The 55,194-nt window shown below is 71.5% G+C and carries 54 protein-coding genes (1 of these 54 cut by a window edge); 21 read left to right on the top strand and 33 right to left on the bottom strand.

The annotated features are described in order from the left end of the window. Positions 1-5: 5 nt before the first annotated feature. Together ACH4OW_RS23290 and ACH4OW_RS23285 are read right to left on the bottom strand one after the other, a co-directional pair. Complete coding sequence (locus tag ACH4OW_RS23290; RefSeq protein ID WP_360138471.1) at positions 6-1,463, bottom strand: aldehyde dehydrogenase family protein; 1,458 nt, start codon at positions 1,461-1,463, stop codon at positions 6-8. A gap of 89 nt (positions 1,464-1,552) precedes the next feature. Then, entirely contained in the window at positions 1,553-2,416 is an 864-nt protein-coding gene (locus ACH4OW_RS23285; protein WP_360138474.1) for a helix-turn-helix transcriptional regulator, read from the bottom strand. A 321-nt stretch (positions 2,417-2,737) separates the two neighbouring features. Between ACH4OW_RS23285 and ACH4OW_RS23280 the strand changes: the two genes are divergently transcribed. Continuing rightward, complete coding sequence (locus ACH4OW_RS23280; protein WP_360138477.1) at positions 2,738-3,265, top strand: ATP-binding protein; 528 nt, start codon at positions 2,738-2,740, stop codon at positions 3,263-3,265. A 72-nt stretch (positions 3,266-3,337) separates the two neighbouring features. Here ACH4OW_RS23280 and ACH4OW_RS23275 read toward each other — a convergent pair whose 3' ends face one another. From ACH4OW_RS23275 to rpmG, 5 genes are all read right to left on the bottom strand, one after another. After that, positions 3,338-3,577, bottom strand: a complete 240-nt coding sequence (locus tag ACH4OW_RS23275) for a DUF397 domain-containing protein (RefSeq protein WP_398029876.1) — start codon at positions 3,575-3,577, stop codon at positions 3,338-3,340. Between the two features lie 366 nt (positions 3,578-3,943). Further along, the gene (gene rpsR / locus ACH4OW_RS23270; protein ID WP_360138482.1) at positions 3,944-4,180 is read right to left on the bottom strand and encodes a 30S ribosomal protein S18; all 237 of its coding nucleotides are present in this window, start codon (positions 4,178-4,180) and stop codon (positions 3,944-3,946) included. 46 nt (positions 4,181-4,226) lie between these two features. Beyond that, entirely contained in the window at positions 4,227-5,432 is a 1,206-nt protein-coding gene (locus tag ACH4OW_RS23265; protein WP_398029875.1) for a GTP-binding protein, read from the bottom strand. Further along, entirely contained in the window at positions 5,432-5,686 is a 255-nt protein-coding gene (locus ACH4OW_RS23260) for a type B 50S ribosomal protein L31 (protein WP_003984634.1), read from the bottom strand. The genes ACH4OW_RS23265 and ACH4OW_RS23260 overlap by 1 nt, the downstream gene beginning before the upstream one ends. Before the next feature lie 8 nt (positions 5,687-5,694). After that, the gene (gene rpmG / locus ACH4OW_RS23255) at positions 5,695-5,859 is read right to left on the bottom strand and encodes a 50S ribosomal protein L33 (protein ID WP_030260286.1); all 165 of its coding nucleotides are present in this window, start codon (positions 5,857-5,859) and stop codon (positions 5,695-5,697) included. Positions 5,860-5,909: 50 nt separating this feature from the next. Between rpmG and rpmB the strand changes: the two genes are divergently transcribed. Beyond that, a complete protein-coding gene (rpmB, locus tag ACH4OW_RS23250; protein WP_360138489.1) occupies positions 5,910-6,146 on the top strand; it encodes a 50S ribosomal protein L28 in 237 nt (78 codons plus the stop codon). Next, positions 6,146-6,451 carry a 30S ribosomal protein S14 gene (rpsN, locus tag ACH4OW_RS23245; RefSeq protein WP_360138492.1) on the top strand — a complete coding sequence of 102 codons (306 nt, stop codon included), beginning with the start codon at positions 6,146-6,148 and terminating at the stop codon, positions 6,449-6,451. The genes rpmB and rpsN overlap by 1 nt, the downstream gene beginning before the upstream one ends. Before the next feature lie 58 nt (positions 6,452-6,509). Here the strand turns inward: rpsN and ACH4OW_RS23240 are convergent, their stop codons facing one another. The 3 genes from ACH4OW_RS23240 to ACH4OW_RS23230 all read right to left on the bottom strand — a co-directional run bounded on the left by ACH4OW_RS23240 (position 6,510) and on the right by ACH4OW_RS23230 (position 8,934). Continuing rightward, positions 6,510-7,106: a Uma2 family endonuclease gene (locus ACH4OW_RS23240; protein WP_398029874.1), complete on the bottom strand. Its 597-nt coding sequence runs from the start codon at positions 7,104-7,106 to the stop codon at positions 6,510-6,512. Between the two features lie 92 nt (positions 7,107-7,198). Beyond that, a complete protein-coding gene (locus ACH4OW_RS23235) occupies positions 7,199-8,044 on the bottom strand; it encodes a nitrilase-related carbon-nitrogen hydrolase (protein WP_360138499.1) in 846 nt (281 codons plus the stop codon). A gap of 122 nt (positions 8,045-8,166) precedes the next feature. After that, positions 8,167-8,934, bottom strand: coding sequence for an alpha/beta fold hydrolase (locus ACH4OW_RS23230; protein ID WP_398029873.1), 768 nt, complete (start codon positions 8,932-8,934; stop codon positions 8,167-8,169). 688 nt (positions 8,935-9,622) lie between these two features. Between ACH4OW_RS23230 and ACH4OW_RS23225 the strand changes: the two genes are divergently transcribed. The 3 genes from ACH4OW_RS23225 (at position 9,623) to ACH4OW_RS23215 (ending at position 12,781) form a co-directional block, all read left to right on the top strand. Continuing rightward, on the top strand, positions 9,623-11,290 hold the full coding sequence (locus tag ACH4OW_RS23225; RefSeq protein WP_398029872.1) for a bifunctional 3'-5' exonuclease/DNA polymerase: 1,668 nt from the start codon (positions 9,623-9,625) through the stop codon (positions 11,288-11,290). A 46-nt stretch (positions 11,291-11,336) separates the two neighbouring features. Next, positions 11,337-12,275 (top strand): alpha/beta hydrolase, encoded by a 939-nt coding sequence (locus tag ACH4OW_RS23220; RefSeq protein ID WP_398029871.1) that lies wholly within the window; start codon positions 11,337-11,339, stop codon positions 12,273-12,275. 71 nt (positions 12,276-12,346) lie between these two features. Further along, positions 12,347-12,781, top strand: a complete 435-nt coding sequence (locus ACH4OW_RS23215) for a RidA family protein (RefSeq protein WP_360130605.1) — start codon at positions 12,347-12,349, stop codon at positions 12,779-12,781. 57 nt (positions 12,782-12,838) lie between these two features. On the opposite strand, the gene ACH4OW_RS23210 is transcribed toward ACH4OW_RS23215, so the two are convergent. From ACH4OW_RS23210 to ACH4OW_RS23170, 9 genes are all read right to left on the bottom strand, one after another. After that, positions 12,839-13,678, bottom strand: coding sequence for an arylamine N-acetyltransferase (locus tag ACH4OW_RS23210; protein WP_398029870.1), 840 nt, complete (start codon positions 13,676-13,678; stop codon positions 12,839-12,841). Positions 13,679-13,753: 75 nt separating this feature from the next. After that, entirely contained in the window at positions 13,754-15,379 is a 1,626-nt protein-coding gene (locus tag ACH4OW_RS23205) for an ABC transporter permease (protein WP_398029869.1), read from the bottom strand. Beyond that, positions 15,376-16,254: an ATP-binding cassette domain-containing protein gene (locus ACH4OW_RS23200; protein ID WP_398029868.1), complete on the bottom strand. Its 879-nt coding sequence runs from the start codon at positions 16,252-16,254 to the stop codon at positions 15,376-15,378. The genes ACH4OW_RS23205 and ACH4OW_RS23200 overlap by 4 nt, the downstream gene beginning before the upstream one ends. Further along, positions 16,251-16,718, bottom strand: coding sequence for a hypothetical protein (locus ACH4OW_RS23195; RefSeq protein ID WP_398029867.1), 468 nt, complete (start codon positions 16,716-16,718; stop codon positions 16,251-16,253). Before ACH4OW_RS23195 ends, ACH4OW_RS23200 begins: the two co-directional genes overlap by 4 nt. A gap of 134 nt (positions 16,719-16,852) precedes the next feature. Beyond that, the gene (locus ACH4OW_RS23190) at positions 16,853-18,115 is read right to left on the bottom strand and encodes a sensor histidine kinase (protein WP_398029866.1); all 1,263 of its coding nucleotides are present in this window, start codon (positions 18,113-18,115) and stop codon (positions 16,853-16,855) included. Positions 18,116-18,186: 71 nt separating this feature from the next. After that, on the bottom strand, positions 18,187-18,873 hold the full coding sequence (locus tag ACH4OW_RS23185; RefSeq protein WP_360130622.1) for a response regulator transcription factor: 687 nt from the start codon (positions 18,871-18,873) through the stop codon (positions 18,187-18,189). A 117-nt stretch (positions 18,874-18,990) separates the two neighbouring features. Then, positions 18,991-19,884 carry a glycerophosphodiester phosphodiesterase gene (locus tag ACH4OW_RS23180; RefSeq protein WP_398029865.1) on the bottom strand — a complete coding sequence of 298 codons (894 nt, stop codon included), beginning with the start codon at positions 19,882-19,884 and terminating at the stop codon, positions 18,991-18,993. A gap of 179 nt (positions 19,885-20,063) precedes the next feature. Continuing rightward, positions 20,064-21,230: an alpha-hydroxy-acid oxidizing protein gene (locus tag ACH4OW_RS23175; RefSeq protein WP_398029864.1), complete on the bottom strand. Its 1,167-nt coding sequence runs from the start codon at positions 21,228-21,230 to the stop codon at positions 20,064-20,066. A gap of 181 nt (positions 21,231-21,411) precedes the next feature. Beyond that, on the bottom strand, positions 21,412-22,314 hold the full coding sequence (locus ACH4OW_RS23170; RefSeq protein WP_398029863.1) for an MBL fold metallo-hydrolase: 903 nt from the start codon (positions 22,312-22,314) through the stop codon (positions 21,412-21,414). Positions 22,315-22,492: 178 nt separating this feature from the next. Here ACH4OW_RS23170 and ACH4OW_RS23165 point away from each other — a divergent pair, with 178 nt between their 5' ends. Together ACH4OW_RS23165 and ACH4OW_RS23160 are read left to right on the top strand one after the other, a co-directional pair. After that, positions 22,493-22,726, top strand: coding sequence for a hypothetical protein (locus tag ACH4OW_RS23165; RefSeq protein WP_398029862.1), 234 nt, complete (start codon positions 22,493-22,495; stop codon positions 22,724-22,726). After that, positions 22,723-24,135 carry an amidase gene (locus ACH4OW_RS23160; RefSeq protein WP_398029861.1) on the top strand — a complete coding sequence of 471 codons (1,413 nt, stop codon included), beginning with the start codon at positions 22,723-22,725 and terminating at the stop codon, positions 24,133-24,135. The genes ACH4OW_RS23165 and ACH4OW_RS23160 overlap by 4 nt, the downstream gene beginning before the upstream one ends. A 62-nt stretch (positions 24,136-24,197) precedes the next feature. Here ACH4OW_RS23160 and ACH4OW_RS23155 read toward each other — a convergent pair whose 3' ends face one another. Further along, positions 24,198-24,827 carry a TetR/AcrR family transcriptional regulator gene (locus ACH4OW_RS23155; protein WP_398029860.1) on the bottom strand — a complete coding sequence of 210 codons (630 nt, stop codon included), beginning with the start codon at positions 24,825-24,827 and terminating at the stop codon, positions 24,198-24,200. A 508-nt stretch (positions 24,828-25,335) separates the two neighbouring features. Here ACH4OW_RS23155 and ACH4OW_RS23150 point away from each other — a divergent pair. Beyond that, positions 25,336-25,755, top strand: a complete 420-nt coding sequence (locus ACH4OW_RS23150; protein WP_398029859.1) for a hypothetical protein — start codon at positions 25,336-25,338, stop codon at positions 25,753-25,755. Further along, positions 25,752-26,066 carry a winged helix-turn-helix domain-containing protein gene (locus ACH4OW_RS23145; RefSeq protein ID WP_398029858.1) on the top strand — a complete coding sequence of 105 codons (315 nt, stop codon included), beginning with the start codon at positions 25,752-25,754 and terminating at the stop codon, positions 26,064-26,066. The genes ACH4OW_RS23150 and ACH4OW_RS23145 overlap by 4 nt, the downstream gene beginning before the upstream one ends. A gap of 99 nt (positions 26,067-26,165) precedes the next feature. On the opposite strand, the gene ACH4OW_RS23140 is transcribed toward ACH4OW_RS23145, so the two are convergent. From ACH4OW_RS23140 to ACH4OW_RS23090, 11 genes are all read right to left on the bottom strand, one after another. Further along, entirely contained in the window at positions 26,166-27,482 is a 1,317-nt protein-coding gene (locus ACH4OW_RS23140) for a cation:proton antiporter (RefSeq protein WP_398029857.1), read from the bottom strand. Next, a complete protein-coding gene (locus ACH4OW_RS23135) occupies positions 27,479-28,399 on the bottom strand; it encodes a DUF6282 family protein (RefSeq protein WP_398029856.1) in 921 nt (306 codons plus the stop codon). The genes ACH4OW_RS23140 and ACH4OW_RS23135 overlap by 4 nt, the downstream gene beginning before the upstream one ends. Further along, positions 28,386-29,084, bottom strand: a complete 699-nt coding sequence (locus ACH4OW_RS23130; protein ID WP_398029855.1) for an RraA family protein — start codon at positions 29,082-29,084, stop codon at positions 28,386-28,388. Before ACH4OW_RS23130 ends, ACH4OW_RS23135 begins: the two co-directional genes overlap by 14 nt. Further along, positions 29,081-31,309 (bottom strand): isocitrate/isopropylmalate family dehydrogenase, encoded by a 2,229-nt coding sequence (locus ACH4OW_RS23125; protein WP_398029854.1) that lies wholly within the window; start codon positions 31,307-31,309, stop codon positions 29,081-29,083. The genes ACH4OW_RS23130 and ACH4OW_RS23125 overlap by 4 nt, the downstream gene beginning before the upstream one ends. Continuing rightward, positions 31,306-32,208: an alpha/beta fold hydrolase gene (locus ACH4OW_RS23120; RefSeq protein WP_398029853.1), complete on the bottom strand. Its 903-nt coding sequence runs from the start codon at positions 32,206-32,208 to the stop codon at positions 31,306-31,308. Before ACH4OW_RS23120 ends, ACH4OW_RS23125 begins: the two co-directional genes overlap by 4 nt. Further along, positions 32,205-33,137 (bottom strand): hypothetical protein, encoded by a 933-nt coding sequence (locus tag ACH4OW_RS23115; RefSeq protein WP_398029852.1) that lies wholly within the window; start codon positions 33,135-33,137, stop codon positions 32,205-32,207. Before ACH4OW_RS23115 ends, ACH4OW_RS23120 begins: the two co-directional genes overlap by 4 nt. Before the next feature lie 270 nt (positions 33,138-33,407). Beyond that, a complete protein-coding gene (locus ACH4OW_RS23110; protein WP_360130667.1) occupies positions 33,408-34,328 on the bottom strand; it encodes a LysR family transcriptional regulator in 921 nt (306 codons plus the stop codon). Between the two features lie 137 nt (positions 34,329-34,465). Then, positions 34,466-35,749, bottom strand: coding sequence for a multidrug effflux MFS transporter (locus ACH4OW_RS23105; RefSeq protein ID WP_398029851.1), 1,284 nt, complete (start codon positions 35,747-35,749; stop codon positions 34,466-34,468). Between the two features lie 45 nt (positions 35,750-35,794). After that, on the bottom strand, positions 35,795-37,243 hold the full coding sequence (locus ACH4OW_RS23100) for an FAD-binding protein (protein WP_398029850.1): 1,449 nt from the start codon (positions 37,241-37,243) through the stop codon (positions 35,795-35,797). A 117-nt stretch (positions 37,244-37,360) separates the two neighbouring features. Continuing rightward, the gene (locus ACH4OW_RS23095; RefSeq protein ID WP_030413313.1) at positions 37,361-37,558 is read right to left on the bottom strand and encodes a 4-oxalocrotonate tautomerase family protein; all 198 of its coding nucleotides are present in this window, start codon (positions 37,556-37,558) and stop codon (positions 37,361-37,363) included. Between the two features lie 196 nt (positions 37,559-37,754). Further along, entirely contained in the window at positions 37,755-38,984 is a 1,230-nt protein-coding gene (locus ACH4OW_RS23090) for an MFS transporter (protein ID WP_398029849.1), read from the bottom strand. Between the two features lie 87 nt (positions 38,985-39,071). Here ACH4OW_RS23090 and ACH4OW_RS23085 point away from each other — a divergent pair, with 87 nt between their 5' ends. Then, positions 39,072-40,061 (top strand): LysR family transcriptional regulator, encoded by a 990-nt coding sequence (locus ACH4OW_RS23085; RefSeq protein ID WP_398029848.1) that lies wholly within the window; start codon positions 39,072-39,074, stop codon positions 40,059-40,061. On the opposite strand, the gene ACH4OW_RS23080 is transcribed toward ACH4OW_RS23085, so the two are convergent. Next, a complete protein-coding gene (locus ACH4OW_RS23080) occupies positions 40,015-41,643 on the bottom strand; it encodes an MFS transporter (RefSeq protein WP_398029847.1) in 1,629 nt (542 codons plus the stop codon). The genes ACH4OW_RS23085 and ACH4OW_RS23080 overlap by 47 nt on opposite strands. Before the next feature lie 27 nt (positions 41,644-41,670). After that, positions 41,671-43,029, bottom strand: a complete 1,359-nt coding sequence (locus tag ACH4OW_RS23075; protein WP_398029846.1) for an NAD(P)/FAD-dependent oxidoreductase — start codon at positions 43,027-43,029, stop codon at positions 41,671-41,673. A gap of 238 nt (positions 43,030-43,267) precedes the next feature. Here ACH4OW_RS23075 and ACH4OW_RS23070 point away from each other — a divergent pair, with 238 nt between their 5' ends. From ACH4OW_RS23070 to ACH4OW_RS23025, 10 genes are all read left to right on the top strand, one after another. Then, complete coding sequence (locus ACH4OW_RS23070) at positions 43,268-43,534, top strand: acyl carrier protein (protein WP_398029845.1); 267 nt, start codon at positions 43,268-43,270, stop codon at positions 43,532-43,534. Positions 43,535-43,546: 12 nt separating this feature from the next. Next, positions 43,547-44,863 (top strand): NAD(P)/FAD-dependent oxidoreductase, encoded by a 1,317-nt coding sequence (locus ACH4OW_RS23065; protein ID WP_398029844.1) that lies wholly within the window; start codon positions 43,547-43,549, stop codon positions 44,861-44,863. Then, the gene (locus ACH4OW_RS23060; protein WP_398029843.1) at positions 44,863-45,642 is read left to right on the top strand and encodes a thioesterase II family protein; all 780 of its coding nucleotides are present in this window, start codon (positions 44,863-44,865) and stop codon (positions 45,640-45,642) included. The genes ACH4OW_RS23065 and ACH4OW_RS23060 overlap by 1 nt, the downstream gene beginning before the upstream one ends. Positions 45,643-45,682: 40 nt before the next feature. Beyond that, positions 45,683-46,789 (top strand): phenazine biosynthesis protein, encoded by a 1,107-nt coding sequence (locus ACH4OW_RS23055; protein ID WP_398029842.1) that lies wholly within the window; start codon positions 45,683-45,685, stop codon positions 46,787-46,789. A 2-nt stretch (positions 46,790-46,791) separates the two neighbouring features. After that, on the top strand, positions 46,792-48,183 hold the full coding sequence (locus ACH4OW_RS23050; protein WP_398029841.1) for an aldehyde dehydrogenase family protein: 1,392 nt from the start codon (positions 46,792-46,794) through the stop codon (positions 48,181-48,183). A gap of 76 nt (positions 48,184-48,259) precedes the next feature. Continuing rightward, complete coding sequence (locus tag ACH4OW_RS23045; RefSeq protein ID WP_360130704.1) at positions 48,260-49,504, top strand: LLM class flavin-dependent oxidoreductase; 1,245 nt, start codon at positions 48,260-48,262, stop codon at positions 49,502-49,504. Positions 49,505-49,578: 74 nt separating this feature from the next. Then, a complete protein-coding gene (locus ACH4OW_RS23040) occupies positions 49,579-50,712 on the top strand; it encodes an acyl-CoA dehydrogenase family protein (RefSeq protein WP_398029840.1) in 1,134 nt (377 codons plus the stop codon). Beyond that, entirely contained in the window at positions 50,709-52,322 is a 1,614-nt protein-coding gene (locus ACH4OW_RS23035; protein WP_398029839.1) for an amino acid adenylation domain-containing protein, read from the top strand. The genes ACH4OW_RS23040 and ACH4OW_RS23035 overlap by 4 nt, the downstream gene beginning before the upstream one ends. A gap of 859 nt (positions 52,323-53,181) precedes the next feature. Beyond that, on the top strand, positions 53,182-54,537 hold the full coding sequence (eccD, locus tag ACH4OW_RS23030) for a type VII secretion integral membrane protein EccD (protein ID WP_398029838.1): 1,356 nt from the start codon (positions 53,182-53,184) through the stop codon (positions 54,535-54,537). 62 nt (positions 54,538-54,599) lie between these two features. Then, positions 54,600-55,194: the 5' portion of a MinD/ParA family protein gene (locus ACH4OW_RS23025; RefSeq protein WP_398029837.1), read on the top strand. 587 nt of this gene lie beyond the right edge of the window; 595 of the gene's 1,182 nt are visible here — the first part of the coding sequence; it begins with the start codon at positions 54,600-54,602; its stop codon lies beyond the right edge, outside the window.

The following is a 55,194-nucleotide window of genomic DNA, read 5'->3' as shown; positions in this document are numbered from 1 at the left end:
CGGGTTCAGAACGGGAACTGCGACCGGCCGTGCTGGATGGAGATCCACTTCGTGGTGGTGAAGGACTCCACCATCGCGTCGCCGTTCAGCCGCCCCACCCCCGAGCCCTTCTCGCCGCCGAAGGGCACGATCGGCTCGTCGTGCACGGTGCAGTCATTGATGTGGATCATGCCGGTCACGACGCGCTTGGCGAAGCGCACGCCCCGCTCGACGTCACCCGTGTGCACGGCGCCGCTGAGCCCGTACGGCGACGCGTTGGTGATCCGTACCGCCTCCTCGTCACCGTCGAACGGGACCAGCGCCACGACGGGACCGAACATCTCCTGGTTGAGGGCGACGGAGCCCTCGGGGAGCCCGGTCAGGACGGTCGGCGCGACCAGGGTGCCCCGGACGGTGCCGCGTACGAGCGCGGTGCCGCCGTCGGCGACGGCGCGCTCCACCAGCGCCGCGATGGCCTCCGCCTGCCCCTCGTTGATCAGCGGGCCGATGTGGGTGGCCGGGTCGCTGGGGTCGCCGACTTTCAGGCTCTCCACCTTGGCCACGAACTTCTCGGTGAACTCCCGCTCCACCGCGCGGTCCACCAGCACCCGGTTGGCGGCCATGCAGACCTGGCCCTGGTGCACGAAGCGGCTGAATACGGCGGCGTCCACGGCGTAGTCGATGTCGGCGTCGTCCAGGACGACCAGCGCGCTGTTGCCGCCCAGTTCCAGGACCGTGCGCTTGAAGTGCGAGGCGGCGACGGTGGCGACGTGCCGGCCGACCTTCTCCGAGCCGGTGAAGGAGATCACCTTCGGCACCGGGTGCTCGATGAGCGCGTCACCGATCTCCGCGATGTCGGTCACCACGACGTTGAGCAGGCCCGCCGGCAGCCCGGCCGTCTCGAAGATCTTGGCGACCAGGCCGCCGCCGCAGACCGGGGTGTTCTGGTGGGGCTTGAGCACGACGGCGTTGCCGAGCGCGAGCGCGGGCGCCACCGACTTGACCGACAGCAGGAAGGGGAAGTTGAAGGGGCTGATGACGCCCACGACACCGACCGGCAGCCGGTAGAGCCGGTTCTCCTTGCCGTCCACCGGGGACGGCAGGATGCGGCCCTCGGCGCGCAGCGCCAGCTGGATCGCCTCGCGCAGGAACTCCCGTACGAGGTGCAGCTCGAAGGCCGCCTTGGTCTGCGTGCCGCCGACCTCCGCGGTGATCGCCGCGGCGATCTCCTGCTCGCGCTCGTCGATCACCCGCAGCGCGCGCTCGAACACCAGCCGGCGGGTGTACGGGTTGGTGGCCCCCCAGGCCTCCTGCGCGCGTTCGGCGGCGCGGTACGCCTGGTCGATCTCGTCGACCGTGGCCACGGTTATGGACGCCAGCTTCTCCCCGTTGAAGGGGTTGAAATCGACGATGTCCCACGAGCCGCTGCCGGACCGCCACTCGCCGTCGATGTACTGATACGCCAACTCGTCGAAGAAGGACATGAGAAATCCCAATCTGGAGGACAGGGCGCGGTCGGAGCGCCCTAGCCGGGGGGTGCTGACTCCTGATTGGAACTCATGCTACCTACGGGTTAAGTCAGTTGGAGTAGACCACGTATCAAGTCTCTTGTCTCGGCCGGATTGGGACTGTCCTCCTGGAGGCGGTCCATGACCCGCGCATACTGGGCGACCTCGTCCCGCTTGTCGAGGTAGAGCGCGCTGGTCAGCTGTTCCAGGTAGACGACATCGGGCAGGCCGGGCTCCGGGAAGCCGAGCGTGGTGAAGGCGCCGCTCTCGCCCGCGTGCCCGCCGAAGCTGAACGGCATCACCTGCAAGCGCACATTCGGCCGCTCGGACAGTTCGATCAGGTGCCGCAACTGCCCCCGCATCACCTCGCGGTCGCCGTACGGGCGGCGCAGCGCCGCCTCGTCGAGCACGCAGTGGAACTGCGGCGGGCGCTCTGCCAGCAACAACTTCTGCCGCTCCAGGCGCAGTGCGACCCGGCGGTCTATGTCGGCCGCACTCGCATCCGGCATACCGCGGCGGACGACGGCGTGCGCGTACTCCTGCGTTTGCAGAAGCCCGTGCACGAACTGCACCTCGTAGGCACGGATAAGGGACGCGGCCCCCTCCAGCCCCACATATGTCTGAAACCAGCCGGGCAGTACATCGCCGTAACTGTGCCACCAGCCCGCCACGTTGGCCTCGCGGGCCAGGACGAGAAGCGCCTCGCGTTCCTGCGGATCGGTCACGCCGTACAGCGTGAGCAGGTCCTCCACGTCTCTCGCCTTGAAACTTACCCGGCCCAGCTCCATCCGGCTGATCTTCGACTCGGAGGCGCGGATGGAGTAGCCGGCCGCTTCGCGGGTGATCCCGCGCGATTCGCGCAACCTGCGGAGCTGCGCCCCCAGCAGGATGCGCCGCACCACAGACCCGCTCGATTCACTTGCGGACACCTTTCAGACCCTCCCGTGGCCCACCCCGTCCAACAGTGGGCCGCAGTCTGCCACGTCCGGGCTTCGTTGAGTGCTCATCCGGTTACCGATATGTGAGGTCCGTGGGGCCTCTCCACAAGAACGCGTAGGAAGAAATACGCGTGAAGTGGCACGGCCGCCCCCAAACCGGTCGCGTGCACGTGCATCTGCCCTTGCATCTGGCGTACGCATTCGGAACCATGGGCAGCGCACGCATGCACGCTCGTGAAAGATCCGCCAGACCAACGGATCCGGCTTGCCCGGCCAGGGTCAGGACGTCCGCGAATGCCAGGAGTGCCTCGCATGGGGACCAAGGTTTTGACCATGCTCCAGCCGTTATGGCAGGGCTTTCCTCCCGTCGACCCCCTGGCCGTCTCCGGTTCCGCCTCCTACTCGCTGCCGCCACGGTACGAATCGGTGCGCGGTGCCCGGCAGTTCACCCGCGAGACGCTCGACCGGTGGGAGCTGGAGGAGATCTTCGACGGCGTCGCCCTGGTCGTCTCCGAACTCGTCACCAACGCGCTGCGGCACACCACTCCGGCCGACGCGGCAGGTCCGCACGCGGACGGCGAACCGGACCACCCGCACGCGTACGGCCGCGGGCCCGAGGCCCCGCACGCCCGGCTGCACCTGATGCGGTGGTCGTCCCGGCTGGTGTGCGCGGTACGCGACTCCAGCGACGCGTCACCCGAGGCCGGCGTGGCCGACTCCTGCGCGGAGTCCGGGCGCGGGCTGCACCTGGTCGACTCGTTCAGTGACGGATGGGGCTGGCACCCACTGGCCGGCGCCCCGCACGGAAAGATCGTGTGGGCGCAGTTCCGGCTGCCCTGACCGGCGGATGCTTCGGGGCCTCGGGGGCACGGGGCCCGGGGGCCCCGGAGCATCCGCCCGCACCACACCCTTCTAGTCGCGTACCAGGTGGTCGAACTCGCCGTCCTTGACGCCCAGGATCATCGCCTCGACCTCGGCCGGCGTGTAGACGAGCGCCGGGCCGTCCGGGAAGCGGGAGTTGCGTACGGCGATCTCGCCGCCCGGCAGTCGGGCGAACTCCACGCAGGAGCCCTGCGAGTTGCTGCGCCTGCTCTTCTGCCAGGCCACACCGTGGAGATCCGTGGCGGCCATGCCGTTGTATGCGTGGGGCACAGGTGTCTCCCGGTGGATGCGGCGGTCAGCGGTGGCGGTGAGTGGCGCGCTGAGCGGTCGGACGTCGGTGATGGTCGGTCAGCGGCAGTCCGGACAGCGGTAACCGGTGTCAACTGCAACTGGTTGGGATCATAGCTGCGTTCATATGCCAATGCATGGTCGGATGCACGTGCACGACGGGCCGTGGCAACCCGATCACAGCTCGTCGAACACCATGCTCACGGGACGTATCACCGGACGCCAGAGTTCCCCGAAACAAGGAAACCGGTCCTCCGCAACACCTGTCGGTGCCCCGGAAGACCGGCCAGAACCCTGAGTTCCCCGTGAACAGCGGCAAATCCCCGCCGACCGCCGCCGAGCGGCCCCTCACTTCGAGGAGTACGGCAGCAACGCCATCTCCCGGGCGTTCTTGATCGCACGGGCCAGCTGCCGCTGCTGCTGGGCGCTCACCCGCGTCACCCGGCGGCTGCGGATCTTGCCGCGGTCCGAGATGAACTTCCGCAGCAGGTCGGTGTCCTTGTAGTCGATGTAGGTGATCCCCGCCGCGTCCAGCGGATTGCGGCGCGGCGCGGGCTTCTTGCGGGAGTCGTGCCGACGGGGCATGAAACGCTCCTGATGTCGTACGGGCCGGTCGCGACCCGTTGGCGGTCTAAGAAACAGGGTCGAGAAGCTCGTCGAACGCCGGCGCCAGCCGCTTCCACGCCCGCGGCCCGCCCGCGTACTCCTCGTCCGTCAGCAGGCAGGACTCCAGCAGCGACGCCAGGCCGTCCCGGTCCAGCCCCGGCGAGGTGAAGACCAGGTGCTGCGCGCGGTCGCCGTGCTCGGCGTGCCAGTCCATGGCGGCCGCGGCGCGGCGCACCGGCGGCACCAGCTCCCAGGCGGCGTCCGGCAGCGCGGCCAGCCACGGCCCCGCGTTCTCGACACACAGGGCACCGCCCGCCGCGTCCCAGGACAGCAGCGTGTCCGGCCGGTCGGCCAGCCAGAACCGGCCACGGCTGCGGGCCGCGGCACAGCTCAGGTCCTCCAGCGCCGCGTACAGCCGTGCCGGGTGGAAGGGCCGGGTGCGGTGCCAGACGAGCGTGCCGACACCGTCCGTTTCGGCCTCCTGCGGGAGCAGCGCGCACGCCGGGTGCTGCCGCGCCGCGGCAGCCTCCACATCGAACCCGGCGAACGCCTCGGCGGCCAGCTGCTCCGGGGAGCGGACGTCTACTAGCCGTGCCGTCGGATGCAGTTGGGCGAGCAGCGCCAGGTCGGCCGCGTCGCCCTCCTCCTCACCGGGCACGACGGCGAGCACCGGCGGGTACTCCAGCTGCCGGGCCCAGGTGTCCGCGACGGTCCGCTGGTCGGAGGCCGCGGCGGCGAGCCCCGCCTCGGCCAGGTCGTCGCCGCAGCCCAGGTACGGCAGCAGCAGCGCCGGGTCGACCGCGGTGATCACACCGGTCAGCGCGAGCGCCGCGCCGCCGCAGGCGGTGACGACCTCGGCCATGGCCTTGGGCTCCACGGAGTCCCACAGTTCGACGACGGCCAGCCGGCAGGTCCGCCCGTCGGCCAGCCGCTCCAGCTCGGGGACCAGGTCCTCGCGGAGCGCGCAGCAGGCGCAGTCGTTGACCAGCGGCGCTTCGCCCGTATCGAGGACTCCCCCGGCGTCCCGTACGGTCCGCTGAACCGTTCCTTCAGCGGCGGAGGCCAGGTCGTGATGGAGCGCGACGCTGCCGGGAACGGCGCGCAGCAGGCGCTCCACCACGGTACGGCGGGCATCCGAGTGCAGCCCGCCGACGATCACCACGGACAGCCGGTCGGCGGCGTCGCCCCCGGGGCCGCCTCCGGGCACCTCGTCCCGCGACGGGCCGCCCATCAGCGGGCCCCGCGCTTCCCGTAACGCCGCTCGAACCGCTCGACGCGGCCCGCGGTGTCCAGCACCCGCGCCGTCCCCGTGTAGAAGGGGTGGCTCGCCGAGGAGATCTCCACGTCGATGACCGGGTACGTGTTGCCGTCCTCCCACTCGATCGTCTTGTCGCTGGTGGCGGTCGACCGGGTCAGGAAGGCGAAGTCGGCGGCCCGGTCACGGAAGACGACGGGCCCGTACGCGGGGTGGATTCCAGGCTTCATGACGCTGCTCAGCGCTCCTCTCGGAAGTCGACGTGCCGCCCGGCGACCGGGTCGTACTTCTTCAGGACCAGCCGGTCGGGGTTGTTACGGCGGTTCTTGCGGGTGACGTACGTGTAGCCGGTGCCGGCGGTGGACCGGAGCTTGATCACGGGTCGTAGTTCGTTGCGGGCCATGGGCGCTACTATACAGAAATGGTTTCCATTTTCATTAGGAGGTTCTGACCTTGTCCGCCCACTGCCAGCTCACCGGCCGCACACCCGGCTTCGGCAACTCCGTCTCCCACTCGCACCGCCGCACGCCCCGCCGCTTCGACCCCAACATCCAGCGCAAGCGCTACTGGCTGGCGAGCGAGGGCCGGCACGTCCGCCTCACCCTCAGCGCGAAGGGGATCAAGACCGTGGACACGATCGGGATCGAGGCGGCCGTCGCCCGCATCCGCGCACGAGGGGAGAAGGTCTGATGGCGAAGGCAAGCAAGATCGCGAAGAACGAGAAGCGGCGCGCGACGGTGGCGCGCTACGCCGCCCGGCGAGCCCTGTTGAAGTCCGTCATCCGCAACCCGCACACCCCCGAACAAGAGCGCCTCGCCGCCCAGCACGAACTCTCCCGCCAGCCGCGCGACGCCAGCGCCACCCGCGTACGCAACCGCGACAGCGTCGACGGCCGCCCCCGCGGCTACTTCCGCGCCTTCGGCCTCTCCCGCGTCAAACTCCGCGAACAGGCACACGCCGGGTTTTTGCCGGGCGTGCGGAAGTCGAGCTGGTAGCGCACGCCGACGGCCCGGCCCGGGGTTGGGGACCCGGGCCGGGCCGTGGCTCGTGGTTTCAGAATTCGCCGGTGTCGATGTCGAAGTCGAACGGGGCGGGAAGAGTGATCGTCTTGGAAAACGCGACCGCGGCCTCGCGGGTGTACCTCTCCCCGGCGGGTTCGGAGTACAGGACCACCTGGCCCGCGTCCCTGTCGACCAGCAGATAGAAGGGGATGCCGGCACGGGCATAGCCCCGCATCTTCGGGCCGCGGTCGTTGTGAGCGGTGGACTCCGAGGTCACCTCACCGACCAGCATCACCGGTGACGGGTCGTGGTACTCCAACGTGTCGCTGAAACTGCCCTTCGGGGCGATCACCAGGTCGGGGACGACCTTCCCGGTGAGGGAAGCGCCCGGCACCCTGAGGCCGAGCCCCGTACGGGTGCGGAGCTTCGCGTCCTTCCGGCGGCCGGCAACCTGGTCCGCGACTTCGGACACGATCTCCTCATGCTCACCGTTGGCAGGTGGCACCACGTGGATTTCCCCCTCGATCAGCTCCACGCGCCACCCCTCGGGGGCTGCCGCGCTCAACGCTTCGAAGGCGTCCTCGATCGATGCGACCGTGTCCTCGTCGCCGACCGTGTGCGGACTGCGCTCTGGGGCTGCCAATGCCACGGGACCTCCTTCGTGCGGAGCGACACTGCCACCTTAGGCGATACCACGCGGGCGTTCGGGTGACTCTTCACCCGAACGAGCGTGCCCCTCTCTCAGCTGTCGCCGCCCTCGTCGATCAGGCGGCGGACCTCACGGCCGACGAGGCCGAGGCGGGCCTCGGCGACCAGGGGGACGGCGCGGCGCTGCCGGCGCGCCTCCGAGGGGTCGATGTCCACCGTGACCAGCGCGGGTTCCCACTTCGGCGCCTGCGCCACCACCGTGCCGCGCGGGTCCACCACGCGGGAACCGCCCCAGAAGGTGGCGCCGTGCTCGTTGCCCACGCGGTTGACGAAGACGACCCAGCACTGGAGCATCCGCGCCGTATAGGAGAGCAACGTGTCCCAGTACAAGCCGGTGTCCATGGCCTCCGGGTCGAGGCTGGCCGCGCTGTTGGTGGGAATGAACAAGACCTCGGCACCGTCCTGGACGGCGAGCCAGGGCAGGACCGGCTGCCAGGCGTCGTTGCAGACCAGCGTCGCGCCGCGGCCGCCGCTGGGCGATTTGACCAGGTCGTACGCGCGCAGCGACTGGCCGGGGCTGACGTGCTTGCGCTCCTCCCAGGCCAGGTAGTTCGGGAGGTACAGCTTGCGGTGGGTGTGCACGAGGGAGCCGCCCGCGTAGTAGGCGGCCGTGTTGTAGGCGCGCAGCATCGTGTGCTCGTGGAATCCGACGAGGACGTCCGGGCCGAGCACGCTCAGGTCGCGCAGCCGCTGGTCCTGCGACTCGACCGAGGCATCCAGGGACAGCGCGCCCAGGTGGTACCCGTGCAGGCTCAGCTCGGGGAAGACGACGACGTCGGCGCCCTGCTCCGCCGACTTCTCGACCTCCTCCCGCGCGGTGGCGAGGTTCGTGTCCACCTCGCCCAGCGCGCAGTCCGTCTGCGCCAGCGCCACCCGCATGCCCGCACCTCGCTTCGTCGGCCACGTGCCCTATGTCGCGTTTCGCTCCGGTATGGGCGGTACGAAGCCATGCTGGCAGAGGTTGGAGGTACGGGCGCGGCGGGCCCGGATCCCGCAGGCGGTCAGGCGCGGAGGAACTCCTCCATCGTGGTGACCAGAGCCACCGGGGCCTCGTGCATCGGATAGTGCCCCGACCCCTCCAGCGTGACGATCTCGACCTGCGGATACCACTGCTGCCAGGTCTGCCGCATCAGATCCGCGGTCAGCGCAAGATCGTAGGCGCCGACGACGACCCGAACGGGGACCGGATACCGCTTGACGGCGTCCACGACCGCCTCCGACAGATCCAGCGTCTGCCAGCTGGCCAGATAGGCGGCGTGCGCCTCCTCACGGGAGATGTCCAGCGAGTGCCGGACCATACGGTCCAGCCAGACCCGGCTCGTACGGTGACCGGTCACCAGATCGATGATGGCGCGCCGCTTGGCCGGGTCCGTGGAAGCCCCGTAGAACAGCTCACGCGTCGCCCCGTCCATCGGGTACGAGCCGGCCGGCACGGGCGCGACACCCAGCAGACGGTTCACCCGATGGGGCGCGCGGACCAGCACCTGCTGCGCTGCTTTCGCCCCCATCGAGTGGCCCACCAGCGAAAACCGCTCCCACCCGAGCTGGTCGGCGAGCGCCAGCGCGTCACCGGCGATCTCCGGCAGGTCGTAGCGGCCCGGGACGTACTTGCGGTCGCCGTAGCCGCGGCAGTCGAGAAAGACGAACGTGAAGGCGTCCCGGTCCAGGAAATCCAGGACAGAGCCCCAGGAGGCCGAGGTTCCGAACCAATCGTGAAGCACGATCACCGGGTTCGGTCCGGAACCGATGGCGCGGTGCGCGATGGCCATATGGGCGACTCCCTTGTCTGCCGTGGGTTACGGGGGCGCGTGGTGGTGCGGTGCGGGTTGGCGGGCGCATTCTCCCGCCGGTGGCGCGGGTCGGGAAGGGGCCGTAACCGGCCAGTGGCTCCCGTTGACGCACGCCCGCTGTGCGGGCGGCTTTCCCACTCGCCTGGTTCGCGCTTCGCGCGATTGCGCGTTCCGTCCGGTGGGTGGGGGGCCGGGGCCCCGCAGGGGGCACTCCTCACCGCAGTCGCGGAAACCATGTCTTGAACGCTGAACCTGGTGTAGCGACGTGTCGGCTGCGGGGAGCCCCCTGCGTGTCCCCGGCCCCGGGCCCGGATGGCGGCCACCCCGCCGTCGTGGCCGAGGCCCCCCGAAGGGGGCAGTTCTTTGTCTCTCCCCCCGGGGGCGAGGAGGCCGCCTCCTGGTTGCTGCGCTACTGGTGTCTTTCCCTCCCCCACCCCCACTCGCGCGGGGCTGCCAATCCGGCCGGAGGGGACGTGCAGGGGGGTGTCCCCGCAGCCGACAGCTCGCAACACCAGGTTCAGCTTTCAAGACATGGCGTCCGCGAGTGCGGTGAGGAGACACCCCCCTGCGCGGCCCCGACCCACGACCAAACCAGCGCAACCCCGCGCGACAGCGCGAACGCCGCGCGCAGCGCACCCCTGTCAGTGGCCGATGCGAAGCTAACGGTATGCGGTGGGTGGTCGGGGAAACAGAAGACGGCAGCGTACGGGCGTGCGCCGTAGACGAGGCCGGGCGGCCGACGGGGGCGGAGGTTCGCGCCGCAACCGTGGCGGAGGCCATCCGCGCGCACCCCACCGCGGACCGCTGGGTGTGGCGGAGCACCCACGAGACGTACCGGAAGCTGCTCGCCGCAGGCATCCGCGTCGAGCGGTGTTACGACGTAGAGGCCGCCGAGGCGTTGCTGATCGGGCACGAGGAGGGGCAGTCGGGCCAGCCGCGGTCGCTCGCCGCGGCGTGGGCGCGGCTGCACCGGCTGCCAGTGCCCGACGATCCGCCCGTGCGTGGCGCGGAGACGCAGCCGTCGTTGTTCGAGCCGGGCCCGGTTCCGCTGCCGCCGGGGGTGGACGAGTTCACGGCGCTGCTGGAGGTGTACGCCGGGCAGTTGGCGCGTACGGAGGAGACGGCGCACCCGGGCCGGATGCGGTTGCTGCTGGCCGCGGAGTCGGCCGGCATGCTCGTGGCGGAGGAGATGCGCCGGGCCGGGCTGCCGTGGCGGGCGGACGTGCACCGGGAGCTGTTGGACGAGCTGCTGGGCGAGCGGTATCCGGGTGGGTTGGAGCCGCGGCGTATGGCGGAGCTGGCCGAGGAGGTGTCGCGGGCGTTCGGGGAGGGTGTGCGGGTGCGGCCCGACTTGCCGGCGGAGATCGTCAAGGCGTTCGCCGGTGCCGGGATCGCGCTGCGTTCGACGCGTAAGTGGGAGTTGCAGGAGGTGCGGCATCCGGCGGTCGCGCCGTTGCTGGAGTACAAGCGGCTGTACCGGCTGCATACGGCGCACGGGTGGGCGTGGTTGCAGCAGTGGGTGCACGGGGGCCGGTTCCGGCCGGAGTATCTGCCCGGGGGCACCGTGTCGGGGCGCTGGACCACGAACGGCGGTGGTGCGTTGCAGATTCCGAAGGTGGTGCGCAGGGCCGTGGTGGCGGATCCGGGCTGGCGTCTGGTGGTTGCCGATGCCGAGCAGATGGAGCCGCGGGTGCTGGCGGCGGTGTCGCGGGACCGTGGGCTGATGGAGGTGGCGGGCAGCGGGCGTGACCTGTATGCGGATCTGGCGGCGCGGGTGTTCGGGGGTGATCGTATGCAGGCGAAGTTGGCGCTGTTGGGGGCCGTTTACGGGCAGACGTCGGGGGACGCGCTGAAGCATATGGCGGATCTGCGGCGGCGGTATCCGGACGCGGTGGAGTACGTGGACGCGGCGGCGCGTGCGGGTGAGGAGGGGCGGCTCGTGCGGACGTGGCTGGGGCGTACTTGTCCGCCGGTTTCGGTGGTGCCGCCCGACGAGGCGGGGCTGCCGCAGGAGGAGGTGCCGGTGTACGGCAGCACGGCGGGGGCGCGGGCGCGCGGGCGGTTCACCCGGAATTTCGTGGTGCAGGGCAGTGCCGCCGACTGGGCGCTGCTGATGTTGGCGGCGCTGCGCCGTTCGCTGGCGCCGCTGCGGGCGGAGTTGGTGTTCTTCCAGCACGACGAGGTGATCGTGCACGCTCCGGAGGAGGAGGCGGAGACGGTGGCGGGGATGGTCGCGGAGGCGGCGGAAGTGGCGGGGCGTATCGCGTTCGGTGAGACGCCGGTGCGGTTTCCGTTCAGTACGGCGGTGGTGGAGTGTTATGCGGATGCGAAGTGAGTGGGGCGGGGGTGGGGTAGGAGGGGTGGGGTGAAGGAGGGGTGCTGTGTACGTTCATCCTGAGCTGGCGCCGGTGCTGGAGCAGTTGCCTCCGCTTGCTGATCCGTATGCCGACATCGAGGGCACCCGTGCCGGGCTGCACGCGCTGGCCCGCCATTTCCCGGCGGATCGCGGGGGCGTGGTGAGCGAGCGGTTCGCGGTGCCGCGGCCGGACGGTTCGGCGCTGGCCGTCGAGGTGTACCGGCCGGCGGGGGTGCCGGGGGCGTTGCCGGTGGTGTTGCAGTTCCACGGTGGTGGATACACGTTCGGGCAGGCGCCGCCCGGTGAGGACCGTACGGCGATCGAGCTGGTCCGCGAGGTGCGGGCCGCGGTCGTCTCGGTGGAGTACCGCCTCGCTCCGGAGCACCGCTGTCCCGCCGCGGCCGAGGACTGCTATCTCGCTGTGGAGTGGGCCGCGGGGCAGGCCGCGGCGCTCGGTGTCGACTCCGCGCGCCTGGCGGTCAGCGGGCATTCCGCCGGGGGCGGTCTCGCCGCCGCCGTCACTCTGATGGCCCGCGACCGGGGTGGTCCGGCCCTTGTGCACCAGGCTCTGGTCGTGCCCGACCTGGACGACTCGGCGGGTACGGGCCCGACGCCGGCGGACGCGGACCCGCGGCTTCCGGACGGGCCGTTCGTGCGGCAGGGCTGGCGGCACTACCTGCCGGAGGGATCCGGCGCGTACCCGTACGCCGCGGCGGCCCGCGCCGACGACCTGCGCGGCCTGCCCGCGGCCTCGATAATCGTCTGCGGCCTCGATCCGTTGCGGGACACCGGCCTCGCGTACGCCCGGCGCCTGACGGACGCCGGTGTGCCGGTCGCCCTGCACTACGTTCCGGGGGCCTGGCACGGCTTCGAGATGTTCGCGCCCGAGTCCCGGCTCGCACGGGACGCGACGGCCCACTGGACCGGTCGGCTGCGTGCCGCGCTGCACGGGGAGCGCGGCTGACCTGACAGGGCCTCAGCGGTGCGGTGAGATGGACTGCGGTACGAGTCGGCTACGGAGGGGGCACACCGGGCATGAGCGAACGACGGGAACCGGGTACGGAGAAGCCAGGCGGTTTCGAGCGGGTGAATCCGCCCGAGCTGTCGCCGCCGACCGGATTCAGCCACGCGGTGCGGGCCGCGCCCGGCACGGTCGTCTTCCTGGCCGGGCAGACCGCGCTGGACGGGGCCGGCCGCATCGTCGGCGACGGCGTCGTCGAGCAGTTCGAACGCGCGCTGGTCAACCTCCTGACCGCTGCGGCGGCCGCCGGAGCGGGCCCCGGCGACCTCGCCAAGCTCACCGTCTTCGCCGTGGACGTGGCCGACTACCGCCGCAACGCCGCGGCCATCGGGCAGGTCTGGAAGCGGCTGGTCGGCGGCGACTACCCGGCGATGGCGGTCATCGGCGCGACCCGGCTGTGGGACGAGGCGGCGCTGGTGGAGATCGAGGGATTCGCGGTCGTGCGTTAGGGCTGTCGGCCGTAGGCTGCCCGCCGATGCACGCTCACCGCCCGCCGGGTCCCGGCCTTACGCCACCGGCTGTTCCCGGTGCAGTGCCACCAGGTCGGCCGCGTCCCGCTCGTCCAGTACGAGCCCGAATTCGGCCGCCAGTACGGCGGGGATCTCGTCGGCCGGTACCTGGCGCACCTCGCGGGACCAGTCGGCGCGGGTCAGCGTCAGCTCCGTGCCGATCAGGGTGCGGCGGAGGTCGGGCCCGGGCTGCTGGACCACCATGCGGCCGGTGAACGGCGAGCGCGGGTGCGTGGAGATGTAGTAGTTGAAGACGCCGTAGTCGGCGGGGTAGCGGGCCTCGGGGCCGAAGGCGTACAGGTCGAACCAGCCGTCCTCATGCCGCGAGCGCAGTACCCAGGTGCCGTCCGTTCCCTCCCTGACCAGGCCGAACGTCCAGCCGCCCTGGCGGGCCTCGACGCCGTCGCGCAGCGGGACCGGCTCCAGCAGCGCTTCGCCGCCGAAGCCGACGTCGGTGATCCAGTCCTCGTCGTCCAGCCGCACCTTGAGCAACGCGTGCGTGACCGGGCGGATCTTGGTCTCGCCCATGCGGATGCGGGCGCCCAGGCCCGAGACCGCGAAGCCGAGGCGGTCCAGGGCGGCCGCGTACAGCAGGTTCTGCTCGTAGCAGTAGCCGCCGCGGCGGCGGCCGACCATTTTCTCCTGGAGGGATTTCAGGTCCAGCAGGACCGGCCGGCCGAGGACGATCTCCAGATTCTCGAAGCCGAAGGTGGCGGCGTGCCGGGCGTGCAGCTCCCGCAGTGCGGCGAGTGTCGGCGCGCGCTCGCCCTCGTACCCGATGCGTGCGAGGTACGCGTCGAGGTCCAGCTGCGCCCCGCCCCAGACGGTGTCGGTCATGGTCGTTCCTCTGCTCCTTCTGCGCCCTGGGGCGGCTTACGCGCGTACGTCCGGCGGGGTGCCGCCCCTGCGACCCTACGAGACGGCCGGGGCCCTGCGCAGCGGGCCCGCCACCGCCAGCACTCCGGCCAGCAGCAGGGCCGCGAGCGCCGTGACGAGTACGGGGGAGAGCGCGGCCGGCTGCCCCTCGGGCCGGGTCGCTCCCATGTAATCGAGGAACGACAGGCCGTTGAAGACGCTGTACCAGAGCGGCAGGTACAGGGCCTGGAAGAGCCGGTGAGTACGGGAGAGCGAGCCCAGGGCCAGGGCCAGGGAGGGTATGAACAGCGCTCCGCCCACCCAGGAGGCCACGCCCTGCCACTCCCCCGCCATCGCCAGGCGCAGCAGCGGTACGCACCCGACGGCAGCGGTGAGCACCAGGCCCGCCGTCCATTCGGCGAGCGCGCGGCGCCTGGCTGCCGGGTAGCTGCCGAGCAGGGCCTGCACCCCGTTCTCGTGCCGCTGGGTGCCGAGCCTGGACCAGATCAGTACGGGCCAGATCCAGGCCAGTGGCAGGACCACGCGGCCGATGCCGGAGGTCGGCACGCAGAAGCCGACCAGGGATATGAGGGCCGCGCCGGTCCACCACCACCAGGCGACTCCCTGGAGAAGGATGCGCAGTTCGCCGTGGAGAAGGCGGTGGTAGCCGGTGCCGGTGGTGGATGGAGTGGTGGTCAGGGTTGGGGGCGGTAGGGGCGTGGTGGGTGCGGGTGCCGGAGTCGGCGCGTCGGGCAGAGCCGGGCCCGGGGCTGGGTGCCCCGGGACCGGCTGCGCCACTCGGCCTGCCTTCGCGCCGCGCGCTCCCCCGCGCGCCGGATCGAAGCGGCCGAACCAGAGGGCGGGCAGCAGCGCCAGCGCCGCGGCGGCGAGGACGACCGCCACCCGGCTCAGCACGAACTCCCGCTCAGGGGTGAAGCCGTGCCACACGAAGGTGCGCAGCGGCTGTTCCAGGTAGGTGAAACCGAGACTGAACTCGCCACTTATAGAACCGTGTTGGGCGATGAGGTCGTCCCGCATCGTGGCTACGGCGCCGTGTATTCCGATGCCGCCGAGCGGGGCGTGCGGCCGCTGCCCGCCCAGGACCAGCACCATCCAGACGAAGAACCAGACGACGTTCCCCACCCCGCCGCGCAGCACCGGTATCGATTCGAACAGCAGCGCCGCGGCCGCCGTGACGATCATCAGCGGCAGCGCGACCAGCACGAACGGCATCAGCAGCGCCAGCGGGTCGACGGTGTACGACTCACCGCGCGCCAGCTGCATGACCAGCGCGGTCACCGCCAGCACACCCAGCATCGAGGCGAGCACCAGCACGTTGCTCAGGAGCTTGCCCGCGAAATATCCCGTGGTGCGCAGCGGTGTGGCCGCGAGCAGCCGGCCCACGCCCGAACGCTCGTCCCTGGCCAGCGCGTTGCGTACGACGTAGAACCCGGCCAGTGGCAGCCACAGCGCCGCCGCGAGGGCGGTGGCCACGCCGACGTACGCGCTGTTGTACGTGCCGCGGAAGTCGCCTACCTGGAGGATGACCCAGTGCGAACCGGGCTGCGGCACGGCGAGGTAGCCCAGGCCGACCGCGGCCAGCAGCGTCACGGCGTACGCGGGCCGGCGCACCCGGTCGCGGAAGTCGGCCAGCGCCAGGCCGCCGAGCATGCGCGGGCTCATCGGGCGCCTCCAGCGCCGACCGCCGCGAGGTAGGCGTCCTCCAGGTCGGGCGTCAGCGGCAGCGCGCCCTCGTACGGCCGCGTCGGCGACAGCAGCCGGATCCGTACGCCCCCCGGCGTACGGACCATCCGGCTGACGGTGTGCCGCGCCTGCAGCGCCGGTACGTCCCCCGGGGCGGCGGTCACCTCCCATACCTGCCCCGCGACCTGCGCGAGCAGCTCATCCGGGGTGCCCCGGCATAGCAGCCGGCCGCCCGCGACGACGGCGATGTCCCCGGCCACCGACTCGATGTCGGAGACGATGTGGGTGGAGAGCAGCACCACGCGCTCCATGGCCAGTCCGGCGAGCAGGGTGCGCAGCCGGGCCCGCTCCTCCGGGTCGAGCCCGGCCGTCGGCTCGTCGACGATGAGCACCTTCGGGTCGGCGAGCAGCGCCTGTGCGATGCCGACCCGGCGCAGCATGCCGCCCGAATAGGCGCCCAGCGGCCGCTTGCCCGCCTCGGTCAGGTTGAGCAGTTCGAGCAGTTCGCCGATGCGGGTACGGGCGCGGCCGGCGGGCACGCCCTTGGCGGCGGCGAGGTACGCCAGGAATTCGCGCGCCGTCAGGTTCGGGTAGACGCCGAAGTCCTGCGGGAGGTAGCCGAGTGCGGCGCGCAGCGGCTCGGGGCGACGCACCGCGTCCTGGCCCTCGAAGAGCAGCTGTCCCGCGGTGGGCCGGGTGAGCGTCGCGGCGATGCGCATCAGGGACGACTTGCCCGCGCCGTTGGGCCCGAGCAGGCCGAGCAGGCCGGGGCCCATCCGGAGGGTCAGGCCGTCCACCGCCTGCTTGCCGCCGCGGTAGACCTTGCTGACGCCGAGGAGTTCGAGAGTGGTCATGAGCGGGCCTGTTCCTTGTCGCGCGGCCGGTTCTGGCCCGACAGGTCCGTCTTGGCGCCGTCGCGCAGCACGGTCACGCCGCGCGGCACCTCGACCTTGAAGCGGGCGTCGCAGATCGCCAGCCCGCTGCACCCCGCCTCCAGGTCGAGCGTGTCCCCCTCGAGCTCCCACCGCAGGTGCTTCTCGCCGCTCTTCGCGTCGAACCAGCGGGTGACCCTGATGTCCTGGCGGTCGGTGGCGACCAGGTCGACCGGTATCTCGTGGGTCTTCACGTCCAGCGTCCGCCCCTTGAAGGCGAAGGTCTTCACCGCCGGCTCGGCACTCTTGGCGTCCACGGAGCAGCCGGTGAGCGCGACGCCCAGGGATACGACGGCGCAGGCCGCCGCGATACGGGCTATGGCCGTGCGGCCGCCCGCCCCGAGCGGGGCCGCGCTGCTGCGTGTACGTGTCCTGCGAGAAACCACCGGAATCGATCCTCCGAAGTGCGGGTTGGCTGCACATGTCGAGGATCGGCGTTCACGGGCCGGGCCACATCTGCCGTTCGGCAGATATCGCGGTGGTTGTTCGCGGCGGATGTTGCGGGAGTGCCGGAGGAGGGTCAGGTGGCCGGGAGTACGGCGCTGACCCGCCAGCCGGGCCCGTGCCGGCCGCACGACAGGGTGCCGCCGAGCGCCTCGACGCGGGCGGTGAGCGCCGCGAGGCCGGTGCCGCCGCCGTTCCTGGCGGGCAGGCCCAGCGGGCCCGAGAAGCGCCCGCCGCCGTCGTCGGTGACCGTCACCGAGACCGCAGGCCCGCCGCCGTCCGGAGCCCGGGTGACCTCCACGTCCACCCGTCCGGCACCGGCCGCGTGCCGGCGGATGTTGGTCAGGGCCTCCAGCACCACGCGGTGCACCGCGTCCTCGGTGGCGCGGGGCAGCGTGCCCGGCAGGCTGTCGTCCAGGGCGAGCGTGACGCGGACGCCGGTGCCGTTCGTGCGGCCCGCTCCGGCATCGCCGCCGTCTTCCCCGCTCCCCCGTCCGCCGCCGGTCGCGGCGAACCGTTCGACCATTCCGGCCAGGTCCGCCAGCCCGTGGAGGCGGGTCGGCGGCAGTTCGCCCTGGTCGGCGGCCTCCGGGTGCTCGTGCCCCGCCACGGCCGTCCGCCGGTCAGCGGCCCCGCTGCCCTCCGGGGCGCGCAGTGTCCGTACCGTACGGTCCATCGAATCCAGGGCCCGCAGCCCCGCCTCCTCCAACCGCGCCAGCAGCTCCGCCGTCTGTTCCCTGTCGTACTCCGCGACCCGCGCGGCCTGCACTTCCAAGACGATGCCCGTCACCTCGTGCGCGACGAAGTCGTGCAGGTCACCGGCGACTTCGAGGCGCTGGTCGCGCATCGCCCGCGCCACCGCACGGGCGCGGCGGTCGTCCTGCGCGCGCAGGTACAGGCCGGTACCGGCCGCGGCCACGGCCAGGAACAGCGCCAGCGCGCTCAGCACGACGACCGCGCTGCCCTTCACGGGCGGCTCGGCGTTCAGAAAGCGCAGCGGCAGCAGGACGAAAGCGGCCACCACCAGGAAGCCGCCGATCGCGGCCTGCCGGGCCGGCTCCCGGCGGATCTGCCGCCCCGCCAGCACCAGCAGTGCCGGGATCTCGGCCGTCTCCCACAGTGCCGCGTAGTCCTTCGGCCCGCGGTACAGGATGTCGGCGGCCAGGGACAGGACGGCGACCGTGGTCACGGCGGTGGTGAGCGTGACCCGGCCCCACGGCCAGCGCATCGGCGCGGCGAACGCCGCCACGGCGGCCGGCACCGCCGCGACGAAGGACGCGAACGCGAGTCCTTCCCTGCCGAGCGGCAGCGGGAGCAGCACCAACAACGCCAGGGCCACGCACCATCGAAGCCGCCGGGTGGATACAGGAGGGGCAGCCCGGTCCGGGGACGCCACGCTCCCGGCGTCCTTCACCACTGCGTGCGCTCCCGTCCCGCGTACCCCATCTCCCAGGCGTGCACCGCGATGCCGACGCGGTTCCGTACGCCCAGTTTGCGCTGGATGCTGGCCACATGGGTCTTGACCGTGCCCGCCGAGATGAACAGCTCGCGGGCGATGTCGGCGTTGGTCAGTCCCGCGGCGACCTGCCCGGCGATCTCGGTCTCGCGCTCGGTCAGCGCCTCCAGGGCGCGCGGCGCCGCCGGCCGGTCGACGGTGACGTGCTTGAGCAGCCGGACCGTGATCGAGGGGCTGATCAGGCTGTCCCCCGCGACGGCCGCGCGGACGGCTTCCACCAGCAGGCTCGGGCCGGAACGTTTCAGTAGGAAGCCGCAGGCGCCGTGCCGCAGGGCGGGGTAGACGTACTCGTCGAGGTCGAAGGTGGTCACGACGACGACCCTGACCTTGGGCAGGGCGCCGTCCCCGGGCTCGGCCGGGCCGGTGCCGGCCAGCCGCCGGGTGACCTCCAGGCCGTCCATCCGCGGCATGCGGATGTCGACGAGCGCCACGTCGGGCCGCAGCGTACGGGCCGCCTCCAGGGCCGCCACGCCGTCGGCCGCCTCGCCCACGACGTCGATGTCCGGCTGGCTCTCCAGTATCCGCCGCAGCCCCCGGCGGACCATCTCCTGATCGTCCGCGATCAGCACCCGTATCGTCACGACCGGCCATCCTGTCATGGCAGCGGCGGGCGGGCCGGAAAGCGGCCCGCGGGCCCCGGCGCACGGCTGCGGCCGGGCCCTTCCTCAGGCGCGACGCGGCCCCTCGGGTGCGAGCCCTCAGACGATGACCCCGTCGAACCCGTAAGTGGAGGCGATCCCCAGGTGGTTCTGCAGCGGTACGTCCCAGGCGAAGACGTCCAGCCGGTGGCCGTGCGCGCCGCGCAGCCGGTGGACGGCGGCCACGTACCGGGCGTCCACCTTGGACAGCTGGGGGTTGATCTGGTCGACGTAGCGCGCGTATGACGGCAGGGCGTTCAGCGGCGGGTTGCCCAAGAACCCCGTACGCACCTCGGGCACCAGCCCGTGCACCGTCCGCACGCTGTTCGCGCCGAAGCTCTGCACCACCAGCCGGCGGCGTACGTGCTGCCGGTCCAGCCAGCCCGCCGCCGACAGCTCCTTGACGATGCGCCCCTCGATGCCGGGATACAGCTGCGGGTTCTTGATCTCCAGCAGGAGCCGCAGGTCGTGCTCGTCCATCCGGCGCAGGAACTCCCGGAGCGTCGGGACACGTTCGCGCGCGAAGCCCTTGCCGAACCAGCTTCCGGCGTCCAGCCGGGCGATCTCGGCGGCCGTGAAGTCGCGTACCCGCCAAGGGGCGCGCTGGGGGAACACCCGCTTGACGTTGGTGGTGCGGGTGAGCGTGCCGTCGTGCACCACCACCAGCTTGCCGTCGCGGGTCTGCTGCACGTCGTTCTCGACCCACTTGAAGCCCTGCCGCTCGGCCGCGTCCACCGCGGCGAGCGTGTTCTCCGGCGCCGCCCGCGAGGCGCCGCGGTGCGCCACGACGACCGGGCCGACGAGCCAGGGGAACCGCACGGCGTCGGCCACGCGGGCCGTCGCCAGGCCGACCGGTGAGGCGGCGTGCGCGGTGCCCGTGCAGGCCGGCCCCACGGCCGCGACCAGCAGGGCGCACCCGGTGGCCGCCGCGGTACGGAACGTTCTCTGGTTCATCGAGGGGCCTCCCGGGGCACGCCCACCGCAGACTGCAACGACTGGAGACACTTGCCCCGATATGCCCTTAAGCATTCAAGGGTGCCGCCATGCGGGGGCCAACACGCCGGGGAGCGCGCGCCCCGGCGCGCGGCGGACGGCGAGCCCCAAAAGGTCGGGCCGCCACCTCGCTCCTCCGGTCAGCGCAGCAGCTCCGGCCCCACCTCGGCGACGCCCGCGCAGCCCGCCAGCCCCATCGTCAGGTCGAGGTCCGCGAGCAGCCCCCGTACGACGTGCCGCACCCCGGCCTCGCCGCCGAGGGCCAGGCCGTAGACGTACGGGCGGCCGAGCAGCACCGCACGCGCGCCCAGGGCCAGCGCTTTCAGCACGTCGGCGCCGCTGCGGACGCCGGAGTCGAACAGCACCTCCGTCTCGCCGCCCACCTCGGCCACCACGTCGGCCAGCGCGTCGAGCGCCGCCACCGCCCCGTCCACCTGGCGCCCGCCGTGGTTGGAGACCACGATGCCGTCCATGCCCGCCTCGACGGCCCGGCGCGCGTCCTGCGGGTGCACGATGCCCTTGAGGGCGATCGGTCCGTCCCAGTGCTCGCGCAGGAAACGCAGCCGGTCCCAGGTGTGCGCGCGCCCGCTGAACATCGGCAGCCACTTCAAGACGGCGGCCTGCGGATCCTCTTCGACGGACCGCTCCAGGCGGGAGCGGAAGACCGGGTCGGAGAACGGGACGGCCACGCCGTTGCCGCGGATGAACGGCAGATACGCCTGGTCCAGGTCGCGCGGGCGCCAGGCGAGCTGCCAGGTGTCCAGCGTGACGACCAGGGCCGTGTACCCGGCCGCGCGGGCGCGGTCCAGGAAGCTGACGGTCACCTCGTCGTCGTGCGGCCAGTACAGCTGGAACCAGCGCTGCCCGTCCCCGTTGGCCTCGGCGACCTCCTCGATCGTGTGCGAGGCGGCGGTGCTCAGCACCATCGGCACCCCGGCCGCCGCGGCCGCGCGCGCGGTGGCCCGCTCGCCGTCCGGGTGCACGATGGTCTGCACGCCGATGGGCGCGAGCAGCAGCGGGGCGGCCAGTTCGCTGCCGAGCACGGTGGTGCGCAGGTCGCGCTCGGTGGCGTCGCGCAGCATCCGGGGGACGATGCGGTGCGCGTCGAACGCGGCGAGGTTGGCCCGTGCGGTGGCGCCGGTGCCGGCCGCGCCCGCCACGTACCCGTAGGGCCGCGGGCCCATCCGCTCGCGGGCGGCGTCCTCCAGGGCGGCGAGGTCGGTGGTGAACGGCGGGGTCTGGTCCTCCAGGCCCTTCAGGTAGATCTCGTACTGGTAGTCCGCGAAACCACGCCGGGGCGCCGTCATGTGCTCTCCTGCCTTCCCGTTGCCGCTGTTGCCGCGCCGTACGGGACGGCGCCGCAGCCCAACGCGCCGGGCCCGTCGGCCCGTACGGCACGCGGAAGGCCAACGCCGAACGTCGGCGCGGGCATTCTGCCACCCGTCCCCCGGCTCCCCAAGGGCATCACAGGCCCCGCCGGACTGCTGCTCAGCCCTCGGTCACCAGCCGGTACGCCCCCTCGCCCGCGCCGCCAGCGCCCGGCCGCACCAGCCCGCCGGTCGGCGCCGCGAAGTGGCTTCCGAGCACCAACGCGTTGGTCCGGGCCGCCTCGTCGAGCAGCCGCCGGCGCGTCCTGACGGCTTCCTCGGGGTCGAAGTCGACACTGCTGCACAGCTCCGGATGGGCCAGCTGCACGGGATGGTGCACGCAGTCCCCGGTGATGAGGGCCGACTCGCCCCGGCTGTGCAGCGCGACCGCGCTCTGCCCCGGCGTGTGGCCGGGCGCCGGTACGAGGGTGAGCCCCGGGACGACCTCGGTGCCGGGCGCGGTGACGTCGACCAGGTCCAGCAGGCCGTGCTCCTGTACGGGGTCGACCGAGTCGCGGAACATCTGGCGGCGGCTCTCCTCCATGTCGGCGCCGGACCAGTAGGCGTACTCCGCGCGTGCGGTGAGGTACCGGGCACGGGGGAACGTCGGCACCCAACTGCCGTCTTCGGAGCGCCGGGTGTTCCAGCCGACGTGGTCCGCGTGGAGGTGGGTGTTGATCACGTAGTCGACTCTCCCGGGCGGGAACCCGGCGGCTTCGAGCCGTTGCAGGTACGGCGTGTCGAGCTGGTGCCAGGCCGCGTTCGCGCGCGTCTTGCCGTTGCCGACGCCGGTGTCGACCAGCACGCGCAGCCCGCCGATCTCCAGGGCGAAGGTGTGCACGGCGGCCCGCAGGGTGCCGTCGGGGGTGGCGAACGACGGCTGCAACCAGGGAACTTCGGCGACGAGGCCGGGCGTGGCCCCCGGGAGCAGCCACGCGCCGGTCTCGGGCGGCAGCACCAGCTCGTCGATCCGGTGCACGACGATGTCGCCGATCTGCCAGACGGTCGCTGAATCGCTGGGCATGGTGACCTCCGTACGGGTTCGGCGCGGAACCGCCGCACCGGCAAAAGCGAAACATTTGCGTTTAGCGACCCTAGCCCCCTACGCTCACCAAACGCAAAGCATTAGCTTTTGCCGCGGCGGGGGCGCCCGTCCCGCCCCAAGAAGCCCCTCCGACCCCACCACCTCGCACGGAGGCCCTGTGCCCAGCCACGACCCCACCCCCTCCGCACCACCCCTGACCACCGAGGACATCACCCGCCTCGCCCTCCGGGCCGGACTGCCGCTCCCCGCAAACCGGCTGCCCGGCGTCACGGCCACCGTGAACGCCGTCGACACCGTCCTCGGCACCCTGCGCCGCCTCCCTCTGGGCGACACCTTCCCCGCCACCGCCTTCACCCCCACACCCGCCACCGCCCCGAGGACGGCCCCGTGAACTCCGCCTACCGACTCACCCTCACCGAAGCCGCCCGCCTCATCGCGGACCGCGCCCTCTCACCCGTCGAACTCACCACCTCCGTCCTCGACCGCATCGCCGCCGTCGACCCGAAGTCCGGCGCCTACGCGACGGTGACCGCCGAGGCCGCGCTGCGTTCCGCCCGCGAAGCCGAACGGGAGATCGCCGCCGGGCGCCACCGCGGACCGCTGCACGGCGTCCCCGTGGCGCTCAAGGACCTGATCGACGTCGCCGGCGTGCCGACCACGGCGAGCTCCCGGGTACGGGCCGGACACGTGGCCGACGCGGACGCCGCCGTGACGGAGCGGCTGCGCGCCGCCGGCGCGGTGCTGACCGGCAAGACCCACACCCACGAGTTCGCCTACGGCCTGATCACCCCGCAGACCCGCAACGCCTGGTCACCCGAGCACGTGGCCGGGGGCTCCAGCGGCGGTTCCGCGGCCGCCGTCGCCGCCGGCACGGCCACCTTCGCGCTCGGCACCGACACCGGCGGCTCGATCCGCGTGCCCGCCGCCCTCAACCACGTCGTCGGCCTGAAACCGACGTACGGCCTGCTCCCCCGGCACGGCGTGACCTCACTGGCGTGGTCACTGGACCACGTGGGCCCGCTCACCCGTACGGCGAGCGACGCGGCACTCGTCCTCCAGGCGCTCGCCGGACACGACCCGCGCGACCCGGCGTCCCTCGGCCACCCCCGCGAGGACTACACCCGCAACCTCGGCGCATCCGTGGCAGGACTGCGCATCGGCATCCCCACGGCCTACTACTTCGACCGCGTACAGCCCCAGGTGGCGGCCGCGGTCCACGCCGCCGTCGGCGCGCTCACCGCGCTCGGCGCCACCGCCGTACCCGTACACGTCCCGATGACGGAGTACGTCCACGCCGCCCAATGGGGCCTCATGGTGCCCGAGGCCACGGCGTACCACCAGGACACGCTGCGGGCCACGCCCGAGCTGTACTCCGAGGACGTACGGACCCTTCTGGAGGCGGGCGAGTTCGTGCCCGCCACCGACTACATCCGCGCGCAGCGCACCCGCACCCTCATGCACCAGGCGTGGCTGTCCCTGTTCGACGGCGCGGACGGCGCCGACGGCATCGACGCGCTCGCCGCACCGACCGTCCCCGCCACCGCCGCCCTCTCCGGCCGGCAGTCCTTCACCTGGCCCGACGGCTCGACGGAGTCGGTCTCCGACGCCTACGTACGCCTCTCAGCCCCCGCCAACCTCACCGGTTTCCCGGCCCTCTCCCTGCCCGTCGGCCTCGACGACCAGGGACTGCCCATCGGCATGCAGCTGATCGGCCGCCCCCTGTCCGAAGCGACCCTCTTCCAGCTCGCCCACGCCTACGAGACCACCGGCCACCACGCACCCGCGCTGGCTCCCCTGTAACGGGCCCGGAACCCGCGGACACACTTCCACTTCCTGGACACGCTCGGGCCGCCGTGCGGCGCTCAGCCGCCCGCGGCCACGCCCGCCAGCAACCTGGCCACCAGCCCCCGCGCGTACTCCACGCCCACCGGCCCGCCCGACGGCAGCGGGACCTGGCGGAACAGAATCCGGTACATCATCGGCGCGACCACGTGGTCCATGACCTCTTCCAAATCCGGCACCGCCTCGCCCCTGCCGGCGGCCCGCTCCAGAACGATCCGCACCTGGTCGGCCGCGTAGTCCGAACACTGCCCGGCATTGCCGCCGTCCGGATCCCCCGCCAGCGCGTCACGGATGTACGCACGTCCGGGCGGCGACGCCATCTCCTCGACGAACGCTTCGGCCCAGGCGGTGAGATCGGCACGGAGCGACCCGTGGTCCTCCGGCGGCCCCTCGGGCCGCAGCCGCTCCACCGCCACGTCGGACAGCAGTTCCTGGAGGTCACCCCACCGCCGGTACACGGTCGACGGCGTCACCCCGGCGCGTGCGGCGATCACCGGCACCGTCAGCCCGTCGCGCCCCCGCTCGGTGATCAGCTCCCGCACGGCCCGGTGCACCGACTCCTGCACCCGCGCGCTGCGCCCCCCGGGGCGGGCCGCCTTCTTGCTTCCCTTGGCCGCTGCCCCGGAACGTTCGCTCGCACTGCCACTCACACTTCCACCTTAACGCGAAAACTTTGCGTCAGTGTGTTCAGTGCGGTGGTCGGCCGCGAGGCGGGGCAGCAGCCGGGACCCGTCGCCCAGCGCGCGCCCGAAATCCTGGAACAGGCTGCGGACGTACCGCTCCGCGTGCGTACGGCCGGGAGGGGGATCGCGCGCACGATCGGCGCGCCGGTGACGAGGAGTTCGCGCAGCTCATCGACGCTCACGCGAGCACACACGGACATTGGCGTGGGCCTCGGCCGGCGCCGGGCTCAACGGTGTCCGAGCGTACGGTCGTTGATCACGCGTACGCGACCCATATCGCCGCCGCCACCGCCACCGCCGCGGCGACACACACCGCAGCCGCCACCCGCAGCCCACTGGCCACGGTCACAACGCCACGCCACAACGCCCCCTCACACCTCTCTTCTTTCCACTCCCGAATACACTTGCCAAGGCGGAAAGTAGATGCCAACCTAGCGATACAGCGCTACCGAAGCAGCTACACGGGGGGGGAAACATGAGTACCGATTCACCGGCGCAAGCCAAGGAAGCCCTGGCGCTCGCCGCGAAACTGAACACCGCGGTGCGGCGCGGCTCCCGCTGGTGCGTGCGCTACTTCGCGACGTACGCAGCGGCCGGCTGCGCCTTCACCTTCATCGTGGGCATGTCGGGCAGCGGCCCCGCGTTCGCCGTGGCCACCGCGGCATGGGTGCTGTTCGTCGTCGGCATCTCCATCTGGGCCGCCCGCCAGCAGGTGCACCGCAAGGGCTTCGGCCGGCGGCAGAGCATCGTCATCGCGACCTGGGGCGCCGTGTACGTCACCGCCATAAGCGTGGGCACCTCCCAATTCCCCGGCAATGCCGCCTGGTGGGGACCGGCGGCACTGGCAACCGCGATACCGCCCGCCATCGGCGCCATCCGGGAGAACCGAGCATGAGTCACCCCCGGCACCGGCTGAACGATGTCATCCACTCACCGGTGCGGTTCTCCATCGTGGCCACCCTGGCGGCGTCCGACAGAACCGAGTTCCCGTTTCTGCGCGACACGGTCGAGGTCAGCGACTCGACCCTCTCCAAGCACATCAGCGTGCTCGAAACCGCCGGCTACGTGAAAGTCACCAAGGGATACGTGGGCAAGCGCCCCCGGACGTGGCTCTCCATCACGCCCAAGGGACGCGGCGCCTTCACGGAACACTGTGAAGCGCTACGTGCCATCGCCTCCGGAAGGCTGGACGAAGAGCCGCGCTGACGCTTCCTCCGGCTCCTGGGCGATCCGGCCGTGCCACTTCGGCAGGGCACGTGGTCGTCCTCGTCCCCCCTCATCGAGGGGTGTCGAACCGAGGCGTTTCTAACCGAGGGGTTCCGAACCGGGGCGGCTCAGCCTGCCTGCGGCCAGCGCTGTGGCCCGCTCCCGCTCCCGTTCCCGCTCCCGCTCCCGCTCTCGCTTCGTTCCGGCCGGTGGCGTGAGGGCGGTCAGTGCGGGCGAGGTGAGTGCCGTGGCGTTCAGCGCCACGAGGACGAGCATGGTGTACAACTGCGCGCCGATGAGGTGGAGGTCCAGTCCGGCGGTCAGCACGATGAGTTCGGTCAGGCCGCGGCAGTTCATCAGTGCGCCGAGTGAGAGGGCGCCGCGCCAGTCCAGGCCACGGGCGCGGGCCGCCAGGGCGGTGCCGCCCCATTTCGCGGCACTCGCGACGAGCAGAATCGCGGCGCACCACAGCCACGCGCTCGGGTACGGGCCGAGGGTGCCGATGTCGATGCGCAGGCCGGTACTGGCGAAGAAGAGCGGGAGGAGGAGGGGAATGGCGAACTGATCCATTCCCTCCGCCACCTGGCGGACGGACGGGAGGTCGTGCGGGGCGGCGACGCCGAAAAGGAAGGCGCCGAGGATGGCGTGCACGCCGATGCGGTCGGTGGCCAGGGCGGACAGGCAGAGGCCGCCGGTGAGGAGCACGAAGGTGACCGCGGGCCGGGTGCGCCGCAGGATCCAGGCGAGCAGCGGGCGGACGACGCGGAGCATCAGTGCCGCGAAGGCGACGGTGAGCAGGAGCGTCCACAGGACGGTGACGGTGGAGGTGCTGCGGGCGAGCGCGGCGACCAGGGCCAGCAGCGACCAGGCCAGCACGTCGTCGAGGGCGGCGCAGGCCAGGGCCAGGGTGCCCAGGCGGGTGCCGGTCAGGTCACGATCGGTGAGGATGCGGGCCAGGACGGGGAAGGCGGTGATGCTCAGGGTGATGCCCAGGAAGAGGGCGAAGGGGAGGCGGCCGGCGGTCTCGGGGGCGTAGGGGCCGTACAGGGCGAGGGCGAGCAGGACACCGCACAGCAGGGGAACGGCCAGGCCGGTCAAGGCAACGGTGAGGGCGGTGCGGCGGTCGCCGCGCACCTCTTGTGGGTCCAGTTCCCGGCCGAGGAGGAACATGAAGCTGAGCAGGCCGAGCTGGCCCAGGGAGTCCAGGACCGGGGTGAGGCCGGGCGGGAAGAGCGTGGCTGTCGCCGACGGCCAGGCGCGGCCGAGCAGGGTCGGGCCGAGGAGGATGCCGGCGGCGATCTCGCCGATGACGGGGGGCTGTCCCAGCCGTCGGCACAGTGCTCCCCCTGCCCAGCATGCGGTGAGCACGAGGGGCAGGGAGAGCAGCAGCGTCGGCAGGACCGACGGCGTGGTCACAGACTCAGCATCTTCAGGGGCTCGGCGTGGGTGATCTCCGCGACCCGCTCAGGAGTCAGCCCGGCCCGGTCGAAGGCTTCCCGGCTCCACTTCAGCCATGGCTCGATGTCCATCTGGGAGGGCTGTCCCAGGTCCGAGCTGTACACGACCCTCGGGAGGAGGGACAGGACGTCGGCGAAGTCGGTCCAGTCCTGGTATTCGAGGAGGCGGGTGAGTGCCGTCTGCTCGGTCCAGACCTGCTCGGCGGCGGCTACCTCCACCAGGTCCTTGCAGGCCAGTCCGGTCATCGGGTTGGCGGGCTGGTTGAGCATCAGGCGGGGCAGGTCCAGCCGTACGGCCTCGTCGACCAGGAGGCGTACCTCGTTGCCGTCGGCGTGGCCGGTGGAGATGACCACCGGCAAGTCGCGGGCGGCGCGCAGCAGTTCGCGGACCTCCGGGCGCAGCACATGGTTGTCGTCGGCGACGGTGAGCGGTCGCTGGCCGTTGGCGAGGAGCGGATGGGAGGGGGTGCGGGCCAGCCGGCTGCGGTGGGTGCGCCCGGTGACGGTGGGCAGGTGGACGATCAGCCGCAGGCCGCTGTCCTCGCCGTGCTGGATGACGGCCTGCTCAACGGCCCGGAGATCGAACCCGCCGGCCAGGTCGTTGAGGACGATCGAGCCGGAGACGGGCAGGCCCTGCATGCGGGCTTCCCATGCCTGGGCCGCGGTCGAGCCCAGGTGGTTTTTCAGGACGACCCAGCCATCGTGCCCGGCGTAGACCTCGCCGGCGGTGACGGCGGTGTGGCGGCGCAGATACGCGTCCGGGCCGACGTGGTAGTGGACGTCGATGAAGCGGGCGTCCCGCGGGGCCTGCGGGGTGGGCCGCTCGGCAGCCGGCTCCGCGGCAGTGGTTCTCTCGGTGGGTTCAGCGGACGTCATGGCTGTCCCCGTCCTCCCACGGACGCGCGTAGCCGAAGCGGGCGCGTGCCTCGTCCAGCCTGCTGCCGCCGAGCGCGGCTTCCCGGATACGGGATTCCGTACGCTCCACGGCCTCTGCCCGGCGGACGACCTCCTCGACGAGGTCGGCCGGGATGCGCAGCGCGCCGTTGTCGTCGGCGAAGATCCAGTCACCCGGAGCGACGGGGGTGCCGGCGATGTCGACCTTGGCGCCGGTGCGGTCCAGCACCACCCGGTTCTTGCCGCTGACCATCGTCACGTCGGTGCTGAACAGGGGGTATCCGGCGGTGCGGCTCTCTTTCACGTCGCGCACCGAGCCGTGTACGACCGTGCCGGCGATGCCGCGGTGCAGGGCGACGGAGCTCAACAGGGAGCCCCAGTTGGTGCAGGTGCGGCTGCCGCCGTTGTCCACGACGACGACCGAGCCGGCCGGCACGTCGTCGATGTAGTTGGCGGCGTTGTGGAAGGTGGTGCTGTCGTCCACGGCGCGGTAGCGGACGGTGAAGGCCGGTCCGCAGGCGACGGTGCCGGGAGTGCGCGTGGCGATGCCCGGCAGTACGCACGGCGGGGTGCGCAGGCTGTCCATGGCGTCGGAGAGGGCGGCGGTGTCCAGCCGGGACAGGCGCTCGCGCAGCGCTTCGGCTTCCGCGGGGGCGGCGGTGGTCATGCGGATTCCTCCGTGGGCGAGTGGTGGCGGCCGGTGAGGTGCCGGGCGAGGGACCAGGCGGCGAACTCGGTGAAGTAGGTGGTGACCTCGGGCCCGCGGTTGGGCACGCTCAGCTCGCCGGTGTGCTCGCCGGTCTCGTCGCGGACGGTGCAGGTGAGGGTGACCGTTCCGGTGTGGGTCTTGCGGTCCCCGCCCTGCCAGACGCCGGACAGGGAGACGCCGAGTGCGTCCGAGCCGTCGCCGGAGTCGCGTTCGCGGGCCAGCTCGGCGGCGAAGAGGCCGTCGGTGAGCCGGTCGTCGAGGTCGAGGACGAGGCGGCGCTCGTCCAGCAGCTCCGCCAGCTCCTGTACCGCGGTGCGGTCCCGGTCGGTGACGATGTGGTCGGCGAGCGCCGCGTCCAGGCGCTTTGCCAGGTCGTCGGCGTGTTCGGGCGGGCAGCCGAGCCGGATGTCGACGTACGGGTAGTGCCAGCGGTAGGCGGGCTTGACCGGCGCCCCGCTGTCGCGCACGAGCGTGTCGACCAGGGCTGCCGCATCCGCCTCGATGATGCCGAGCGTGCGGCGGAACACGGTGGTGACCTCGGCGGGCTCGGAGATGTGCGGCAGGCCGTCGCGCAGGACCGCCGCCAGCATCGGAAGGCATTCCCGCGGCGGGCCGGGGAGCATGATGACGGTGCTGCCCTGGGCCTCGGTGCGGCAGCCCCACGCGGTGCCGTTGGTGTTCGGCAGCAGTTCGGCGCCTTCGGCGAACAGTGCCTGCCGGCGGTTGTCGTCGTGGATGGTGACACCGAAGCGGGTGAGGCGTGCCACGACTGCCTCCCACGCCTCCTCGCGGTGTTCGAGCGGGCGTCCCAGCGCGCGGGCCACGGCGCTGCGGGTCACGTCGTCGGAGGTGGGGCCGAGCCCGCCCATCACCACGATCACGTCGTCGCGGCCGATGGAGGGGCGGATGGCGTCGGCGATGGCGGCCTCGTCGTCGCCGATGGTGTGGCGGACGCGGACCGGGATGCCTCGCTCGCCGAGCATCCGGGAGGCGTTGCCGGCGTTGGAGTCCTCCAGGTCGCCGCGGAGCAGTTCGTCGCCGATGGTGACGATGGCGGCGGTCGCCGCGGTGGCGGCGTGCGGCACCGTACGGCAGGCGTCGATGACCGCCTGGGCCGCTTCGGTGGTGGTGGCGGTGCCGCCGAGGTCGTAGGTGACGCGGTCGCGGCGGCGGGTGACGTGGCGTACGGCGTCCGCGACGCTGCCTGCCTCGTCCTTCAAGCCGAGGTGCTCCAGCATCATGCCGATGGTGAGAAACGCGGCGACGGGGTTGGCGCGTCCGCGTCCGGCCATCGCCGGGGCGCTGCCGTGCACGGGCTCGAAGTAGTTGCCGGACTCGCCGATGTTGGCGCTGGGTGCCAGGCCCAGCCCGCCCATCACGCCACCGCCGAGGTCGGAGAGGATGTCGCCGAACATGTTCTCGGCGACGATCACGCCGAAGCGCTCGGGGCGGCGTGCCATCCACAGGGCGACCGCGTCCACGTTGAGGACCTCGAACGGGATCTCCGGGTAGTCGGCGGCGATCGCCTCCAGCCGCTCCAGGACGTATGCGCTGCTCTGCCGCAGGACGTTGGGCTTGTCGGCGAGGGTGACCCGCTCGTAGCCGTGGCTCCGGGCGGTCTCGAAGGCGAAGCGCAGGATGCGGTCCAGGCCGTGCGAGGTCTGGAGCCTGATGCTGGCGGTGGCGCCGGCGCGGCCGCTGCGGCGGACGTTGGGGTGCTCGGCGACCAGCGGCCACATCTCGTCCGGTACGCGGTTCCAGTCCAGGCCGGCATACAGGCCCTCGGTGTTCTCGCGGACGACGCAGAAGCGGTACGGGGTGCCGCCGCCGAGGTAGTTCTCCACCGGACGGAGGTTGGCGAACAGGTCGAGGCGCTGGCGGAGTTGGATGATGGGCGAGATGTACTGCGGAGCCTGTTCGCGCAGTTCGGGGGCCAGCTCCGCCAGTGCTTCGCGGCGTGGCTTGCTGGTGGTCGCGCCGAGCAGGACGGCGTCGCTGCGCCCGATCAGGTCCCAGGTGCGGTCGGGTACGGGGTTGCCCTCGGTGCGCCAGCACTCCCAGCCGATGTCGCCGAATTCCAGGTCGACGGGCAGTCCCAGCGCCTCGATCACCGGCAGTGCGGCGTCCAGGACCTCCGGCCCGATCCCGTCGCCGGGCAGGACTGCGACGGTCTTGCGGTTCATGACTTCTCAGCTCCCAGAAAGCGGGCGATGGTGGCTCGGGTGAGGGCCGGCTGGTCGGCGTGCGGGCGCATGCCGGCCTCCGGGATGCCCACGAGGTGGTGCTGCGGGCAGTGGCCGGTGGCCAGGTGACGGCGCTGGACGAGCAGCGACTGTTCGCCGTAGACGTGCAGCAGGGGTCCGGGAAAGTCCCGTACGGGCTGCCGCGCGTCGGCGTCATGCAGCAGTCGCAGGCCGGTGGACAGGCGCCAGCCGGCCAACTCCTCGTCAGGTGCGAGGTTTTGAGCGGCCTTGGGGTTGTCGCGCGGCGGCTGTACGGTGCCGGACTGCCGGGCCGGGCCGCGGACGACCTCTTCGAGGAGGCGCAGCGCCGCGGACAGGCCCTGGGTGCCGACGGCGGCGGCGATCCCCTCCAGCTTGGCGTTCAGCTCATCGTCGGCGACGGTGGGGCCGGAGAGCAGCAGCGCTCTGGCGCGGTGGGTCCACTCGCACGTAAGCAGGGCCTGGACGACGGCGCCTCCCAGCGCGTTGCCGACCAGTACGTCGGGGGCCGCGGCCGCTGACGTGCCGCGCGAACCACCGACGTGCGAACCGCCGCCCTCCGCGGTGCCTCCGTGCAAACCACCGCCCTCCGGTGCGAGGTACCCCGCCCAGCGGTCCACGAGCGCCTTCAGGTCGTCACCGTCGCGCAGCAAGGACAGGGTGTCGTAGATGGTGATCCGGTGCCCCGAGGCGAGCAGCGGTTCGGCGACCTGCCGGAAGAACGCGCCCTCGTCCCAGCGGGGCATGACGGGGGCGAGGACGACCGCGTGGCGCGGTGCGCCGGAGTCGCCCAGTACGGCGCGGGCCGGGTCCGGCGCGGCAGCGCGCGCCGGACCCGGGTGCGGGGAACGCAAGGTCACCGGGCGCCCGCAGCGGTCAGCTCGCGGGCCGCCGAGAAGGCGTCGCCGATCCGGTCCACGGGGAGCTTGGCGCGCTCCTCGACGGACAGGTCGAAGTGCCCCAGGACCAGGTCGGGCAGCGGCAGCGAGGGCTTGGCCTCGGCGATCTCGGACTCCATACGGTGGGCGAGGCCGAGGATGCGGCCGAGGTCGTACGTGTCGCTGTCGGTGCGCCTGCCGAGGTAGGCCAGCCACTGCTCGGTGACGAGGTTGCCCGGGCCCTTGCCCATGCCCAGGACGGAGGAGTCGATCCAGGTGGCGCCCGCGTCCACGGCCGCGATCGCGTTGGCCAGCGCCAGGCCGAGGTTGTTGTGGGCGTGCAGGCCGATGGCCGCGTCGGTCACCGAGCCGACCAGGTTGACCAGTTGGGACACCTCGCTCGGCAGCATGCTGCCGTTGGAGTCGGCCAGGTAGACCACGTCGGCGCCGGCGTCGCCGGACATCGCGGCGAGTTCGACCAGCCGGCGCCGGGCCAGCTGGCTGACGCGGGTGATGTTGACGGTGGTGGTGAAGCCCAGGTCGGCGGCCTTGGCGAGCATGGCGAGCCCGGGCTCGGGGGTGCCGGAGGGCAGGCAGAACCGTACGAGGCGGATGCCGGCCTCGTACATGCGCTCCAGGTCGTCCTCGGTGATGTTCTTCGGGTGCAGGATCATGCAGAGGCGGTCGGGAGAGACGACCTCGGCGACCGCGCGTATGTAGTCGTCCGCGCCCACGCCGGTGCGGCCGAGGCCGGGCTTGGGCTTGAACGAGCCGTTGCGGTAGCCGATCTCGACCCACTCCATGCCGGCCGCGACGCTCTCCCGGGCGTGGTCCAGCGCGTAGTCGAGCGGGAAGTCGAAGTTGTTGCGGTATCCCCCGTCACGCAGCGTCACATCAAGATTGACGATCATTACCCCTCCACGTATGCCGCATGCAATTGGCGGGGTGACGGCCGGCGTGCGAATCCGTCGCGACACGACGAATTCATGATGAGTTGACACGCTGTTGCCTTGGCGGGATTCTCCCCTGACAAATCCCGCATCACCCCGTTGGCGAAATTCACGGTTCGGCCGCCCGTATTTTTCAGCCGGCACAACACATCGGCGAGGGCGAGACCGGAAGATCGCTGACTTGAAATCTACCACCCGTCTTCCATCGAACCGCAATGCAGAAGTAAAGAATCACCCATGCAGGATCTTTCGGTTCTCCTCCGCAACCTTTCGGCGAACCTGTGTACTTGTTGCCGTAAGCAACTCCAGACGGCCCGGATCCGCGTTTGCCCGCAGGGCGAGAAACATGCAGATGGTGATGGGGTTTCCCGTGAGCGGAAGCAGCGCAATCCGACGGGAGGAGACCGTGCCGGCCGCCGTCGGGTACACCGGGGTCCAGCCGGCCGCGCCCGCCCCGATCTCGGCCAGGGTGTCCTGGAGCCCGGTGGAGGGCGGGCCGAGGGTCGGCTCGAAACCGGCCTTGCGGCAGGCGGCGAAGACGGTGTCGAAGAGCACCGGGTTCTCGCCGCGGGAGGCCATGCGCAACGGCAGCCCGGCCAGGTCGGCCAGTTCCAGGTGATCGCGTCCGGCCAGCGGGTGGGAGGCAGGCAGCGCGACCACCAACGGGTCGTACCAGAGGGTAAGAAGCCGCAGGCCAGGGGCGCTTTCGACGCCGCGGACGAAGGCCGCGTCCAGCCGCCCGGCACGTACCTCTTCCAGCCGCGTGTGGACGTCGAGGGTCTGGAACTCGAAGCGGGTGCCGGCACCGCGCTCCGGCAGCGCGTCCAGGAAGTCGTCCAGCCGCCCGCCCAGGGCGGAGCTGATGCCGACGCGGATGGTGGCCTCGCTCTGGGCGGCCAGCCGCTGGGCCTTGGCCGCGAAGGAGTCCAGGGCCTTGAGCAGCTCGCGGCCCTCGGGCAGCAGGGCCTGGCCGACCGGCGTGAGGGTGACGGTGCGGCTGGAGCGGTCGAAGAGCTGGGTGCGCAGTTCCCGTTCCAGCCGGCGCACCTGCTGGCTGACCGCGGGCTGGCCGATGTGCAGCCGCTCGGCCGCTCTGCCGAAATGCAGCTCCTCGGCGACGGCAACAAAGTACTGAATCTGGCGCAATTCCACAGGATCCCCCCATCCCTCGAAGCGATCCTTAATGTTGAAGGTTAATATTCCGGCCTTCGGGATCGCCGCGGGGGGATCTTCGCACACCGAGGAGCGGCACCGCCACCGACGGTGCCGCTCCTCGGAGTACAGGTTCTTTACTCGGCGGTAGCTCCTTGCAAATTCCCGACCCGCTGTTCGCCACCGTGGATTTCAACGTCCCGGTTTTGTGCGGTGGTGGTCTGCCGCGCGGCCAGCGAAAGGAAGAATGCGAAAGCGGCAATTCCCACCACGGCGGCGGCCACCACGAACCACCCCAGCGCGAACAGGTCACCCGACGGCAGCCGGCTGGAGAGGAAAATTCCCAGCGAAGCGGCCAGCAACTGGAGCGCGCCCATCAGACCGGAAGCCGATCCGGCCGTCGCGCGGAAGGTCGTCACCCCCGCGCTCATCGACAGCGGCAGCAGGAAACCGTTACCGAAAGTCATCACCGGCATGAAGACCAGGACCAGCAGGCCCCACGGCGCGCCGACCCCGCTCAGCCCCAGGCCCAGCATCATCAGTGCACCGACGAGGAAGAAGCCGTGGCCCGCCCACAGGAGCTGGTTGACCGGCCTCTTGCGGACCAGGGTGCGCGAGGTGAGGTTGCCCGCGACGTACGCGATCGAGACGGTGATGTAGCAGTAGCTGGTGGTCTCGGTGGCCAGGCCCATCTTCTCGAAGACCAGCGGGGAGGCCGCCAGGTAACCGAAGTAGCCGCCGTACGCCACCGCCAGGTTGATCGTGTACGCCCAGAACAGCGGGCGGGTCAGCAGCTTGGGGTAGCTCCTAAGCGTGGCGCCCAAGTGCTTGCTGCGCCGCTCCGGCGGCAGGCTCTCGGGGATCGAGGTGATCATCACGACCAGCGTCACGAAGCCGATCAGCGCGGTCACCACGAACGGCGCGCGCCAGGAGACGTACGTGGTCAGATAGCCGCCGACCAAGGGGGCGACGGACGGCGAGACACCCACGATCGGCATGACCGTGGCGAACATCCGGGCCGCGTCCTTCTCCTCGTACAGGTCGCTGATCACGGCCCGGCCGAGCACCATGCCCGAGCCGGCGCCCAGCGCCTGGAGGAGCCGGCCGGCGCCGAACACCTCGACGGTGGGCGCCATCGCGCAGATCAGCGAGGCGACGACGAACAGGCCGAGCCCGGAAACGATGACGCGCTTGCGGCCGTACGCGTCCGACACGGGCCCGTAGACCGCCTGCGAGACCGCGATGCCGATCATGAACGCGCTGAACGTCCACTGCACGGACGCGACCGGGGTGTCGAAGGCGTGCGCGGTGGCCGGCACGCCGGGCAGGTTGATGTCGGAGGCGAACAGGCCGCCGGCGTTCAGCGAGCACAGGACGGCGAGCAACAGCGCGTAGGGCGTGCGTGTTGATGCGGTCTTCATGACAACTGGCAACTTCCTTGGGTCAAGGGCGGGTCGGTGGTGGACTCACCCGGCGGGGACCGGCGTTCGGGCGATCTCCGCACCGGCCGTCCGGCCGAACGTCAGCGCCCGCAGCACCGAAGTGGCCCCCGGGTAGCGGCTGTAATAGAGCCCGGCGGTCTCGCCGAGGGCGTACAGGCCCCGGATCGGCCCGCCCTTCTCGTCCAGCACCCGCGAACGGGCGTCGGTACGCAGGCCGCCGAAAGTGAAGGTGATGGCGCAGTGCACCGGCCAGGCCATGAACGGACCGGTGTCCAGCTCCACGGCCCAGTTGGACTTCGGCGGCACCAGACCGACGGTGTGCTTGCCGTCGAGCCGCGTGGGGTCGTAGGGAGCGGCGGACCGGCAGGCGTCGTTGAACCGGTTCACGGTCCAGGTCAGCTCGTCGGGCGCGATGTCCAGCTTGCGGGCCAGCTCGTCGACGGTCGGCGCCGTGATCGGGTCCTTGTCCGTCAGCAGCGACCGTTCGTGCCCCTCGATCTGCACCAGCTTGGCGTCGCAGATGAGATACGCGGACTGGCGCGCTTCCCGCCAGATCCGGTAGGCGACTTCCTCGAAGGTGTTGTCGGGGGTGTCCGAGCCCTCGTCGAGGAAGCGCCGTCCGTCCGCGTTGACGAGGATGCCGTACGGGTAGGCCATGACGAGCGCCTCGGCCTGGTGGCTGCGCGGGTCCACGGGCTCGCCGTGGAAGCGGTCGTACTGCCCGCTGCGGGCGGCGCCCACCGCCACCGCCATCTCGATGCCTTCGCCCTTGTTGTTCTTGCCGCCGGGCGCGATGGGCCGCAACTCGCCGGCGGTCGGACCCACATAGCGGTCCAGCAGTTCCGGATTGCCCTGGAAGCCGCCGCACGCCAGGACGACCTGCCGGGCGGCGATGTGCCGCGGCTTGCCGCCCTCCTGGACGTGGACGCCGTTGACCGCGCCGAAGGCGTCGGTGCTCAGCGACGTGGCCCGCACGCCGTAGGCGATCGAGCCGCCGAGCCGCTCCAAAGACTTGGCGAGCTTGTCCACGAGACTGGCGCCGCCGCCGGCGGGCATCAGGCGGGGGCCGCGCGCCGTGACGAAGTACGTGGGCCGGGTCTCGAACTCCACGCCATGGCGGTCGGCGAGCCAGCGCACGGTGGGCTCCGCGTTCTCGCACAGCGCCGCGATGTAGTCGGGGTCCGATCGGCCCTCGCTCAGCTCGTGCATCCGGCTCTCGAAGTCGTCCGCCGGTGTGCCGTCCGCGGTGAGCCGGAAGAACGAGCCGGTCCAGGTGGTGTTCCCGCCGCGGTTGTAGCGGCTGGCCCGTTCCAGGACCAGGACCCGGCTGCCCGGGGCGTTCTCGGCGAAACTGACCGCGGTCGCCAGCCCGCCCGCACCGCAGCCCACGACCAGCAGATCCCAGGGACCGGCGGCATCGGCGGCGGCGTCGGAAGACAGTACGGCGGTGTCCAGCACGTTGCGCTCGGTCACGGCGGCTCTTCATCTCCTGTTCGGGCGGGGGGCGGGACGGCTAGGACGGCCGGGCCGGGGGCCGTTTCCGGACGGGGTACGGGGGCAGCCCGGCCCGGAAACGGCGGCTGTGGGGTGTCAGCGCTTGGCGGCGCGGGCGGCGAGCGTGTCGCCGCCGATCGACCAGCTGTCGGTCGCGATCTCCTGCACGGTCACCCACACGCTCTCCGGCTTGCTGCCGGTGGCCTTGACGTAGGCGTCGGTCAGCTCACGGACCAGCTCGGCCTTCTGCTCGGCGGTCTTGCCGGGGGTCTGCTGCACGTGAATGAGAGGCATAACGGTCTCCGTGGGGGTTGGGGTCGGACTCATGACGTACGGTCCCGGGCCGCTGGGCAGGGGATCCGCCGTGGATCCAGTCCAACACCGGGCAGCGGGCCGTCCAAGACGCAATCCGCTCTGGCACCGATCACGAATCGTGATGGGTCCGGGGTGGCTCACCGGCCCCGTTCCCCGTGCGTGCACGAACGGCCTCTCAGATCTTGCGCACCGCGATGACGGCCGCCAGGCCCATCGCTACGAGGCACACCACGACCACGCCCGTCCACCCGGCGCCGTGATACGCGGAAGCGGCCAGCGTGCCGCCGATGCTGTTGCCGATGTAGTAGATGGTCAGGTAGACGGCGGACGCCTGGGCACGGCCCGTCGCCGCGTTGCTGCTCACCGAACTGGAGGCGATCACATGGCCGGTGAAGAAACCGGCGGTGACCAGGACCAGGCCGGCCACGATCGCCGCGACGCTGTCGGCCACGGTGACCAGGACGCCCGCAGCGGCCACCACCATGCCGGCGTACAGGACCGGGCGCCGCCCGAAGCGCTCGGCGAACCGGCCGATGTAGGCCGAGGTCACCGTACCGACCAGGTAGATCAGGAAGAACGCGCCGATCACACCTTCGGGCAGGCCGAACGGCGCCGCCGACAGCCGGTAGCCCAGCACCGTGAACACCGCGCCGAAGACGACCATGAACAGTGCGCCGAGGAAGTACAGCCGCAGCAGCAGCGGATTGCGCAGGTGACCCGAGACCGTACGCGCCACGGCGCGCGGATTGACGGGCGCGGGAGCGAAGTTGGCCGCCTTGGGTACGGTGAGGCGGAAGACCACCGCACACAGGAGCGCGACGATACCGAGCACTCCGAGTGAGACCCGCCAGTTGCTCCACTGTGCGACCAGGCCCGCCACGAACCGTGAGCTCATCCCGCCGATGCTGTTGCCGGCCAGGTACAGACCTATCGCCGAGGCGACCGCCTTGGGCGAGACCTCCTCGGCGAGGTAGGCCATCGCGGTGGCCGGGAGTCCCGCCACGGCGAGGCCCTGGAGGGCCCGTAGCGCGATGAACGCCCCGATATCGGTCACGAACGGCAGCGCCAGGCCGATCACGGACGCGGTGAAGACGGAGATCGTCATGACGCGTGTGCGCCCGTACCGCTCCGACAGCGCGCTCAGCGGTAACAGCGCGACGGCGATCGCCGCGGTGGTGGCCGAGACCGTGAGGCTCGCCTCGGCCGGGGTGATCCGCAGCTCGTCCGAGATCTCGGGCAGCAGTCCCTGGGTGACGTACAGCAGCAGGAAGACGGCGACACCGGCCGCGAAGAGCGCGGTGATGGCGCGGCGGTAGGCCCGGGTCCCGGGAGCGAGTCTGGTGTTGCCGGGCGGGGCCGCGGGCACGGGAGAGGGGGCGCCGGCCCCCGTAGTTGTATCCACCATGCGTGCGACGCTAAGCAGCACCGATCCATGCGTCCAATAGCGGAATGCTGGGATACTGATGCAGTTGTGCATGAGTAGGGGTGGCGCATGCCGGAGCATGAAGTCCCGGACGGACACGAGAAGTCGGCGGAGTACGACATCGGCCCCCGCGGGTCCCCGATCCCGCTGGACCCCGACTCGGCTGCGCTGCTGCTCTCGCCCCGGCTGGCCCAGTTCGTGGCCGTGGCCAGGACCCAGCACGTCACCCGGGCCGCCGCCGAACTGGGTCTGCCGCAGCCGACGTTGAGCCGTGCCATCGCCCGGTTGGAGGCGGACCTCGGCGTCCAGCTGCTGTCCCGGCACGGCCGCAACGTCCGGCTGACCTCCTCGGGCCGCACCCTCCTCGCGCACGCCGAACGCGCCCTGGCCCACGCCGAACGCGGCGGCCGGGCCGTACAGGAGGACGCCGATCCGCACAGCGGCCGGATCGCCTTCGGCTTCCCGCACACACTGGGCCCGTCCACCGTGCCCGACCTGCTGCGCGAGTTCAGCCGGCGCCGCCCCCGCATCCGCTTCCAGCTGATGCAGGACTACGGTGCCGCGCTGCTGTCGCGGCTGCGGACCGGGGAACTGGACCTCACGCTCATCGCGCCCCCGCCCGACGAGCCCGACGTGACCGCCCGCCGGGTGCACCGGCAGCGGCTGCGCCTCGTCGTGCCCGGCGGCCACCCCCTGGCCGGGCGCCGTCAGGCCCGGCTGGAGGAGGTACGAGACGACGCCTTCGTCTGCCTGCCCTCGGGCTACGGCCTGCGGCAGATCACCGACCGGCTGTGCGCCGCGGCCGGCTTCACCGCGCGGATCGCCTTCGAGGGCGAGGAGGTGGAGACCCTCCGCGGGCTGGTGGCCGCCGGCCTGGGCGTGGCCCTCCTGCCCGCCCCCGCGGTGCCCCGGCCCGGCGTCGTCGAGTTGGACGTCGAAGGGCCGGACGCGGTCCGCGACATCGCCCTGATCTGGATGCGGGGGCGCCAGGAGACGGCTCCGGTCGCCGAGTTCAGGAGATTCCTGCTGGCGCGCCGCGATCGTCTGCTGCGCGACTGACGACGGCATCGGGAGCCTGCCGCGCCTCCTCCAGCTCCCGGCCCGCCGTCTCCCGCCCCTTCAACCCGATGGCGACGGTCGCCACGGCCATCGGCACGGCGGCACACAGCGCGATCACCCGCATGCCGGGGTACTGCGCCAGCAGCAGCCCGATCAGCGGCGGGGCGAAGAGCCCGCCGGCCTTGCTGCACGCCGCGGTGAAACCGCTGGCCGCGCCCCGTACGTCGGTCGGGTAGATCTCGGCGGCGTACGGGGCCAGCGCCGCCACCACTCCGCTGGTGCCGATGAGCAGCAGTGCGAGAAGGAGGTAGGTGACCGGCCCGGCGTCCGCGCGGCCGAGGGCGGCGAGGCCCAGCAGCGCCACGACGGTGACCGCGCCGGAGAGGACCATGGTGCGGCGGCTGCTCCAGCGGGCGTAGAGGTACGCCACAAGGACGGTACCGGGGATGGCCAGGAGGGAGGAGAGCGGCAGTACCTGGGACCCGGCGGACTTGCCCAGCAGCGTGGGCAGGAAAGTCATGAAGCCCCAGTTGACGATGGACCAGGAGATCGCGTACCCGCCGACGACCAGGGTCTTCACCACCATCCGGCGGCCGAAGAGGGCGGCCAGCGCGCCCTGCCTGCCCGGTGGGTCAACCGGGTGGTCCGCCGGTGCGTCGCTGACCAGCACCATCCGGTAGTCGGCGACGATCCGCTCGGCCTCGGCGATCCGCCCGTAGCGCACGAGGAAGCGCGGGGACTCGGGAATCCACCGGTTCATGAGGATGACGGCGACGGCGAACGGGAAGTGCACCAGCCACATGACGCGCCAGCCGAAGACCGGGATCAGGGTGGCGGCCAGCGCGCTCGTGAAGAAGTACGCGGCGACCGTGGCCAGGCCCGCCTGGAGCACCATGACGATGCTGCGCTGCCGGGCCGGAACCGACTCCGCCATCAGCGCGTACGCGACGGGCAGCAGCCCGCCGGCGGCGATCCCCATCACCAGGCACATGACGAGGTTCCACTCGAAGGTGGGCATCACGGCGCACACGGTGGTCGTGATGAACATCAGGGCGGACAGCAGGATGGTGGCGCGCCGCCCCAGCCGGTCGGCGAGCCAGCCCCAGACCAGCGACCCGGTGATGGTGCCGGCCAGTGCCACGACCGGCAGCGCGGCCGCCTCCGCGGGGCCGATCCCGTACTCCTGGCGCAGTCCGGGGATGATGAACGCGAGGGTGGCGGGCTTCATCACATCGATGACCAGCGCGAGCGAGAGCGCCGCGATCAGCCGCCGATGAGCCGGGCTCAGCCGGTCCTGCGGGCCGGGCGCCACGCGGTAGCGGCCGGCTGCCGACGCCGCCTCGTCCGAGGGCCGGCGCCGGACCAGGCCGAAGACGGCGGCGGCCAGGCCGACGACCAGCAGGAGCATGCCGGCGACCATCTCGGGGGGACCGCCCATCGCCATACCGGCCATGTGGTGGTGCATCGAGCGCATGGCGAAGAACATCGGCAGGTGCAGGGCGACACCGGCGCAGGAGAGGACCACTCCGGCCCAGAACCACCAGGGGCGGGCGATGCCGGCGCTCTCGTCCGTACGGGACATGGTTACGGTCCGCCTTTCCGGTCGCCGTCAGGCGCCTGTCGCGGGGGCGGTGGCCCGCAGCTGCCCGAGGTGCCGGTGCCACAGGTGGTGGGGGTCGGCCTCGACCTCGCGCAGGACCTCGCGCATCTTGCCGAGCGCGGCCGGCTCCTCGGCGTCGTACACGTCGCCCTGGAGCATCTTCAGGACGTCGCCGCGGTAGCGCGGGTCCTGGACGAAGGCGGTGAAGAGGATGTTGAGGCGGTAGTAGATGGAGATGAACTCGTACCAGTTGTGGACGGCCTTGCGCAGCTTGCCTTCGTACGCCGCGAACCGCTGCCGGGTGAAGTCGCCGGCCGCGTGTGCCGCGATGATGTCGCGGGCGGCCATCCGGGCGCTGTTGAGGGCGACGCTGACGCCGCTGGAGAAGATCGGGTCCACGTAGCGGGCCGCGTCGCCGATCAGCAGCCAGCCGTCGCCGCACAGTTCGCGCACCGCGTAGCTGTAGTCGCCCTCGGACTTGAAGGGCCGGACCCGCCTGGCGGCGCGCAGCGCGCGTCCCAGTTCGGGGCGGGAGTCGATGGAGTCCCAGAAGAAGGCTTCCAGGTCGTTGGCGGCGGCCTCCTTGAAGCGGCTCTTCTGGGTGACGACGCCGATGCTGGTGATGGTGTCGGTGATGGGTATCTGCCACACCCAGGTGTCGCTGAGCGGCAGGAAGTGGATGAAGATGTAGTCCGCGCGGTCCTCGGTGCCACTGACCGCCTGCCGGTCGAGGTCCTCGAACCAGGTGTGGACGGCGTACTGGTCGAAGACCGGGTCGGGCTCCTTGAGCTTCAGCTGCCGGCCGAGCAAGGTGCCGCGGCCGCTGGCGTCGACGACCATCCGGGCCCGTACGGTCTCCTCGACGCCACCGGTGCCGCCGGTGCGGTAGGTGAGGCGCTTGATGTCGCCTTCCAGGTCGACACGCTGTACGCGTGCGCCCTGGCGGACCACCGCGCCCAGTTCGGAGGCGTGGTCCAGCAGCAGTTCGTCGAAGCGCGCACGGTCCACGTGGTAGGTGTGGTCCTGGTGGACGTCCGGCTGGTCGCGTTCGCTGAACCGGATGTCGGCGAGCCGGAAGCCGCGGTGCAGACCCTGGAACCCCATCCGGGGGATCGAGTCGTCCACCGCGGCGGTCCAGGCGGCTCCGTACTTGCGGGGGAAGCCCGCCTTCTCGACCTTCTCCAGGACGCCGATCTCCGCCAGTACGGGCGTGGTGGCCGGCACCAGGGATTCGCCGACGTGCGGGCGCGGGAAATGTTCGGCTTCGAGGACGACACAGGACAGTCCGGCCTGCGCGAGATAGGACGCCATGGTCGACCCGGCGGGGCCACCGCCGATAATTCCGACGTCGTACAGGGAAACAGACACGGGCAGCTCCTCCACGGACTGGCCTTTCACGGGTTGGCCGAAAATTAGCAGCACACAGGGCCGGGCACCAACCATTGCCAGTAATTTCTGCCGCGCACCGCCGGTGCACCGGAAAAACCCGGGGAATCGATCAGGAAACGTGATCGATTCATTGCGAATCGGGTGTGGTTCGCCCGCTTCTCCTGTGGTCAGCTTGCCGGGTCCCAAATGGCCCGGCAGCACGAGAGGGTGCACCACGATGACCAAGGACGAGGCGGTCGACGCCGTCAGGGAGTACCTCCAGAATGTGGTGCTGGGCTCCGCGGAGGAGGAGATCGCGACCGACGCGCCGCTCCTGAAATGGGGCATTCTCACCTCGCTCACCACCGTGCAACTCATCGGCCACATTCAGTCGGCACACGGAATCATCATTCCGCACGACCAGGTGATCGGCTCGAATTTCGCGACGATCGACAGCATCGCGACGCTGCTCGCGGAATTGCCGGAAACTTCGGTACGGGCCTGAGGAGTAATCACCATGACCGATTTCGATATCGGAATCATCGGGGGCGGACCGGGCGGTTCCACGGCCGCGTCCTATTTGGCGCGAGCGGGGCTTTCCGTCGCCGTGTTCGAGGGCGAGAACTTCCCGCGCGAGCACGTCGGTGAATCCCTGGTGCCGGCCACCACGCCCGTACTGGAGGAGATCGGCGCGCTGGGCAAAGTCGACGCGGCCGGCTTCCCCAAGAAGTACGGCGCCGCCTGGACCTCACCGTCCGGCGCCCGCGCCAGTGACGCCTTCAACGTCGCCGACCTGGCCTTCGCCGAGGACGAGGAACTCTGGGGCGGCCAGACGTACACGTACCACGTGGACCGCGGCCGCTTCGATCAGCTGCTGCTGGAGCACAGCGGCAGTCTCGGCGCCAAGGTCTTCGAAGGCGCCCGCGTCCGCCGGGTGGACTTCGACGGCCCGCACCCGCGCATCGTCCACGCGTCCGGCGGCGGCCAGAGCGAGGCCACCGTGCGCATGGTGATCGACGCCAGCGGACGCGGCACCGTCCTGGGCCGTCAGCTCGGCCTGAAGGTCACCGACCCGACCTTCGACCAGTACGCCGTGCACGGCTGGTTCACCGGCCTGGACCGCGACGTCGCCGCCCGCGACGGCGGCCTCGGCAACTACCTCTTCGTGCACTTCCTGCCCGCCGAGGACAGCTGGGTATGGCAGATCCCGATCACCGACACCGTCACCAGCGTCGGCGTGGTCTCCCGCAAGAGCCGGCTGAGAGACGCCGGAGGCGACCGGGAGCGGTTCTTCTGGGGCGCGCTGGAACACCGCCCCGAACTGGCCGCCGCAGTGCGCGCCTGCACACCCGTCCGCCCGCTCAAAGTGGACGGCGACTTCAGCTACGCCATGCGGCAGATCACCGGCGACGGCTGGGCGATGGTCGGCGACGCCGCCCGCTTCGTCGACCCGATCTTCTCCAGCGGCGTGGGCATCGCGATGCACGGCGCGCGGCTGCTGTCCCAGGACGTGCTCGCCGCCGCCGAGGCCGGGGACTTCCGCCGGCCGCGGTTCGCGGAGTACGAGGCCAAACAACGCCGCGGCCTGACCAATTGGTACAACTTCATCACCATCTACTACCGCCTCAACATCCTCTTCACCGCCTTCGTCCAGGACCCCCGCTACCGGCTCGACGTGCTGCGACTGCTCCAGGGCAACGTCTACAACACCGACCAGCCGCCGGTCCTGGCCACGATGCGCGAGGTCATCGAGACCGTCGAGAACAACCCGGACCACCTCTGGCACCCGCACCTCGGCTCGCTGCGCGCCCCGGCCGCCGCGCCGCTGTTCTGATGCCGGGCCCCGTGCGTCCGGAGCGGCCCTGGCTGCGGCCGCTGGCCGGGGACGAGAGCGCGACCTCGACGCTGGTGTGCCTTCCGTACGCGGGCGGCACTCCCCGCGTCTACGAGGACTGGGCCCGCCACCTGCCCCCGCACGTACGGCTGCTGGCGGCGGACCTGCCCGGACACGGCCTCCTGCGCGGCGACGAGCCGGTGACCTGCGACCTGTCGTACGTCACCGACACGCTGTGCGCCGAACTGCCCGACCCAGGGCGGGCCGGCCGGCTGGTCCTCTTCGGCCACAGCCTCGGCGGCTGCCCCGCCTTCGCCCTCGCCCGCGCCTGGCGCGAGCGCTGGGGCACCGCACCGCACGCCCTGGCCATCGCCGCGTACGACGCGCCCTGGGCGCCGCGCCACCTGCCCTACTTCGCGGAGCTCGCCGCCGACGAACTGTGGCAACGCGTCGGCGAGTTCGGCGCGATCCCCCAGCCCATGCTGGAACACCGGGACCTGGCACCGCTTCTCGTACGGTCCTTGCGCGCCGACATCGCCATGGCAGAGAGCTACCGGCATACGCCCGCGCCGCCGCTGGACTGCCGCGTCTCGGTCTTCGGCTGGGCCGGGGACCCGCTGACCACGCCGGAGGGCCTGGCGGCCTGGTCCGACGAAGCAGCGCCCGGCGCGTACCGCCGGCACCTGTACACCGACCCGCCCGGCGGGCACTTCTTCGCGGAGCGGGACCCGGGCCCGGTGATCGCCGCCCTCCTCGCCGACCTCGACATCCCCGCCTGAGCCCCGCCTGAGCCCCGCCGAACTTCCGAAGGATTCCGTGATGGACACCCACGAACACACCCCGCTCGTCACCCAAGGAAGCTCCGGCTTCCGCGCCGACGACCTGGTCCAGGCGGCGATGGACTGGCACTTCGGCCCGGACACCGGCTCCCGCTTCTGGCTGGAGAAGGCCCGTACCTGGTCCTTCGACCCGCGCAAGGACATCACCACACTCGCCGGCCTCGCGCTGCTGCCGGACGTCACCGACGAGATCCGCAGGGCCCCGGTCGGCGACCTCGTACCCAAGGGGCTGGCCGGCTCGGGGCCGATGCGGGTCTTCGAGACCGGCGGCACCACCGGCCGCCCGCGCCGCATCGTCGACTTCGGCGAGTTCCGGCGGCAGGCCGGCTGGTGGTCCTCCTTCCTGGACCGCGAGCAGGTCCCGCACGGCGGCAACTGGCTGCTGATCGCGCCGACCGGCCCGCACGCCGTCGGCCACGTCCTGCGGGAACTGACGGCGCTGCGCTCCGCCGTACCCCTGCACATCGATCTCGACCCGCGGTGGGTCAAGGAGCTGATGCGCACCGGCCGGGGCCAGGAGGCCCAGGGCTATATCGAGCACCTGGTCTCCCAGACCATGGACCTGCTGACGACCCAGACCATCGACGTGATGTTCTGCACCCCGCCGCTGCTGGAGGTACTCGCGCAGTCGCCGCGCGCGGTGGACCTGATCAACCGCAGCGTCCACACCATCCTGTGGAGCGGGGCCTCGATGGACCGCGACACCCGCGACATCCTGCGCCACGAGGTCTTCCCCGGCGTACGGCTGCGCGGCGCGTACGGGAACACGATCACCGGCGTCTCGCCGGAGTACGTCCCCCTGCCGTCGCAGAGCCCGGCGCACGACGACGGCAGCGCGGTCTTCGTCCCCTGCTACACCGGCTTCCTCATGGAGATCCTGGACCCCGCCTCCGGCGAGCGGGTCCCCTACGGCGCCCGCGGCCGGGTGCTCGCCCACACCCTCACCCGCGAGACGCTGCTCCCCAACAACCTCGAACGGGACCTCGCGACCCGTATCGCGCCGCTGCCGGGCCACCCGGCCGACGCGGTCGCCGACGTCGCGCCGTACGCCGAAGCCGACAGCGAGATCATCGAGGGCGTGTACTGAGCATGCCCGCCACCAGTGCGCCCGCGCGGCGGACCGTTCACGCCCTGGTCCCGGCCGGGAGTTACGCGCCGCACCGCCGCGAGGCCGTCCCCGATGTGGCCGGCCGGCCCTTCGCGGACCTGTCGATGGTGCCGCGGCTGGCCGTGGCCCGCACCGTCGAGGCCATGCGCCGGGCCGAAGCTCCCGCGCCCGAGGAAACACGGAAGGTGATCGGCGCCGCAGGGCGCCTCTTCGCCACCGCCACCCTGGACGGCGAGAGCCCGGCCGACTACTGCCACGCGGTGGCCCGTACGACCGGACTGCCGCTGGCCACCCCGCGCGCCGCGCTCCGCCTCTTCGAGACCGGCGCCGCCGCCATCGCGGACGGCGCGGACGGCCAGCGGCCCACGGCAGTGGCGGCCCGCTACCCCTGGACAGGCCGGGCCGCCGGGGCCCCGGGCGCCGTCTGGACCCGCCGGGGCGACGTCCTCGCCGTCCTCGCACCCGGCAACCACCCCGGGCCGCACCTGGAATGGCTGACCGCGCTCGCGCTCGGCTACCGGGTCGCGGTACGCCCCTCCCGCCGCGACCCGTTCACCCCGGCACGGCTGGTCCACGCGCTACGGGCGGCGGGCCTCGACCCCGCGCACTGCGTACTGCTCCCCGGCGGCCACGAGGTCGGCGACGCGCTGGTGGCGGCCGCCGACCGGTCCGTGGTCTTCGGAGGCGACGATGTCGTACGCCGCTACCGCGGGGAGGCGTCGGTCTTCGTCCAGGGCCCCGGCCGCTCCAAGATCCTCGTCACCGAAGGCACGGACTGGACACGGCACCTGGATGTCATCGAGGAGTCCGTCACCTCCGGCGGCGGACTCGGCTGCGTCAACGCCACCGCGCTCCTCGTCGAGGGCGACCCGCGACCGGTGGCGCAGGCGCTGGCCGCCCGGCTCGCCCGGCTCCCGGCCCTGCCACCCGAAGCCCCCGACGCGGTCCTGCCCGTCGCACCGCTCGCCCGCGCTCATGCGCTGCGCGAACACCTCGCACGACGGGCGGCGGACACCGAGGCACTGCTCGGAGCGGACGGCCTGGTCGCAGACCTGGGCGACGGCAGCGCCGCGCTCCGCCCCGCCCTTCACCTCGTAGCGGACCCGCAGGACCCGGTCCTCGGCGCCGAGATGCCCTTTCCCTGCGTCTGGGTGGCGCCCTGGAACCGCCGCGACGGCCTCGGGCCACTGCGGCACAGCCTTGCGCTGATGACGCTCACCGACGACACCGAACTGGTCTCCCGGGCCCTCGCCGACCCCACCATCCGCAATGTCTTCCTCGGCACCCGCCCGACGAGCACCTACGTGCCCGGTCTGCCGCACGACGGGCACCTCGCCGAGTTCCTGATGACCGCGACCACCGTCGTGCCGTAAGCGCCCGTGTCTTGACAGGACCGCCCCAGCGAACCCGCGCAGCCACCACACCTACCGGAAGCAGAACAGAGCACCCATGAAGTTCCTCCTCTTCATCACCCCCACCATCCCGGCCACCTTCGAGGAGCGGGAGCGCCTGCGGCCCATCGGCCGCAACAACGACAAGTACCAGGAGATGCTCACCGAGGTCCGCGAGATCGCGCAGCTCGCGGACGAGGTCGGCTTCGACGTGCTCTCCACCACCGAGCACCACTTCCACTCCGAGGGTTTCGAGATCTCCGTGGCCCCGCTGCTGCTGTTCGCGGACCTCGCCGCCCGCACCGAGCGCATCAAGTTCAGCCCGCTCGGCCTCGTACTCCCCTCCTGGGACCCGCTGCGCGTCGCCGAGGAGATGGCGATGCTGGACCACCTGACGAAGGGACGTGTCTACGGCGGCTTCGCCCGCGGCTTCCAGGACCGCTGGCTCAACGTGATGGGGCAGCACACGCGGGTGCGCGGGACTCCGATGGACGGTTCGGAGACCGACGATCACAACCGCAGTGTGTACGAGGAGTACATGAAGATCGTCAAGATGGCCTGGACCCAGGAGACGATCGACCACAACGGCCAGTACTACCAGGTGCCCTTCCCCTACGAGCAGGGCATCACGCGCTGGCCGGCCCAGGAGTGGACCAAGAAGTACGGCGCCCCCGGCGAACTGGACGAGAACGGCGTCATCCGCCGCGTCTCGGTCGTCCCGGCCCCCTACCAGCAGCCCCACCCGCCCCTGATGCAGCCCTTCTCCCTCAGCGAGAAGACCATCCGCTACACCGCCCGCGAGAACATCACACCCTGGATTCTCGGCCCGCGCCCCGAAAAGTTCGTCGACCTGTGCCGCGCGTACCAGCAGACCGCCGCCGAGCACGGACGCGACCTGAAGCTGGGCGAGGGCGTCGGCGCCATGCGCTCCCTCCACTTCGCCGACACACAGCAGGAGCTCCACGACATCACCGAGCGCACCACCTACGCCGCCTTCAACGAGTACCTGGGCGACTTCGGCTTCTGGGAGGCGTTCCGGCTGGCCGAGGACGAGGAGAAGTACCCCGGCCAGATGCTTCCGAAGAGCGAGTGGACCGTACAGCGGATGTTCGACTCCCAGTACGCGCTCGGCGGCACCCCCGAGCAGGTCCGCAGCCAGGTCGCCGACGTCGCCTCGTGTTACGGCAACGGTGGCGAACTGAGCTGGTTCGGCCTGTACATGGAGCAGGGGCTGATGCCGCTGGAGGAGACGAAGAAGCAGCTGCGCCTCTTCGGCGAACACGTCATCTCGCAGTACCGCTGAGCGCTCCCCCCTGGCGCACGCCACTCGACCGCCCCGCCTCTCCGAAGGACCCGCCTCTCCCGAAGGACCCGCCCATGGACTTCTCCTGGACCGACCAGCAGCAGACCGTATACGACCGCGTCCTGGCAGGCGCCCGCGCGCTCGGCGCGCAGACGGCGCCCGTGCCCGACCCGGTCCGCGGCCTCTGGCGCGGCTGTGCCGAACTCGGTATCACCGGCCTGTCGGTACCCGAGGAGTGGGGCGGGCGGGGCTACGACGCCGTGACCACCGCCCGCGCGGTCGAGGCTGCCGGGCGCGGCTGCCCGGACATGGGCCTGCTCTTCTCCGTACTGGCCCACCTCTTCGCCACCGCCATGCCGATCGTGGAGCACGGCGACGACACCCTGCGCAAGGAACTCGTCCCCCCGCTGGCCGCCGGCGCACGGATCGGCGCCAACGCGATCACCGAGGAAGCGGCCGGCTCGGACGTCACCGCCCTGCGCACCACCGCCGAACGGCACGGCGACCACTACGCCCTCAACGGCACCAAGACCTTCGTCAGCAACGCCCCCATCGCGGACCTCCTGCTCGTCTACGCCGTCACCGACCCGGCCTTCGGCTTCCTCGGCGTGACCTGCTTCGCCGTGGACCGCGACACCCCCGGCGTCACCATCGGCGCCCCCTTCGACAAACCGGCGCTCACCACCTGTCCGGCGGCCACCGTCACCTTCACCGACGCGGTCGTGCCCGCCACCCGCGTCGTAGGGCGCCCCGGGCAGGGCGCTGCCATCTTCCAGTCCTCCATGCGCTGGGAACGCAGCTGCCTGTTCGCCGCCTACCTGGGACAGATGGACCGCCTCATCGACGAGACGGTCCAACACGCAACCACCCGGCAGCAGTTCGGCCGCCCCATCGCCGCCAACCAGGCCGTATCCCACCGCATCGCAGAGATGAAACTCCGCCTCGAAACCGCCCGGCTCCTGCTCTACCGCACCTGCTGGCTCCTGGACCGCGACGAGCACACCCCGCTCGACATCGCACTGGCCAAGCTGCACACCGCCGAGAGCGCCGTCCAGACCGCCCTCGACGCCACCCAGCTGTTCGCGGGCTCGGCACACTCCACCCGTACGGACATCGAACGCGCCCTGCGCGACGCGCTGCCGGCCCGCACCTTCTCCGGCACCTCCGACATCCAGCGCGAGCTGATCGCCAAGGGACTCGGACTGTGACCCGCGCGCCACACCTCCACGACTTGGTGTCCCACGCACCCCTCCTCCACGACTTGGTGACCCGCGCACCCCTCCTCCACGACTTGGTGTCCCGCGCCGCCCGCCACACCCCCGACGCGACCGCCGTCACCGACCCCACCATCACCCTCACCTACGCCCAACTGGACGCACTCAGCGACCAATTGGCGTACGCCCTGCACTCACTCGGCGTCTCGCCAGGCGACCGGGTGATCATCTGGGCCGACAAGACCGTACGCGCCGTCGCCGCCACCCAGGCCGTCCTGCGCCTCGGCGCCGTCTACGTCCCCGTCGACCCGCGCAACCCCGCCCACCGCGCCACGCAGATCATCGACGACTGCACGCCCGCCGCGGTCGTCACCACAACGGACCGCGCCCCCACCCTGGCGCACCCGGCGGCCACCACACTGCTACTCGACACCCCGCTACCCCCCGGCCGAAGCGCCACCCCACACGGCACCCCACCGACAACACCCACACTCACACCCACACCCACACCCACACCCCGCTCCCCGCGCCCACGGCTGTCCTCCGACTCCCCGGCGTACATCCTCTACACCTCGGGCTCCACCGGCCGCCCCAAAGGCGTCTGCCTCAGCCACCGCAACGCCCTGGCATTCGTCAACTGGGCCACCGAAACGCTGCACGCCACTCCGGCCGACCGCTTCGCCAACCACGCCCCCCTCAACTTCGACCTGTCCGTCCTCGACCTCTACACCGCCTTCTCCGCCGGAGCCTCGGTCCACCTCATCCCTCCCGACCTCGCCCACACTCCGCGGACACTGACCGACCTGCTCGACCGCCAACGGCTCACCATCTGGTACTCGGTCCCCTCCGCCCTCCTCCTGATGATGCGCAACGGCGGCCTCCTGGACCGGCAGCTCCCGCACCTGCGCGCCGTCCTCTTCGCCGGCGAAGTGTTCCCGCCCGACGACCTCCACCGGCTGCGCCGCCACTGGCCCGGCAAACGCTTCCTGAACCTCTACGGCCCCACCGAGACCAACGTCTGCACCGCGTACGAACTCCCGCCACCCCAGGCCCGCACCCCCGCAACTCCCACCCCCATCGGCCGCCCCACCTGCGGAAACGACATCACCATCCTCGCCCCCGAGGGCGCCCCCACCGGCGAAGACGCCATCACCACCGGGGAACTCGCCGTCGCCGGCCCCACCGTCATGCTCGGCTACTGGAACCAGCCCCCGCACCAGGGCTGGTACCGCACCGGCGACCGGGTACGCAGGGACGAGAACGGCGACCTCCACTACCTCGGTCGCCTCGACGACACCGTGAAAATCCACGGCATCCGGATGCACCTCACCGAGATCGAAGCCGCCCTCACCTCACACCCCCAGGTCTCGGAAGCCGCGGCCCTGACCACCGGCTCCGCCCTCGACACCCGGCTGACCGCCTTCATCGTCCCGGCCACCACACCCGCCCCCACCCTCCTCACCCTCAAACGCCACTGCGCCACCCGCCTCCCCCAAGGCATCACCATCGACGCCGTCCAAACCCTCCCCGCCCTCCCCCGCAACACCAACGGCAAACTAGACCGCCACCAACTAACCCCCACCCCCACCCCCCAAACACCCTAGAAACACAAAAAGCCAGGCCAGAACAACTCTGACCTGGCTATCCCGCCGCAACCGCCGAAGCACGGCCTGCGGCAGACGTCCGCGTCGGGCGCCCGTGCCCGGCGAGCGCAGGGGGCGTCAGGGTTTCGGCGATGACCCGCCTGGCCGGGGCGACCGCCGTGGCCTCTCGGCCTCCGTTGCTGCGGGCCAGAGCCAGCCTTGGCTGGCTGGTGCCAGAAAACCGCGACGGCCCCGCTGTTGTCAGTGGCTGGGAGTATCGTCGTTCAGCCACGGTGCTCGCCATGCCGACTGCGCGGCGGTGGCCCCGGAAGCGCGCTGGTATCGGAGAGCGCCTCGTCATGGCGGTCCGGCGAGACCGGCGGTGACCAGGTGGGGAACACCGTGACTGAAGCGACGGACGACTGAGGCGACGGACGACGAGATGGCGCGGGATTACGACAGTCAGCTACTGGAGTCGGTGGCAGTGCGCCGCCGCAGGTTGCGGGATGCTCTGTTGTTCGGTGCGCAGCGAGGACGGCGTACAGCGGATGAGCGGCTCGGGAAGGTGTTTGCGGGGATCGCGATCACGGCTGTCCTGTGTGCGGGGTGCGTGGGGTGGTCGTTCCTTCAGCACACGCTGGCGACGCAGAAGGCTGAGCAGGAGAAACAGCAGCGTCAGGTGCAGCCGTACGGGCAGCCGACGAGGCCGGCCAGATCCTAGAAGTGCACGGATCAGGTTCGGACAGGGTCTGCCGCATTCCTGGGGGTGCGCGAAGGTCTCCCGATGGCGGGAGAAGGGTGCCCTGACGCGGGGCCTGGGTGGAAGCATGTTCGGTTTGGCCGAAGAGTTCGTCAATCCCGCGATGGTAGGTTCGGGTAAGTGGTGAGCAGAGCAGCGAATTCCCGGGCGCAACTGAGCCGAGTGACGTTGGTCGGCGAGCGACGCCGGGCCGATGTCGTGCTGCTCTCCGATACGCCGATCGGGCAGCTGATCCCGGATGTCCTGCCATTGCTGGGCGATCGGCCCGCTTCGCGGCCGGTAGCTCGGCAGTTGATTACGTCCGACGGCTCCGTCCTGCCGCATGACAGCACGCTGGCGTCGGCCGGGGTTGCCGACGGCGCCGTGCTCCGGCTCGTCACGACGCACTCTGTGCCGCCCGCACCAGTGGTGCACGACGTTACCGACCAGGTGACTGACGACCTCGACTTGCGGGCTTGGCGCTGGCGTCCCGCGGCGCGCCGGGCCAGTGCGGGGGTGGCGGCCGTCGCCTTCGCGGTGATCGCCGCGCTGCTCGCCCGCCGTGAGTTCCCGCTCGGAGCCCTCGTCGGTGCACTGTCAGTCGTATCGCCTGTGCTTCTGGCTGCCGGTGCGCTCGTCGCCAAGGTCGGGCGGGGCAACCGGGGCCTGGCGACCGCGCTCCTGCTCACCTCTGGCGGGCTCGGTGTGCTCGCGGCGTGGACTGCTGCCGATGCGTTCGGCTGGCCAGGCATCGGACGGCTCGCTGCCGTAGCGGGCGCGCTGGTCGTGACACTCGTGTTTCTCGGTTACTTCTCTCCGCTGGGCAAGGGTGGGCTGGTCGGTGCGGTGACCACCGCCGCGATCGCCGTGGTGTGGGAGGTGGTGGCCGCGGTTCAGGGGGATCCGGCCCGGCTCGGTGCCGTCATGGCGGTGTTCTCGCTGGTGGTGCTCGGTGTACTGCCGCGGCTCGCGCTGATGGCGTCGGGGCTCACCACGCTCGACGACCGGCGCTCGGGCGGCGCGCCCGTCAGCCGTCACCAGGTGGGCACCGCGCTGGCGGCGACGCACCGCGGCCTTGCCCTCTCGACGATCGTCACCGCGATGTCGGCAGCCGCTGCCGGCTGGCTGCTCACACTGGCGGAGAAGCCGACCGTGTGGACCGTGGTGCTGGCAGCGCTCGTTGTCGTGGTGCTGGTGTCGAGAGCGCGAGCATTCCCGCTGGTCGCTGAGGTTGTCGCACTCCTGGCTGCCGCGTCGTGCCTCGTGGTGCGCCTGGTGATGTGGTGGATGGAGCATGCGGGAGGTGCCGGACCGTTGGCTCTGCTCTGCGCCGCCGCGGTGCTGCCGTTGGCCGTCTTGGCCGTGCAGGTGCCCGAGCATGTGCAGGTGCGGCTTCGGCGCATGGGCGACCTGATCGAGTCCATCGGCCTGGTGGCGCTCTTCCCGCTCGCCGTCGGCGTGTTCGGCGTGTACGGGCGGTTGCTCAACCAGTTCTGACAGTTTTGAGTCGTTGTGCCGCCGCTCCGAGCGGGGCAGCAGGTTGGGGGTGAAGGTCAGGCATGCCGAGCGGAGACGGCTGGCAGGGTGATGTGCTGCGCGACCTGGCGGAAGGCGGTATCCAGCAGGGTGCGCAAGGCCCCGGTGGGCAGGCGCTGCGCGCTTCCGCGCCGGGCCCTGCCCAGCACGTGCAGGACATCCCGGTCCCGGACGCCGCCCAACGCGGTGACGTATCGCAGCAGGCCGGCTATCCGTATGAGGGGCAGGATCAGCAGTCTTCGGCCGCGTACGCCCCGGACTCCCGGCCTCGGAGCGCTCCTGACTCCCGCACTGTGGTGGACGAGGGCCTGCTCGGCGCCCTGCGCAGCAAGCCGCAGCACGGCGAGCCCTTCGCGGCGCGCGCCGCGCGTACCCTGCGCCGTGCACTCTCCTCGTCCGCCGCGCGCGAGGTTGCCGAGGCCACCCGCACTGCCGCGGTGCTGCAGCAGCCCGTGACGACGGGTCGGCAGATCGCCGTCACCTCCATCCGGGGCGGTTCCGGCAAGTCGACCGTCACCGCTCTGCTGGGCACCGCGTACGCGCATTACCGGCGGGATCCGGTCCTCTTCATGGAGGCCGACCCGGCGCTCGGCTCGCTGCCGTTGCGTCTCGGCGCCG

The organism is Streptomyces sp. NPDC017056 (assembly GCF_044332485.1).
Lineage (GTDB): Bacteria > Actinomycetota > Actinomycetes > Streptomycetales > Streptomycetaceae > Streptomyces.
This window is presented reverse-complemented; position numbering and strand designations above follow the sequence as displayed.

Excerpts from the sequence above, each read along its gene's own strand:
- ACH4OW_RS23290 (WP_360138471.1), bottom strand. The coding sequence starts at position 1,463 with ATGTCCTTCTTCGACGAGTTGGCGTATCAGTACATCGACGGCGAGTGG.
- ACH4OW_RS23280 (WP_360138477.1), top strand. The coding sequence starts at position 2,738 with ATGGGGACCAAGGTTTTGACCATGCTCCAGCCGTTATGGCAGGGCTTT.
- rpsR (WP_360138482.1), bottom strand. The coding sequence starts at position 4,180 with ATGCCCCGTCGGCACGACTCCCGCAAGAAGCCCGCGCCGCGCCGCAAT.
- ACH4OW_RS23265 (WP_398029875.1), bottom strand. The coding sequence starts at position 5,432 with ATGGGCGGCCCGTCGCGGGACGAGGTGCCCGGAGGCGGCCCCGGGGGC.
- ACH4OW_RS23260 (WP_003984634.1), bottom strand. The coding sequence starts at position 5,686 with ATGAAGCCTGGAATCCACCCCGCGTACGGGCCCGTCGTCTTCCGTGAC.
- rpmG (WP_030260286.1), bottom strand. The coding sequence starts at position 5,859 with ATGGCCCGCAACGAACTACGACCCGTGATCAAGCTCCGGTCCACCGCC.
- rpsN (WP_360138492.1), top strand. The coding sequence starts at position 6,146 with ATGGCGAAGGCAAGCAAGATCGCGAAGAACGAGAAGCGGCGCGCGACG.
- ACH4OW_RS23235 (WP_360138499.1), bottom strand. The coding sequence starts at position 8,044 with ATGCGGGTGGCGCTGGCGCAGACGGACTGCGCGCTGGGCGAGGTGGAC.
- ACH4OW_RS23230 (WP_398029873.1), bottom strand. The coding sequence starts at position 8,934 with ATGGCCATCGCGCACCGCGCCATCGGTTCCGGACCGAACCCGGTGATC.
- ACH4OW_RS23225 (WP_398029872.1), top strand. The coding sequence starts at position 9,623 with ATGCGGTGGGTGGTCGGGGAAACAGAAGACGGCAGCGTACGGGCGTGC.
- ACH4OW_RS23215 (WP_360130605.1), top strand. The coding sequence starts at position 12,347 with ATGAGCGAACGACGGGAACCGGGTACGGAGAAGCCAGGCGGTTTCGAG.
- ACH4OW_RS23210 (WP_398029870.1), bottom strand. The coding sequence starts at position 13,678 with ATGACCGACACCGTCTGGGGCGGGGCGCAGCTGGACCTCGACGCGTAC.
- ACH4OW_RS23205 (WP_398029869.1), bottom strand. The coding sequence starts at position 15,379 with ATGAGCCCGCGCATGCTCGGCGGCCTGGCGCTGGCCGACTTCCGCGAC.
- ACH4OW_RS23200 (WP_398029868.1), bottom strand. The coding sequence starts at position 16,254 with ATGACCACTCTCGAACTCCTCGGCGTCAGCAAGGTCTACCGCGGCGGC.
- ACH4OW_RS23180 (WP_398029865.1), bottom strand. The coding sequence starts at position 19,884 with ATGAACCAGAGAACGTTCCGTACCGCGGCGGCCACCGGGTGCGCCCTG.
- ACH4OW_RS23175 (WP_398029864.1), bottom strand. The coding sequence starts at position 21,230 with ATGACGGCGCCCCGGCGTGGTTTCGCGGACTACCAGTACGAGATCTAC.
- ACH4OW_RS23170 (WP_398029863.1), bottom strand. The coding sequence starts at position 22,314 with ATGCCCAGCGATTCAGCGACCGTCTGGCAGATCGGCGACATCGTCGTG.
- ACH4OW_RS23150 (WP_398029859.1), top strand. The coding sequence starts at position 25,336 with ATGAGTACCGATTCACCGGCGCAAGCCAAGGAAGCCCTGGCGCTCGCC.
- ACH4OW_RS23145 (WP_398029858.1), top strand. The coding sequence starts at position 25,752 with ATGAGTCACCCCCGGCACCGGCTGAACGATGTCATCCACTCACCGGTG.
- ACH4OW_RS23135 (WP_398029856.1), bottom strand. The coding sequence starts at position 28,399 with ATGACGTCCGCTGAACCCACCGAGAGAACCACTGCCGCGGAGCCGGCT.
- ACH4OW_RS23130 (WP_398029855.1), bottom strand. The coding sequence starts at position 29,084 with ATGACCACCGCCGCCCCCGCGGAAGCCGAAGCGCTGCGCGAGCGCCTG.
- ACH4OW_RS23125 (WP_398029854.1), bottom strand. The coding sequence starts at position 31,309 with ATGAACCGCAAGACCGTCGCAGTCCTGCCCGGCGACGGGATCGGGCCG.
- ACH4OW_RS23115 (WP_398029852.1), bottom strand. The coding sequence starts at position 33,137 with ATGATCGTCAATCTTGATGTGACGCTGCGTGACGGGGGATACCGCAAC.
- ACH4OW_RS23105 (WP_398029851.1), bottom strand. The coding sequence starts at position 35,749 with ATGAAGACCGCATCAACACGCACGCCCTACGCGCTGTTGCTCGCCGTC.
- ACH4OW_RS23095 (WP_030413313.1), bottom strand. The coding sequence starts at position 37,558 with ATGCCTCTCATTCACGTGCAGCAGACCCCCGGCAAGACCGCCGAGCAG.
- ACH4OW_RS23090 (WP_398029849.1), bottom strand. The coding sequence starts at position 38,984 with ATGGTGGATACAACTACGGGGGCCGGCGCCCCCTCTCCCGTGCCCGCG.
- ACH4OW_RS23085 (WP_398029848.1), top strand. The coding sequence starts at position 39,072 with ATGCCGGAGCATGAAGTCCCGGACGGACACGAGAAGTCGGCGGAGTAC.
- ACH4OW_RS23080 (WP_398029847.1), bottom strand. The coding sequence starts at position 41,643 with ATGTCCCGTACGGACGAGAGCGCCGGCATCGCCCGCCCCTGGTGGTTC.
- ACH4OW_RS23070 (WP_398029845.1), top strand. The coding sequence starts at position 43,268 with ATGACCAAGGACGAGGCGGTCGACGCCGTCAGGGAGTACCTCCAGAAT.
- ACH4OW_RS23065 (WP_398029844.1), top strand. The coding sequence starts at position 43,547 with ATGACCGATTTCGATATCGGAATCATCGGGGGCGGACCGGGCGGTTCC.
- ACH4OW_RS23060 (WP_398029843.1), top strand. The coding sequence starts at position 44,863 with ATGCCGGGCCCCGTGCGTCCGGAGCGGCCCTGGCTGCGGCCGCTGGCC.
- ACH4OW_RS23055 (WP_398029842.1), top strand. The coding sequence starts at position 45,683 with ATGGACACCCACGAACACACCCCGCTCGTCACCCAAGGAAGCTCCGGC.
- ACH4OW_RS23050 (WP_398029841.1), top strand. The coding sequence starts at position 46,792 with ATGCCCGCCACCAGTGCGCCCGCGCGGCGGACCGTTCACGCCCTGGTC.
- ACH4OW_RS23045 (WP_360130704.1), top strand. The coding sequence starts at position 48,260 with ATGAAGTTCCTCCTCTTCATCACCCCCACCATCCCGGCCACCTTCGAG.
- ACH4OW_RS23040 (WP_398029840.1), top strand. The coding sequence starts at position 49,579 with ATGGACTTCTCCTGGACCGACCAGCAGCAGACCGTATACGACCGCGTC.